This is a genomic window from Streptomyces fungicidicus, assembly GCF_003665435.1.
Classification (GTDB): Bacteria; Actinomycetota; Actinomycetes; order Streptomycetales; family Streptomycetaceae; genus Streptomyces; species Streptomyces fungicidicus.
Map to the genome: position 1 here is coordinate 1,978,670 of NZ_CP023407.1, position 56,087 is coordinate 2,034,756.

54 protein-coding genes (2 of these 54 running past the window's edge) are annotated in these 56,087 nt (G+C 72.3%); 22 read left to right on the forward strand and 32 right to left on the reverse strand.

The features are described from left to right. The 3 genes from pepN to CNQ36_RS08985 all read right to left on the reverse strand — a co-directional run. A protein-coding gene (pepN, locus tag CNQ36_RS08975) for an aminopeptidase N (RefSeq protein WP_121545593.1) crosses the window boundary here: on the reverse strand, positions 1-523 show its 5' end (the start). It extends 1,982 nt beyond the left edge of the window; the window shows 523 of its 2,505 coding nt (coding positions 1-523); it begins with the start codon at positions 521-523; its stop codon lies beyond the left edge, outside the window. A 48-nt stretch (positions 524-571) separates the two neighbouring features. Further along, entirely contained in the window at positions 572-1,114 is a 543-nt protein-coding gene (locus CNQ36_RS08980; protein ID WP_121545594.1) for a response regulator, read from the reverse strand. 146 nt (positions 1,115-1,260) lie between these two features. Further along, the gene (locus CNQ36_RS08985; RefSeq protein WP_121545595.1) at positions 1,261-1,602 is read right to left on the reverse strand and encodes a chorismate mutase; all 342 of its coding nucleotides are present in this window, start codon (positions 1,600-1,602) and stop codon (positions 1,261-1,263) included. An 81-nt stretch (positions 1,603-1,683) separates the two neighbouring features. Here CNQ36_RS08985 and CNQ36_RS08990 point away from each other — a divergent pair, with 81 nt between their 5' ends. Next, positions 1,684-2,580: a hypothetical protein gene (locus tag CNQ36_RS08990; RefSeq protein WP_004932494.1), complete on the forward strand. Its 897-nt coding sequence runs from the start codon at positions 1,684-1,686 to the stop codon at positions 2,578-2,580. A 5-nt stretch (positions 2,581-2,585) separates the two neighbouring features. On the opposite strand, the gene CNQ36_RS08995 is transcribed toward CNQ36_RS08990, so the two are convergent. Then, positions 2,586-3,326: a vWA domain-containing protein gene (locus CNQ36_RS08995; protein ID WP_121545596.1), complete on the reverse strand. Its 741-nt coding sequence runs from the start codon at positions 3,324-3,326 to the stop codon at positions 2,586-2,588. A 146-nt stretch (positions 3,327-3,472) separates the two neighbouring features. Here CNQ36_RS08995 and CNQ36_RS09000 point away from each other — a divergent pair, with 146 nt between their 5' ends. Together CNQ36_RS09000 and CNQ36_RS09005 are read left to right on the forward strand one after the other, a co-directional pair. Beyond that, on the forward strand, positions 3,473-4,399 hold the full coding sequence (locus tag CNQ36_RS09000) for a rhomboid family intramembrane serine protease (RefSeq protein ID WP_121545597.1): 927 nt from the start codon (positions 3,473-3,475) through the stop codon (positions 4,397-4,399). Next, positions 4,396-5,298: a chitosanase gene (locus CNQ36_RS09005; protein ID WP_121545598.1), complete on the forward strand. Its 903-nt coding sequence runs from the start codon at positions 4,396-4,398 to the stop codon at positions 5,296-5,298. The genes CNQ36_RS09000 and CNQ36_RS09005 overlap by 4 nt, the downstream gene beginning before the upstream one ends. A gap of 125 nt (positions 5,299-5,423) precedes the next feature. Here CNQ36_RS09005 and CNQ36_RS09010 read toward each other — a convergent pair whose 3' ends face one another. The 3 genes from CNQ36_RS09010 to CNQ36_RS09020 form a co-directional block, all read right to left on the reverse strand. Continuing rightward, positions 5,424-6,887, reverse strand: coding sequence for a glutamate synthase subunit beta (locus CNQ36_RS09010; protein ID WP_004932483.1), 1,464 nt, complete (start codon positions 6,885-6,887; stop codon positions 5,424-5,426). After that, positions 6,880-11,481: a glutamate synthase large subunit gene (gltB, locus tag CNQ36_RS09015; RefSeq protein ID WP_121545599.1), complete on the reverse strand. Its 4,602-nt coding sequence runs from the start codon at positions 11,479-11,481 to the stop codon at positions 6,880-6,882. The genes CNQ36_RS09010 and gltB overlap by 8 nt, the downstream gene beginning before the upstream one ends. Positions 11,482-11,853: 372 nt before the next feature. After that, positions 11,854-12,585 carry a VIT1/CCC1 transporter family protein gene (locus tag CNQ36_RS09020; protein WP_121545600.1) on the reverse strand — a complete coding sequence of 244 codons (732 nt, stop codon included), beginning with the start codon at positions 12,583-12,585 and terminating at the stop codon, positions 11,854-11,856. Positions 12,586-12,845: 260 nt separating this feature from the next. Here CNQ36_RS09020 and CNQ36_RS09025 point away from each other — a divergent pair, with 260 nt between their 5' ends. From CNQ36_RS09025 to CNQ36_RS09050, 6 genes are read left to right on the forward strand one after another with little or no spacing between them, the layout of a single operon-like run. Further along, positions 12,846-13,850, forward strand: a complete 1,005-nt coding sequence (locus tag CNQ36_RS09025; RefSeq protein WP_121545601.1) for an ADP-ribosylglycohydrolase family protein — start codon at positions 12,846-12,848, stop codon at positions 13,848-13,850. Beyond that, on the forward strand, positions 13,847-15,181 hold the full coding sequence (locus CNQ36_RS09030; protein ID WP_228312935.1) for an ADP-ribosylglycohydrolase family protein: 1,335 nt from the start codon (positions 13,847-13,849) through the stop codon (positions 15,179-15,181). The genes CNQ36_RS09025 and CNQ36_RS09030 overlap by 4 nt, the downstream gene beginning before the upstream one ends. A gap of 7 nt (positions 15,182-15,188) precedes the next feature. Then, positions 15,189-16,370: an ADP-ribosylglycohydrolase family protein gene (locus CNQ36_RS09035; RefSeq protein WP_121545602.1), complete on the forward strand. Its 1,182-nt coding sequence runs from the start codon at positions 15,189-15,191 to the stop codon at positions 16,368-16,370. Further along, positions 16,358-17,719 (forward strand): ADP-ribosylglycohydrolase family protein, encoded by a 1,362-nt coding sequence (locus CNQ36_RS09040; protein WP_121545603.1) that lies wholly within the window; start codon positions 16,358-16,360, stop codon positions 17,717-17,719. Before CNQ36_RS09035 ends, CNQ36_RS09040 begins: the two co-directional genes overlap by 13 nt. Then, a complete protein-coding gene (locus CNQ36_RS09045; RefSeq protein ID WP_121545604.1) occupies positions 17,716-18,924 on the forward strand; it encodes a CaiB/BaiF CoA transferase family protein in 1,209 nt (402 codons plus the stop codon). Before CNQ36_RS09040 ends, CNQ36_RS09045 begins: the two co-directional genes overlap by 4 nt. Next, a complete protein-coding gene (locus CNQ36_RS09050) occupies positions 18,921-19,754 on the forward strand; it encodes an HpcH/HpaI aldolase/citrate lyase family protein (RefSeq protein WP_121545605.1) in 834 nt (277 codons plus the stop codon). Before CNQ36_RS09045 ends, CNQ36_RS09050 begins: the two co-directional genes overlap by 4 nt. 159 nt (positions 19,755-19,913) lie before the next feature. On the opposite strand, the gene lgt is transcribed toward CNQ36_RS09050, so the two are convergent. The 11 genes from lgt to hisI all read right to left on the reverse strand — a co-directional run bounded on the left by lgt (position 19,914) and on the right by hisI (position 29,197). Then, entirely contained in the window at positions 19,914-20,885 is a 972-nt protein-coding gene (lgt, locus tag CNQ36_RS09055; RefSeq protein ID WP_121545606.1) for a prolipoprotein diacylglyceryl transferase, read from the reverse strand. A gap of 93 nt (positions 20,886-20,978) precedes the next feature. Then, positions 20,979-21,758, reverse strand: coding sequence for a thioredoxin domain-containing protein (locus tag CNQ36_RS09060; protein WP_163013222.1), 780 nt, complete (start codon positions 21,756-21,758; stop codon positions 20,979-20,981). A 98-nt stretch (positions 21,759-21,856) separates the two neighbouring features. Continuing rightward, entirely contained in the window at positions 21,857-22,672 is an 816-nt protein-coding gene (trpA, locus tag CNQ36_RS09065) for a tryptophan synthase subunit alpha (protein WP_121545608.1), read from the reverse strand. Further along, a complete protein-coding gene (trpB, locus tag CNQ36_RS09070) occupies positions 22,669-23,955 on the reverse strand; it encodes a tryptophan synthase subunit beta (protein WP_004932447.1) in 1,287 nt (428 codons plus the stop codon). The genes trpA and trpB overlap by 4 nt, the downstream gene beginning before the upstream one ends. Positions 23,956-24,088: 133 nt before the next feature. Further along, the gene (trpM, locus tag CNQ36_RS35820) at positions 24,089-24,232 is read right to left on the reverse strand and encodes a tryptophan biosynthesis modulator TrpM (RefSeq protein WP_106429072.1); all 144 of its coding nucleotides are present in this window, start codon (positions 24,230-24,232) and stop codon (positions 24,089-24,091) included. Positions 24,233-24,253: 21 nt separating this feature from the next. Then, positions 24,254-25,063: an indole-3-glycerol phosphate synthase TrpC gene (gene trpC / locus CNQ36_RS09080; RefSeq protein WP_121545609.1), complete on the reverse strand. Its 810-nt coding sequence runs from the start codon at positions 25,061-25,063 to the stop codon at positions 24,254-24,256. Positions 25,064-25,183: 120 nt separating this feature from the next. Further along, complete coding sequence (locus CNQ36_RS09085) at positions 25,184-25,618, reverse strand: DUF2752 domain-containing protein (protein WP_176116961.1); 435 nt, start codon at positions 25,616-25,618, stop codon at positions 25,184-25,186. Between the two features lie 80 nt (positions 25,619-25,698). Further along, on the reverse strand, positions 25,699-25,926 hold the full coding sequence (locus CNQ36_RS09090; RefSeq protein ID WP_040907439.1) for an HGxxPAAW family protein: 228 nt from the start codon (positions 25,924-25,926) through the stop codon (positions 25,699-25,701). Positions 25,927-26,608: 682 nt separating this feature from the next. Beyond that, positions 26,609-27,250: a TIGR02234 family membrane protein gene (locus CNQ36_RS09100; RefSeq protein WP_121545611.1), complete on the reverse strand. Its 642-nt coding sequence runs from the start codon at positions 27,248-27,250 to the stop codon at positions 26,609-26,611. Between the two features lie 52 nt (positions 27,251-27,302). Further along, on the reverse strand, positions 27,303-28,796 hold the full coding sequence (locus CNQ36_RS09105) for an anthranilate synthase component I (RefSeq protein WP_121545612.1): 1,494 nt from the start codon (positions 28,794-28,796) through the stop codon (positions 27,303-27,305). A gap of 11 nt (positions 28,797-28,807) precedes the next feature. Further along, entirely contained in the window at positions 28,808-29,197 is a 390-nt protein-coding gene (gene hisI / locus CNQ36_RS09110; protein ID WP_121545613.1) for a phosphoribosyl-AMP cyclohydrolase, read from the reverse strand. Positions 29,198-29,272: 75 nt separating this feature from the next. On the opposite strand from hisI, the gene CNQ36_RS09115 reads away from it, so the two are divergent. Continuing rightward, on the forward strand, positions 29,273-29,908 hold the full coding sequence (locus CNQ36_RS09115; RefSeq protein WP_121545614.1) for a TIGR03085 family metal-binding protein: 636 nt from the start codon (positions 29,273-29,275) through the stop codon (positions 29,906-29,908). A 23-nt stretch (positions 29,909-29,931) separates the two neighbouring features. Next, the gene (locus CNQ36_RS09120; RefSeq protein WP_004932433.1) at positions 29,932-30,330 is read left to right on the forward strand and encodes a VOC family protein; all 399 of its coding nucleotides are present in this window, start codon (positions 29,932-29,934) and stop codon (positions 30,328-30,330) included. A 3-nt stretch (positions 30,331-30,333) separates the two neighbouring features. On the opposite strand, the gene hisF is transcribed toward CNQ36_RS09120, so the two are convergent. From hisF to hisD, 8 genes are read right to left on the reverse strand one after another with little or no spacing between them, the layout of a single operon-like run. Then, complete coding sequence (gene hisF / locus CNQ36_RS09125) at positions 30,334-31,089, reverse strand: imidazole glycerol phosphate synthase subunit HisF (protein WP_004932432.1); 756 nt, start codon at positions 31,087-31,089, stop codon at positions 30,334-30,336. Continuing rightward, on the reverse strand, positions 31,086-31,490 hold the full coding sequence (locus tag CNQ36_RS09130) for a Rid family hydrolase (protein ID WP_121545615.1): 405 nt from the start codon (positions 31,488-31,490) through the stop codon (positions 31,086-31,088). Before CNQ36_RS09130 ends, hisF begins: the two co-directional genes overlap by 4 nt. Continuing rightward, the gene (gene priA, locus CNQ36_RS09135) at positions 31,487-32,212 is read right to left on the reverse strand and encodes a bifunctional 1-(5-phosphoribosyl)-5-((5-phosphoribosylamino)methylideneamino)imidazole-4-carboxamide isomerase/phosphoribosylanthranilate isomerase PriA (RefSeq protein ID WP_121545616.1); all 726 of its coding nucleotides are present in this window, start codon (positions 32,210-32,212) and stop codon (positions 31,487-31,489) included. The genes CNQ36_RS09130 and priA overlap by 4 nt, the downstream gene beginning before the upstream one ends. Before the next feature lie 4 nt (positions 32,213-32,216). After that, a complete protein-coding gene (hisH, locus tag CNQ36_RS09140) occupies positions 32,217-32,858 on the reverse strand; it encodes an imidazole glycerol phosphate synthase subunit HisH (protein ID WP_121545617.1) in 642 nt (213 codons plus the stop codon). Positions 32,859-32,862: 4 nt separating this feature from the next. Further along, a complete protein-coding gene (locus CNQ36_RS34625; RefSeq protein WP_004932424.1) occupies positions 32,863-33,021 on the reverse strand; it encodes a hypothetical protein in 159 nt (52 codons plus the stop codon). Positions 33,022-33,024: 3 nt separating this feature from the next. Beyond that, positions 33,025-33,618 (reverse strand): imidazoleglycerol-phosphate dehydratase HisB, encoded by a 594-nt coding sequence (gene hisB / locus CNQ36_RS09145; protein WP_121545618.1) that lies wholly within the window; start codon positions 33,616-33,618, stop codon positions 33,025-33,027. Beyond that, on the reverse strand, positions 33,615-34,730 hold the full coding sequence (locus tag CNQ36_RS09150) for a histidinol-phosphate transaminase (RefSeq protein WP_121545619.1): 1,116 nt from the start codon (positions 34,728-34,730) through the stop codon (positions 33,615-33,617). The genes hisB and CNQ36_RS09150 overlap by 4 nt, the downstream gene beginning before the upstream one ends. Further along, positions 34,727-36,067: a histidinol dehydrogenase gene (gene hisD, locus CNQ36_RS09155; RefSeq protein ID WP_186363205.1), complete on the reverse strand. Its 1,341-nt coding sequence runs from the start codon at positions 36,065-36,067 to the stop codon at positions 34,727-34,729. The genes CNQ36_RS09150 and hisD overlap by 4 nt, the downstream gene beginning before the upstream one ends. A gap of 193 nt (positions 36,068-36,260) precedes the next feature. Between hisD and CNQ36_RS09160 the strand changes: the two genes are divergently transcribed. The 5 genes from CNQ36_RS09160 to ybaK all read left to right on the forward strand — a co-directional run bounded on the left by CNQ36_RS09160 (position 36,261) and on the right by ybaK (position 40,978). Beyond that, complete coding sequence (locus tag CNQ36_RS09160) at positions 36,261-37,838, forward strand: oxidoreductase (RefSeq protein WP_121545620.1); 1,578 nt, start codon at positions 36,261-36,263, stop codon at positions 37,836-37,838. 181 nt (positions 37,839-38,019) lie between these two features. Further along, positions 38,020-39,096, forward strand: coding sequence for a hypothetical protein (locus CNQ36_RS09165; RefSeq protein WP_121545621.1), 1,077 nt, complete (start codon positions 38,020-38,022; stop codon positions 39,094-39,096). An 11-nt stretch (positions 39,097-39,107) separates the two neighbouring features. Beyond that, positions 39,108-39,848 (forward strand): LON peptidase substrate-binding domain-containing protein, encoded by a 741-nt coding sequence (locus CNQ36_RS09170; protein WP_121545622.1) that lies wholly within the window; start codon positions 39,108-39,110, stop codon positions 39,846-39,848. A 95-nt stretch (positions 39,849-39,943) separates the two neighbouring features. Then, the gene (locus tag CNQ36_RS09175) at positions 39,944-40,354 is read left to right on the forward strand and encodes a hypothetical protein (protein WP_004932411.1); all 411 of its coding nucleotides are present in this window, start codon (positions 39,944-39,946) and stop codon (positions 40,352-40,354) included. Positions 40,355-40,459: 105 nt separating this feature from the next. Continuing rightward, complete coding sequence (gene ybaK / locus CNQ36_RS09180; RefSeq protein ID WP_121545623.1) at positions 40,460-40,978, forward strand: Cys-tRNA(Pro) deacylase; 519 nt, start codon at positions 40,460-40,462, stop codon at positions 40,976-40,978. Positions 40,979-41,127: 149 nt separating this feature from the next. Here ybaK and CNQ36_RS09185 read toward each other — a convergent pair whose 3' ends face one another. The 5 genes from CNQ36_RS09185 to CNQ36_RS09205 form a co-directional block, all read right to left on the reverse strand. Next, the gene (locus CNQ36_RS09185; RefSeq protein ID WP_121545624.1) at positions 41,128-41,793 is read right to left on the reverse strand and encodes an AAA family ATPase; all 666 of its coding nucleotides are present in this window, start codon (positions 41,791-41,793) and stop codon (positions 41,128-41,130) included. Positions 41,794-41,827: 34 nt separating this feature from the next. Continuing rightward, positions 41,828-42,649, reverse strand: a complete 822-nt coding sequence (locus CNQ36_RS09190) for an ABC transporter permease (RefSeq protein ID WP_121548404.1) — start codon at positions 42,647-42,649, stop codon at positions 41,828-41,830. An 86-nt stretch (positions 42,650-42,735) separates the two neighbouring features. Further along, positions 42,736-43,710 (reverse strand): ABC transporter ATP-binding protein, encoded by a 975-nt coding sequence (locus CNQ36_RS09195; RefSeq protein WP_040907436.1) that lies wholly within the window; start codon positions 43,708-43,710, stop codon positions 42,736-42,738. A gap of 181 nt (positions 43,711-43,891) precedes the next feature. After that, on the reverse strand, positions 43,892-45,100 hold the full coding sequence (locus tag CNQ36_RS09200) for an NYN domain-containing protein (protein WP_121545625.1): 1,209 nt from the start codon (positions 45,098-45,100) through the stop codon (positions 43,892-43,894). A gap of 195 nt (positions 45,101-45,295) precedes the next feature. After that, positions 45,296-46,206 (reverse strand): IS5 family transposase gene (locus tag CNQ36_RS09205; RefSeq protein ID WP_206278392.1). Its coding sequence is split into 2 segments (ribosomal slippage): positions 45,296-45,858 and positions 45,858-46,206, totalling 912 coding nucleotides; the frame shifts between segments, so codons are not numbered across the junction. A 47-nt stretch (positions 46,207-46,253) separates the two neighbouring features. Here CNQ36_RS09205 and CNQ36_RS34630 point away from each other — a divergent pair. Beyond that, positions 46,254-46,421: a hypothetical protein gene (locus CNQ36_RS34630; protein WP_163013223.1), complete on the forward strand. Its 168-nt coding sequence runs from the start codon at positions 46,254-46,256 to the stop codon at positions 46,419-46,421. Positions 46,422-46,511: 90 nt separating this feature from the next. Here CNQ36_RS34630 and dnaE read toward each other — a convergent pair whose 3' ends face one another. Next, positions 46,512-50,051, reverse strand: a complete 3,540-nt coding sequence (dnaE, locus tag CNQ36_RS09210; RefSeq protein ID WP_121545626.1) for a DNA polymerase III subunit alpha — start codon at positions 50,049-50,051, stop codon at positions 46,512-46,514. A 205-nt stretch (positions 50,052-50,256) separates the two neighbouring features. On the opposite strand from dnaE, the gene CNQ36_RS09215 reads away from it, so the two are divergent. From CNQ36_RS09215 to CNQ36_RS09235, 5 genes are all read left to right on the forward strand, one after another. After that, positions 50,257-51,606: a DUF2252 domain-containing protein gene (locus tag CNQ36_RS09215; protein ID WP_121545627.1), complete on the forward strand. Its 1,350-nt coding sequence runs from the start codon at positions 50,257-50,259 to the stop codon at positions 51,604-51,606. Positions 51,607-51,674: 68 nt separating this feature from the next. Further along, positions 51,675-52,376: a hypothetical protein gene (locus tag CNQ36_RS09220; protein WP_121545628.1), complete on the forward strand. Its 702-nt coding sequence runs from the start codon at positions 51,675-51,677 to the stop codon at positions 52,374-52,376. Positions 52,377-52,469: 93 nt separating this feature from the next. Further along, positions 52,470-53,282, forward strand: a complete 813-nt coding sequence (locus CNQ36_RS09225) for a DsbA family protein (RefSeq protein WP_121545629.1) — start codon at positions 52,470-52,472, stop codon at positions 53,280-53,282. 90 nt (positions 53,283-53,372) lie between these two features. Then, a complete protein-coding gene (locus CNQ36_RS09230) occupies positions 53,373-55,058 on the forward strand; it encodes an alkaline phosphatase D family protein (RefSeq protein ID WP_121545630.1) in 1,686 nt (561 codons plus the stop codon). Between the two features lie 325 nt (positions 55,059-55,383). Further along, positions 55,384-56,087, forward strand: partial view of a zinc metalloprotease gene (locus tag CNQ36_RS09235; RefSeq protein WP_004932375.1) — the 5' portion only. The gene runs 277 nt beyond the window's last position; the window shows 704 of its 981 coding nt (coding positions 1-704); it begins with the start codon at positions 55,384-55,386; its stop codon lies off the right edge, out of view.

The window sequence follows — 56,087 nt, forward strand, 5'->3', positions numbered from 1 at the left end:
CCCGCCAGACGCCCTCGCCGGTGTGCTCGGTGACGCCGTTGGCGAGGACGGTCCAGTGCTGCGGGGCGGTGACGCCCAGCTCGAAGACGGCCTTGAGGTCCGGCTGGTCGAAGGCGGCGAAGACGCGCTGCACGTCGTCCAGGAACAGCTGGGTGTAGACGTAGGTCTCGCCGTCGGTGGGGTCGGTGAAACGGTGCATGCCCTCGCCGGTGCGGGAGTAGCGCATGCTCGCGTCGACGCGCAGCTCGTGCTCGCCGGCGGCGAGGTTCTTCAGCGGCAGCCGGTTGCCGTCGAGCGTGGCGGCGTCCAGGGGCTGTCCGTCGAGGGTGACGGAGCGCAGTTCGGCGGGCTTGATCTCGACGAAGGTGTCCGCGTCCGTACGGGCGCTGAAACGGATCAGGGTGCGGGAGTCGAACGTCTCGTCGCCGGTGGTCAGGTCGAGTTCGACCGTGTAGCGGTGGACGTCGAGGAGCTGTGCTCGGTTCTGCGCTTCGTCGCGCGTCAGTACGGACATGCGGGCCATGCTGCCTGATGCGGTTGCCGGGGCACAGGGGCGGATCGGGTACGCACCCTATGTCCGGTCCCTCTCCAGCTCGCCGGTGTGCGCCCCGGCGGGCCGTCCGGGCCCCGCTCGCGCCTGTGGGTGGGGCAGGGCGGGACGTCCGGGGGCGCCGGTGCGTTCGTCGAGCCGGGCCCGCAGGACGCGGATCTCGCGTTCCAGGGCGAGGTGGCGCCGGCGCGCGTCGTAGAGGTGGCGGACCTTGGTGCGCAGCGCCCACGGGTCGACCGGCTTGGTGACGAGGTCGGCCACGCCGAGCGCGTAGGCGGCGGCGCCGAGCTGCCGGTCGCGGGCGAAGCCGGTGAGCAGGACGACGGGGATGTGCCGGGTCTGCTCCAGGCGCCGCATGTAGCGCACGACGTCGAGGCCGCTGATGCCGGGCAGGTGGACGTCGAGCAGCAGCAGGCCGACGTTCCCGCGCAGCAGCTGTTTGAGTGCCTCGTCGCCGCTGGTGGCCCGGCCCAGCAGGTGGCCCAGCGGGGCCAGGGCGCTCTCCAGGGCGTACAGGGTGTCCTCGTGGTCGTCGACGATGAGGATGCGGGCGTTCGGCGGCATGCGCGCGTCCCTCCTCGCAGGGGACCGGATGGCTGTCCGGGGGCCGGCGGCCGGTGGCCGTCGGCCGACAAGGAGTGCACAGCGCAGCATGCTCCGCGCGGGCCGCTCTGTCACTCCCCGGGGGAGGACGTCGTGGCCGGGTTCGCTCAGGGCGTGGCGCCGCCCTGGGTGTCCTCGGCGATGCGCTCGTGGTGGTGGATCACCTCGGCGATGATGAAGTTGAGGAACTTCTCGGCGAACGCCGGGTCGAGTTTGGCGTTCTCGGCGAGGGCGCGCAGCCGGGCGATCTGGCGGGACTCGCGGTCCGGGTCGGCGGGCGGCAGCTGGTGCTCGGCCTTGAGGCGGCCGACCTGCTGGGTGCACTTGAACCGTTCGGCGAGCATGTGGACGACGGCGGCGTCGATGTTGTCGATGCTGTCGCGCAGCCGGGCGAGTTCCCGGCCGACGGCGGGGTCGGCGTCGCCCGTGGCGGTGTTGCTGGTGGTCATGGGTGGTCAGCCTACGGGGCGGGCGGGCGCGGGGGCGGGCCCGTACAGTGGAAGCGGGTTCAGGGCGTCCGGGGGTGTGGCGTGGCGAACGGCGGACCGGTCGAGCACGGCTACCCGCATCTGGAGACGGTGCGGGCAGCGGTCACCGCGCTGTACCGGCGTCTGTCGTACGACACGGTCCGCGCGTTCTCGGTGAGTGTGGCCCCGGCCGACGTGGCGTTCTGCGACACGGACGATCTCCATCTGGGTGCCCAGCGGGTGGCCCGCGAGCTGGTCCGGCACTACCGGCTGCCGGACGCGCGGCTGATCGTCGGGTTCCGTGAGATGACGCATGCGGCGAACGTGGAACTGGCGGCGGGACCGGAGTACTTCGTCGAGCTCAACGACCGGTTCCGGACGCATCGGCGGGACATCGGGGCGGCGTTGGCGCACGAGGTGGCGCACGTCTATCTGCACCGGCTCGGCCTGTCGTTCCCGGGCACCCGGGAGAACGAGATCCTGACGGACACGACGGCGACGTACCTGGGGGCCGGGTGGCTGCTGCTCGACGCGTTCCGGGAGGACGGGGCGTCGTCGCAGAAGCTGGGCTATCTGACGCCGGAGGAGTTCGGGTACGTGCTGGCGAAGCGGTCGCTGGCGTTCGGTGAGGACCCCTCGGTGTGGTTCACCAGCGCGCAGGCGTACACGGCGTACACGAAGGGGGTGGCGCTGGCGCGCCTCGACGAGCAGCAGCCGCCGCTGGTCTCCGCCGGGTGGGCCGGCCGGCGGCGGTACGCGCGGGACCGGCGGCACGCCGAGGACCACCGCGGGTCCGCGGGGCGGCCGGACGTGCCGTACAGCTTCACCGCGGACGGCGGCGGCCCGCTGCGGGTGTCGTTCCCCTGCCCCACCTGCCGGCAGCGGATCCGGGTGCCCGTCAAGGGGCGGGTGAGGGCGCGGTGCGGGCTGTGCCGCACGGTGCTGGAGTGTGACACCTAGCCCCGTCAGGTGGGGGCGCTCCGCGCCTCGCTCACGATTCCCTGTGCTCTCGCCGCAGCCAGCCAGTTCGGGAACTCGCCCACCAGGCGGTCGTACAGGTCCGCGTCCGTGACCTCGCCCGGGTTCTCGCCCGCGTGGAAGAAGCCCGCGTTGTCGATCACGCGCTTCGCCGGGACCTCCAGGTCGTCCAGTCCGCGCAGGTAGTCGAACTGTTTGCTGTTCGGGTCTCCGAAGCCGACGAACTGCCAGAACAGGGGGAGGCGGGCGGCCTTGCAGAGGTACTTCTCCGCGGCGAGCTTGTTGACGGGGCCGCCGTCCGTCTGGAAGACCACCAGGGCGGGGGCGGTGGAGCCGCTGTCCAAGTAGTGGTCGATGACCGCGTCCATCGCCAGGTGGTAGCTGGTCCTGCCCATGTGCCCCAGTCCGGCCACGATCCGTTCGATCCGGCCCCGGTGGTCGGCGAGCGCGATGTCGGTGACGGCGTCGACGTCGGTGGAGAAGAAGACGACGGGCACGGTGCCGTCGTCGTCGAGGTGCGCCGACAGGCCCAGCACCCGGTCGGCGAGCGCCTGCACACTGCCGTCCCTGTAGTACGGCTTCATCGAGCCGGAGTAGTCGACCACCAGGTAGACCGCGGCCCGCAGCCCGTCCATGCCGTGCTTGGTCAGTGACACCCCGGCGGTCTTGTACAGGCTCACCAGCGCGGGCGTCGTCTCCTCGATCCTGCTGAGACTGATCGCGGCCACCGCGACTCCCCCTCGATCCGTCGGAACTGGCCCCGAGCGTACGGCACCTCACCCCGCCCTTCGCCCGGGTCACCGGTGTTCGATATTTTGTTCGCCGCCGTCCCCACCGGCTCACTTCCGTCCCGTCCCTCCCGAGGAGCCGGCCCGTGGATTCCGAGTCCACCGTCACCACCTGCTACCGCCACCCCGAGGTGGAGTGCCATGTGCGCTGCACCCGCTGCGAGCGGTACATCTGCCCCGACTGCATGCGGGAGGCCGCCGTCGGGTTCCAGTGCCCCGAGTGCGTGCGGGAGGGCGCGCGGTCGGTGCGGCAGTCCCGCACCGTGGTGGGCGGCCGGGTGTCCGCGGTGCCCGTGGTGACGTACGTGCTGATCGCCGTCAACGTGCTGGTGTATCTGGCCGAGCTGGTGCGGCCGGAGATCGTGGACCGGTTCGCGATGGTGGGCGCGGGGCTGCTCGGACCGGACGGCGAGCACTATCTGTGGGTCGACCCCTACCCCGCCGGCTTCACCCCGGAGGGGCTGGTGGACGGGGAGTGGTACCGGCTGCTGACCGGAGCCTTCCTCCATCTGCCGCCCACCGAGGGCACGTTCGGGATCGCCCACATCGTGATGAACATGCTGGCGCTGTGGAATCTGGGCCGGCTCGTCGAGCCGATGCTCGGCCGGGTCCACTACCTCGCCCTGTATCTGCTGTCGGCGCTGGGCGGCTCGGTGCTGGTGCTGCTGATCGCGCCCGAGGACGCGGTGGTCGGGGCGTCCGGCGCGATCTTCGGGGTGGGCGCCGCGTACTACGTGATGGCCCGGCGCGTCGGCGTGGACATGAGGCAGGTCAACCGGTTCATGACCGGGCTGCTGCTGTGGCTGGTGATCTCCGCGGTCGTGACGTCCTGGGAGGGCCACCTCGGCGGGCTGCTGGCGGGCGGCGCGGTGGCGCTGGTCTTCGCGTACGTGCCCCGGGGCAGCCGGCGGCTGCTGATCCAGGCGGGGGCGTGCGTGGCGCTGGCGGTGGTGCTCACGGTGGCGGCGGTGATCAAGGTGTCCGAACTGACAGGTGGAGGTATCCCCCAGTGAAACGTGCCGGTGTGCTGCTCCTCGCGGCCGTTCCCGTGATCGCCACGGGGGTGTACTTCGTGATGCCGGCGGACTCGGCCGACGCCCCGGCGGCGCCGCCCGGGGCCACCGCCCCGCCGGCCCGTGAGCAGGCCAAGGACCGGGCCGAGCAGGAGCGCGACGAGGACGACTCGGTCGTCGCCGGCCTGCCGCCCGGGCTGGCGTCCCCCGCGAAGAAGGAGCTGGCCCAGCAGTTGGTGGCGAGCGCCGAGCACGCGACCACCGACTGGCGCACCACCTACGGGGTGATCGCGGACGAGGGCGACGGCTGCGGGTACACGGCGGGCATCGTCGGCTTCTGCTCCGGCACCCACGATCTGCTCCTGCTGGTCGAGAGCTACACCGAGGACCACCCGGACAACGGACTGGCGCCCTATCTGCCCGCCCTGCGCGAGGTCGACGGCTCGGACTCCCACGAGGGCCTGGACCCCGGCTTCCCGGCCGCCTGGAAGGCGGAGGCGGAGGTGCCGGCGTTCCGCGAGGCACAGGAGGCCGAGCGCGACCGGATCTACTTCGACCCGGCCGTCCGGCTCGCCAAGCTCGACGGCCTCGGCACACTGGGCCAGTTCGTCTACTTCGACGCGATGGTCTTCCACGGCCCCGACACCGACGCGGACGGCTTCTACGCGCTGCGCGAGCGCACCCTGAAGAAGGCGAAGACGCCCGCCGCGGGCGGGACCGAGGAGACGTATCTGAACGCCTTCCTCGACATCCGCCGCGAGGCCATGCTGACCCGCTACCCGGAGCACGACGCGTCCCGCGTCGACACCGCCCAGCGCCGGTTCCTGGAGGCGGGGAACCTGGGCCTGGAGACGCCGCTGGCGTGGGAGATGTACGGGGAGTCCTACAAGCTGCCGTGAGCATGCGGAGGCGCCTGCCCAGTCGTCCGGTCGGGGACTGGCGGGCAGGCGCCACCTGTGTGTTCCGCACGCCTTTGTGCGGGACGCATATGAGGGACCGTCAGGTCACCTCGTCGGCCGCTCGGTCAGACCGCCAGCGCGCGGTCCGTCGGGCGGATCGGGGCCGGCAGCTCGCTCGCCCCCGTGAGGAAGCGGTCGCAGCCGCGGGCGGCCGAGCGGCCCTCGGCGATCGCCCACACGATGAGCGACTGGCCGCGGCCCGCGTCACCGGCGACGAACACCCCGGGCACGTTGGTCTGGAAGTCGGCGTCGCGGGCGATGTTACCGCGTTCGTCGAGGTCCAGGCCGAACTGCTCGACCAGGCCGTTGTCCCGGTCGGTGCCGGTGAAGCCCATGGCGAGGGTGACCAGCTGGGCCGGGATCCTGCGCTCGGTGCCCGGCTTCGGGGTCAGCCTGCCGTCGACGAACTCCACCTCGCTCAGGTGCAACCACTGGACGTTGCCGTCCTCGTCGCCCTCGAAGTGGGTGGTGGAGACGGAGTAGACCCGCTCACCGCCCTCCTCGTGCGCGGACGTGACCTTGTAGAGCATCGGGAAGGTCGGCCAGGGCTGGGCAACCGGGTTCCGCTCCTCGCCCGGGCGGGGCATGATCTCCAGCTGCGTCACGGACGCGGCGCCCTGGCGGTGGGCGGTGCCCACGCAGTCGGCGCCGGTGTCGCCGCCGCCGATGACGACGACGTGCTTGCCCTCGGCCGAGATCGGCGGGGCGACGTAGTCGCCCTCCTGCACCTTGTTGGCCAGCGGCAGGTACTCCATGGCCTGGTGGATGCCCTTGAGCTCACGGCCGGGCACGGGCAGGTCGCGGGCGGTCGTCGCGCCGACGGCGAGCACCACGGCGTCGTACCGCTTGCGCAGCGCGGTCGCCGGCATGTCGCGGCCGATCTCGACGCCGGTGCGGAACTTGGTGCCCTCCGCGCGCATCTGCTCGATACGGCGGTTGATGTGCCGCTTCTCCATCTTGAACTCGGGGATGCCGTAGCGCAGCAGGCCGCCGATGCGGTCGGCGCGCTCGTAGACGGCGACCGTGTGGCCGGCCCGGGTCAGCTGCTGGGCGGCGGCCAGGCCCGCGGGGCCGGAGCCGACGACCGCGACGGTCTTGCCGGACAGCCGCTCGGGGACCTGCGGGGCGACGTCACCGGTCTCCCACGCCTTGTCGATGATCGAGACCTCGACGTTCTTGATGGTGACCGGCGGCTGGTTGATGCCGAGCACGCACGCCGACTCGCACGGAGCGGGACACAGCCGCCCGGTGAACTCCGGGAAGTTGTTGGTGGCGTGCAGCCGCTCGGAGGCGGCGCCCCAGTCCTCGCGGTAGGCGTAGTCGTTCCACTCGGGGATGAGGTTCCCGAGCGGGCAGCCGTTGTGGCAGAACGGGATGCCGCAGTCCATGCAGCGGCTGGCCTGCTTGCTGATGATCGGCAGCAGGGAACCGGGAACGTAGACCTCGTTCCAGTCCTTCCTGCGCTCCTCGACCGGACGGGAGGTGGCGACCTCGCGACCGTGGTTCAGAAAGCCCTTCGGGTCAGCCATTGATCGCCGCCTCCATCATCTTCTCGGTGATCTCGGTCTCGGAGAGACCGGCTCGCTCGGCGGCGTCCTTGGCGGCGAGCACTGCCTTGTACGTACTGGGGATGATCTTGCTGAAGCGCTGCACGGCGCTGTCCCACTCGGCGAGCAGCTTCCCGGCGACGGTCGAGCCCGTCTCCTCCTGGTGCCGGCGGACCACGTCGTGCAGCCACTCCCGGTCGGCGTCGTCCAGCGGCTGGACGGCGTCCAGGTTGCCGGGGTTGACGTTGTCCCGGTCCAGGTCGACGACGTAGGCGATGCCGCCCGACATGCCGGCCGCGAAGTTGCGCCCGGTCTCGCCGAGGACGACCGCGTGGCCGCCGGTCATGTACTCGCAGCCGTGGTCGCCCACGCCCTCGGAGACGACCAGCGCGCCGGAGTTGCGGACGCAGAACCGCTCGCCGGTGCGGCCGCGCAGGAAGAGCTCGCCGCCGGTCGCGCCGTACGCGATCGTGTTGCCCGCGATGGTCGAGTACTCGGCGAGGTGGTCGGCCGCGCGGTCCGGGCGGACCACGATCCGGCCGCCGGACAGGCCCTTGCCGACGTAGTCGTTGGCGTCGCCCTCCAGGCGCAGCGTGACACCGCGCGGGACGAAGGCGCCGAAGGACTGGCCGGCGGAGCCGGTGAAGGTGATGTCGATGGTGTCGTCGGGCAGGCCGGCGCCGCCGAACTTCTTGGTCACCTCGTGGCCGAGCATGGTGCCGACCGTGCGGTTGATGTTGCGGATGGCGACCTGGGCGCGCACCGGGTGGGCGTCCTCGGCGCCGGCGGCGGAGAGCGCGTCGGCGGCGAGCTTGATCAGCTCGTTGTCGAGCGCCTTCTCCAGACCGTGGTCCTGGGCGACGAGCTGGTGGCGCACGGCGCCCTCGGGCAGCTCCGGCACGTGGAACAGCGGCTCCAGCTCCAGGCCCTGCGCCTTCCAGTGGTTCACCGCGCGGGTCACGTCGAGGACCTCGGCGTGGCCGACGGCCTCCTCGATGGAGCGGAAGCCCAGCTCGGCGAGGAGCTCGCGGACCTCCTCGGCGATGAACTGGAAGAAGTTCACGACGTACTCGGCCTTGCCGGAGAACCGCTCGCGCAGGACCGGGTTCTGGGTGGCGATGCCGACCGGGCAGGTGTCCAGGTGGCAGACGCGCATCATCACGCAGCCGGAGACGACCAGCGGGGCGGTGGCGAAGCCGAACTCCTCGGCGCCGAGCAGCGCGGCGATAACCACGTCCCGGCCGGTCTTGAGCTGGCCGTCGGTCTGCACGACGATCCGGTCGCGCAGGCCGTTGAGCAGCAGGGTCTGCTGGGTCTCGGCGAGGCCCAGCTCCCAGGGGCCGCCCGCGTGCTTCAGCGAGGTGAGCGGGGAGGCGCCGGTGCCGCCGTCGTGGCCGGAGATCAGCACCACGTCCGCGTGGGCCTTGGACACACCGGCGGCCACGGTGCCGACGCCGACCTCGGAGACCAGCTTGACGTGAACGCGCGCCTTCGGGTTGGCGTTCTTCAGGTCGTGGATGAGCTGGGCGAGGTCCTCGATGGAGTAGATGTCGTGGTGCGGCGGCGGGGAGATGAGGCCCACGCCCGGCGTCGAGTGCCGGGTCTTCGCGACCCACGGGTAGACCTTGTGGCCGGGCAGCTGGCCGCCCTCGCCGGGCTTGGCGCCCTGGGCCATCTTGATCTGGATGTCGTCGGAGTTGACCAGGTACTCGGAGGTCACACCGAAGCGGCCGGAGGCGACCTGCTTGATGGCCGACCGGCGGGCCGGGTCGTACAGCCGCTCCGCGTCCTCGCCGCCCTCACCGGTGTTGGACTTGCCGCCCAGCTGGTTCATGGCGACGGCGAGGGTCTCGTGCGCCTCCTGGGAGATGGAGCCGTACGACATGGCGCCGGTGGAGAACCGCTTGACGATCTCGGAGACCGGCTCGACCTCGTCGACCGGGATCGGGCCCCGGCCGGACTTGAAGCCGAACAGCCCGCGGAGCGTCATCAGCCGCTCGGACTGCTCGTTGACGCGCTCGGTGTACTTCTTGAAGATGTCGTACTTGCCGGAGCGCGTGGAGTGCTGGAGCCGGAAGACCGTCTCCGGGTCGAACAGGTGCGGCTCGCCCTCGCGGCGCCACTGGTACTCGCCGCCGATCTCCAGGGCGCGGTGCGCGGGAGCGATGCCGGAGGCGGGGTAGGCCTTGGCGTGCCGGGCGGCGACCTCCTTGGCGACGACGTCGATGCCGACGCCGCCGATCTTGGTGGCGGTGCCGTTGAAGTACTTCTCCACGAAGGCCTCGTTGAGGCCGACGGCCTCGAAGACCTGGGCGCCCCGGTAGGAGGCGACGGTGGAGATGCCCATCTTGGACATGACCTTCAGCACGCCCTTGCCGAGGGCGTAGATCAGATTGCGGATGGCCTGCTCGGCCTCGATGCCGGGCAGGAAGGTGCCCGCGCGGACCAGGTCCTCGACGGACTCCATCGCCAGGTACGGGTTGACGGCGGCGGCGCCGTAGCCGATGAGCAGGGCGACGTGGTGGACCTCGCGGACGTCACCGGCCTCCACCAGCAGGCCCACCTGGGTGCGCTGCTTGGTGCGGATGAGGTGGTGGTGGACGGCCGCGGTGAGCAGCAGCGACGGGATCGGCGCGTGCTCGGCGTCGGAGTGCCGGTCCGACAGGACGATCAGGCGGGCGCCGTTCTCGATGGCGGCGTCGGCCTCGGCGCAGATGTCCTCGATGCGGGCGGCGAGCGCGTCACCGCCGCCGGACACCCGGTACAGGCCGGAGAGCGTCGCGGCCTTGAAGCCGGGCATGTCGCCGTCGGCGTTGATGTGGATGAGCTTGGCCAGCTCGTCGTTGTCGATCACCGGGAAGGGCAGGACGACGCTGCGGCAGGAGGCCGCGTTCGGCTCCAGCAGGTTGCCCGAGGGGCCCAGCGGGGAGCGCAGGGAGGTGACCAGTTCCTCGCGGATCGCGTCCAGCGGCGGGTTGGTGACCTGGGCGAACAGCTGGGTGAAGTAGTCGAAGAGCAGCCGGGGGCGCTCGCTGAGCGCGGCGATCGGCGAGTCGGTGCCCATCGAGCCGATCGGCTCGGCGCCGGCCTTGGCCATCGGCGCGAGGAGGACGCGGAGCTCCTCCTCGGTGTAGCCGAAGGTCTGCTGGCGGCGGGTGACCGAGGCGTGGGTGTGCACGATGTGCTCGCGCTCGGGCAGGTCCGGCAGCTCGATCTCGCCGGCCTCGAGCCACTCCTCGTAGGGCTGCTCGGCGGCGAGCCCGGCCTTGATCTCGTCGTCCTCGATGATGCGGTGCTCGGCGGTGTCCACCAGGAACATGCGGCCGGGCTGGAGGCGGCCCTTGCGGACGACCTTCGCCGGGTCGATGTCGAGGACGCCGACCTCGGAGCCGAGGACGACGAGGCCCTCGTCGGTGACCCAGTAGCGGCCCGGGCGCAGGCCGTTGCGGTCGAGCACGGCGCCGACCTGGGTGCCGTCGGTGAAGGTGACGCAGGCGGGGCCGTCCCAGGGCTCCATCATCGTGGAGTGGTACTGGTAGAAGGCGCGCCGCGCGGGGTCCATGGAGTCGTGGTTCTCCCACGCCTCCGGGATCATCATCAGCACGGAGTGCGGCAGGGAGCGGCCGCCCAGGTGCAGCAGTTCGAGGACCTCGTCGAAGGACGCGGAGTCCGAGGCGTCGGGCGTGCAGACCGGGAAGATCCGGTCGAGGCTCCGCCCCTCGCCGCCGAACAGGTCGGAGACCAGCTGGGACTCGCGGGCGCGCATCCAGTTGCGGTTGCCCTTGACGGTGTTGATCTCACCGTTGTGGGCGACGAAGCGGTAGGGGTGCGCGAGCGGCCACGAAGGGAAGGTGTTCGTGGAGAACCGGGAGTGCACGAGCGCGATCGCGGAGCCGAAGCGGCGGTCGGACAGGTCCGGGAAGAAGGGCTCGAGCTGGCCGGTGGTCAGCATGCCCTTGTAGACGATGGTCCGCGCGGACAGCGACGGGAAGTAGACGCCCACCTCGCGCTCGGCGCGCTTGCGCAGCACGAACGCCTTGCGGTCGAGCTCGATGCCCGTGCGGTCGCCGGCGGTGACGAAGACCTGGCGGAAGACCGGCATCGTCGAGCGGGCGGTGGCGCCGAGCAGCTGGGGCGCGACGGGCACCTCGCGCCAGCCGAGGACGGTCAGGTCCTCGTCGGCGGCGATCTCCTCGATGCGGGCGACGGCGGCGTCGGCGCCGTTCTCCGGCAGGAAGGCGATGCCGACGGCGTAACCGCCGGCCTCGGGCAGTTCGAAACCGGCCACCTCGCGGAAGAAGGCGTCGGGGACCTGGGAGAGGATTCCGGCGCCGTCGCCGGAGTCCGGTTCGGAGCCGGTGGCACCGCGGTGCTCGAGGTTGCGCAGAACCGTGAGCGCCTGCTCGACCAGGGTGTGGGACGCCTCGCCGGTGAGGGTGGCGACGAAACCGACGCCGCAGGCGTCGTGCTCGTTGCGGGGGTCGTACATACCCTGCGCAGCAGGGCGAGCATCCATGAAAGACCAGCTCAGAGGCTCGTTCGTGGAATGCTGGGACGGCTGGCGCGGCGTACGCATCGGCTCTCCCGTCGTCGTCATGTGGCATGTTCAGGTGCCGAGGGACGACGTTGGCCCTCTGCGTGGTGCGAAATTTCGTGCAGGTTACATGATGGAGCGGCTCTCGGAAACCGGGATAATCCGTTCCAGCATGCGGACACCACATGGATCGCGGCGGGGTTCCGCGCCTGGCGGTGGAAGCTATGGAGACCGGGTGGGACAGATCGATGTCCGCCGGTCCGATGGCGGGAAAGGGCTCCTTCGCCCGCTCCGCGGGGGGCGCGCCGCCGGCCTCGTTGCCCACAGCGCTTACGGCTCATGCCCAATGGTCATGCGGTCGAAACCAGCAAGTAATGATTACTTATACGGCCCATCGCATACGTTCGAGCCGCATCATCCTACGGCGGTTCCGAACAGCGTGCCCAGGGCGTACGTCACACCGGCCGCCGCGCCGCCGAGGGCGAGCTGCCGCAGACCGCTGTACCACCAGGTCCGCGCCGTCACCTTGGCCACCACCGCGCCGCACAGGAAGAGTCCGAGCAGGGCCAGCAGCACGGCCGGCCACAGGCTGCTCGCGCCGAGCAGATAGGGCAGCACCGGGAGCAGGGCGCCCAGCGCGAAGGAGCCGAAGCTGGACACGGCGGCGACGGTGGGCGAGGGGAGGTCGCCGGGGTCGATGCCGAGTTCCTCGCGGGCGTGGATCTCCAGCGCCTGCTCGGGGTCCTTGGACAGCTGGCGGGCGACCTCGCGGGCCAGTTCGGGCTCGACTCCGCGGGACTCGTAGAGCGCGGCGAGCTCGGCCTCCTCGTCCTTGGGGTGCTTGCGCAGCTCCCGCCGCTCGACGTCGAGCTCGGCCTCGACCAGCTCGCGCTGGGAGGCGACGGAGGTGTACTCGCCGGCGGCCATGGAGAAGGCGCCGGCGGCCAGACCGGCGAGCCCGCTGAGCACGATGGTCTGCTGTCCGACGGCGCCGCCGGCCACACCGGTCATCAGGGCGAGGTTGGAGACCAGCCCGTCCATCGCGCCGAACACCGCGGGGCGCAGCCAGCCGCCGTTGACGTCGCGGTGGGTGTGGTTGTCGCGGTGCGCCTCGTGCAGCGACGCCTCGTTCTCGATGATGGCCATGCGGCTCCCCCAGCTCTCTTCTTTGGACATGTTCTACTTCTCGACAACGCCAAATGTATTCCTTCCCATTCCTGCCCGCCAGCAAGGAAAGGCTGGGCTAACCTGCGGTTTTGCGGTTTCCGGCGGTACGGGTGGATGGCCGTCCCCGGACGTCGACCGGGTGACGCTGGGGCGGGTGAGGCTGCGCCGGACACCGCACAGGGGACAGTTCCGCAAAGGGCTCCGCGCCTTTCGGGGCGCCCCTGAGAGGAGAGCCGCGCATGGCGTCGACCACCCGCATCCCCTCTGCCCCGGCGCCCGGGGACGCCCTCGGGCTCCGCGAGCGGGCCCGCGGCGCGCTGCTCGGTCTGGCCGTGGGCGACGCGCTGGGCGCCCCGGCGGAGAACATGAAGCCCTCCGAGATCCGCGCACGCTGGGGCCGCATCACGGGATACGTGACGGACCACCCGGCGGGCACGGACGACACGGAGTACGCGATCTTCTCCGGTCTGCTGCTGGCCCGGCACGGCTCCGCGCTCACCCCCGCGCATGTCGGGGCGGCCTGGCACGAGCTGATCGCGGACCGCGCGGAGGGCCGCTTCCGGGGCGCCGGTTTCAGTGAGCGCGGCACGCTGGAGAACCTGCGCCGGGGGCTGGCGGCGCCCATCTCGGCCCAGCACCGGCACGCGTGGAGCGACGGGCTGGCGATGCGCGCGGCGCCCCACGGGGTGTTCGCGGCGGGCCGTCCCGACGAGGCGGCCCGGCTGGCGGCGATCGACGGCTCGGTCAGTCACGACGGCGAGGGCATCCACGGCGGCCGGGCGGTCGCGGCGGGCGTCGCGGCGGCGATGGCCGGGGCGCCGGTGGTCGCGGTGGTGGCCTCCGCGCTGGCGGTGGTGCCGGACGACTCCTGGACCGCCCGGTCGCTGCGCCGCGCCGTGACCGCCGCCCACCTGGGCGAACGCGCGGTGCGGGCGGCGGTGGTGATCGGCGGCTACCCGTGGACCGACCTGGCGCCCGAGGCGGTCGCCCTCGCCTTCGGCGCGTACGCGGCGGCCGACGGCGACTTCGAGCAGGCGGTGCTGACGGCCGTCAACATGGGCCGCGACGCCGACACCACGGCGGCGGTGGCCGGCGCCCTGGCGGGCGCGACACGGGGCGCGTCGGCGATCCCGCCGGCCTGGTCGTCCGCCATCACCCCGGCCCGCGGCAGCTGCCTCCCCGCGATGGCGGGCCACCACGTCCTGGACATCGCGACCCTCCTGACCCCGGAGCCCCCCACATGACCACCACCACACCACCCCCCGACACCGCGTCCACCACAACTCCCCCACCCGCAACTCCCCCACCCGCAGCCGCCGACGGTGGCTCCGCCCCACAGGGGCCACCCGCACCCGACGACGAGAGCCGCACGGGTGGTGCGGGTGGGAACATCCGGGCCGAAGGCGAAGCCGAGGCCGAAACCCCCACCCCCCAACCGCAACCGCAACCGCAGCCGCAGGCAATGGCCAGAATCGAGGGCCTCCTCCTCGGCCTGGCCGCAGGCGACGCCGCCGGCTGGCCCGCCGCCCGCCACCGCGCAGCGAGAATGCCCGAGTGGACCCGCCGCCTCACCCGCGAACTCGACACCTTCGCGGAGCAGAACGCCACCACCACCCTCCCCGTCCCCATCGCCCTCAACCAGCCCCCCGAGCCCCTCCGCCTCGGCCCCTCCGACGACGCCGAGTGGGCGGCCTTCGCCGCCGAGGCGGTACTGCGCGCCGGCGACGACACCGCCCTCGGCGACCTCAGCCGGGAGCGCCGCACCCGCGCCGCCATCGACCTGACCTGGAACTCCGTGGCCGCGGAAGTCGCCGCCGCCACCGAACGCGCCCCGGAGACCGAGTCCGCCGTACTTCCACTGCGCGCCCGTATCTCCGTCCGCGCCGGCCTCGGCAACCTCGCCACCGGTCTGCGCCCGCCCGCCACCGGCCACGACAACCCGCACTACTTCGACGACGCCGCCTGCGTACGCGCCTGTGTGCTGGCCGTCGCCCACCCCGGCGACCCCCGCGCCGCCGCCGACCTCGCCGAGTTCGACGCCCGCTACACCCAGGACGGCGACGGCGTGCACGGCGCCCGCGCCATGGCCGCCGCCGTCTCCCTCGCACTGACCGGCGCCGACCCGCACAGCTGTGTGGCGGCGGCCTGCGCCGAGCTGCCGGAGGACACGGAGATCGGCCGCAACGCCCGGCACGCGCTGAGGCTCGCGGCGGACGCCGACGGCGCCTTCGCCCTCGTACCGCCGCTGGAACACCAGATCGTCGACCACGTCTACAGCTACGGCGTCGCCGCGGCCGAGACCGTCCCGGTGGCCCTCGCCCTCACCATCGCCGCCCACGGCCGTATCGCCGAGGCGGTCCCCGCCGCGGCCTGTCTGTCACGGGTGGCGGACTCCGCCCCCGCGCTCGCCGGCGCCCTCACCGGCGCACTGGGCGGCGGCCCGTCGATCCCGGAGTCCTGGAGGGAGAGCTGCCGCACCCTCTCCGGCTGCGCGCTCCCCCGGCTCACCGGCACCGACCTGGTGGAACTCGCCGGGCTCATGGAAGCCGCACACCCGGCCCGGGCGGGGGGATGATTCCGGCATGAAGCGCGAAAAGGTCGAAAACCATGGCCGGGGCCTGCCCCTGGACGAGCGGATCACCGGCGCCCTGGTGGGGGCGGCCGTGGGCGACGCCCTCGGCGGGCCCGTAGAGGGGTACTCCCCCGAGCGGATCGTCGAGCGGCACGGCGGACGGGTGCACGGTGTCGTCGCCCCGTGGAACGGCGACGAGTGGCGCACCGCCCGCCCCGTCGCGCCGTACCACAAGGGCGACGGCCACGTCACCGACGACACCCTGATGACGCACGCGCTGGTCCGGGTGTACGCGGCGGTCCGCGACCACCTGGACGCCTACGCCGTCGCCGACCACCTGGTCCCGGACCTGATGACGAACCCGCGCTGGATCCCGGAACTGGAGGCGCACGCGCTCCCGCTGCAGCGGATCTTCCTCGCCGAGAAGTGGCTCGTGGCCCGCCTGCACTACGGCCATGTCGACCCGCGCGAGGCCGGCACCGGGAACATCGTCAACTGCGGCGCCGCGATGTACATGGCCCCGGTCGGCCTGGTCAACGCGGCCCATCCGGCCGCCGCCTACGCCGAGGCGCTGGATGTCGCGGGCGCGCACCAGTCGTCGTACGGCAGGGAGGCGGCCGGGGTCCTCGCGGCGGCCGTGGCGGCGGCGTGCGCACCGGGCGCGACGGCGGACTCGGTCGTCGCGGCGTGTCTGTCCCTGGCGAAGGACGGCACCCGGGCGGCGATCGAGAAGGTCTGCGAAGTGGCCTCCCGGTACACGGACTTCGAGTCGGCGCTGGGTCCGCTGCGGGAGGCGGTGACCCCGTACGACACGGTCGGCCCGGACTACCGCTCCCCCTCCCTGGGCGCCCGCCGCCCGTCCCGGCTGCACGCCATCGAGGAACTCCCGGTGGCGCTGGGCATGGTGGTGGTGGCGGGAGGCGACTTCCGGCACGCGGTGCTGGGCTCGGTGAACTACGGCCGCGACTGCGACTCCATCGCCACGATGGCGGGCGCCGTGACGGGGGCCCTCGGCTCACCCGTCCCCCAGGACTGGTCCAAGACGGTGGCCGAGGCCAGCCGTCTGGACCTGTGGGAGCCGGCCGCCACGCTCACCGTCGTGGCGCGCGAGGTCTTCGCGCACGACGTGGACCGCCGGCGCGCCCACGAGCGGGCGTTCGCGGAGCTGGGAGGCGCCGGATGCTCCGACTGACCTGGGTCCAGCCGGAGGACCTGATCGGCCACGAACTCCGCCAGGCGGCCCAGGACGGCCGCGAACCCTCCGCCGTCGCCGCCCGCTGGCGCGCGGCGGGCGGTCCCGAGGCCCCCCTCACCGCCGGCGCCTCCCCCCGCCCCGCCTCTCCCTACCTCCGCCTCCTGGCCACCGACCTCCTCGACGAACTGGCCGACCTGCCCAGCGCGTTGGCGGACGACGAACCGACCGACCTGGCCCGGATCACCTCCCTGTGCCCCGACTGGCCCGTCGCCACGGGCGGTCGTGCCGCGCGTCCCGCCCGCCTGGAGGCCGCCTGGCTCGGCAGAGCGGTCGGCTGCCTCCTCGGCAAACCGGTGGAGAAACTCCCCCTCACCGCCATCCGCGACCTCGCCCGCGCCACCGGCAACTGGCCCCTCACCGGCTACTTCACCGCCCGGGGCGTCCCCGGTGAGCTGCTGGCCAGGCACCCCTGGAACCGCCGTTCCGCGGCCACCTCCCTCGCCGAGAACATCGACGGCATGCCCGAGGACGACGACCTCAACTACCCCCTCCTCAACCTGCTCGTCCTGCAGCGCCACGGCCGCGCCTTCACCACCACCGACGTGGCCCGCGTCTGGCTCGACGAGCTCCCCGCGGGACGCACCTTCACCGCGGAACGCGTCGCCTACCGCAACCTCCTCAGCGGCCTGGAACCCCCGCTGACCGCCCGCCGCCACAATCCCTTCCGCGAATGGATCGGGGCCCTGATCCGCGCGGACGTGCACGGCTGGACCAACCCCGGCGACCCGGCCGCCGCCGCCGGGCAGGCCCACCGCGACGCCACCCTCACCCACACCGCCAACGGCGTCTACGCGGCGATGTTCACGGCGGCCGTCATCGCCACCGCCGCCACCGGCGACCACGACGTCCACGCCTGTCTGCGCACCGGCCTCACCGTCGTACCGCCCCGCTCCCGGCTCGCCCGGGCGGTCCGCCGGGCCGTGCGGCTGGCCCGCGACCACACCGACTTCGACACCGTCGTCGACCTGCTGCACGACACCTACGCCGCCACCCACCACTGGGTGCACGCCGTCCCCAACACCGCCCTGATCGCCGCCGCGCTCACCCACGCCGACGGCGACTTCACCGGCTCCGTCCGCCGTGCGGTGTCCGGCGGCTGGGACACCGACTCCAACGGCGCGACGGCCGGCAGCGTCGCCGCTCTACTCGCCGGTTCGCCCCGCGCCCTCCCCGAACGCTGGACGGCCCCGCTGAAGAACCGGCTGGCCACCTCCGTCGGCGACTTCCACGGCGCCGGCTTCGACACCCTGGCCCGTCTGACCCATCTGGAGGCCACCCGCCCATGACCCCCGAACCCACGCCCCCCGGTCCCCCGCTGAGCGGCCTGCGCGTCCTGGACCTGGCCACCCTCTTCGCCGGCCCCCTCGCCGCGACGATGCTCGGCGACTTCGGCGCGGAGGTCGTCAAGGTCGAGCATCCGACGAAGCCGGACCCGTGCCGCGGCCACGGCCCGTCGAAGGACGGCATCGGTCTGTGGTGGAAGGTGCTCGGCCGCAACAAGCGCGCCATCACCCTCGACCTGTCCCGGCCGGGCGGCCGGGCGACCCTGCTCCGCATGGCCGAGTCCGCCGATGTGATCATCGAGAACTTCCGCCCCGGCACCCTGGAGAAGTGGGATCTGGGCTGGCCCGAACTCTCCGCCGCCAACCCCCGGCTGGTCCTGGTCCGGGTCACCGGCTTCGGGCAGTTCGGCCCGTACGCGCACCGCCCGGGCTTCGGCACCCTGGCCGAGGCGATGAGCGGATTCGCCGCGATCACCGGCGAGCCCGGAGCCCCGCCCACCCTGCCGCCGTTCGGCCTGGCCGACTCGATCGCGGGCCTGACCACGGCGTACGCGGTGATGACCGCCCTGGCCGGACGGGACCGCACCGGGGAGGGCCAGGTCGTCGACATGGCCCTGATCGAGCCGATCCTGACCGCGCTCGGACCCCAGCCGACCTGGTACGACCAGTTGGGCCACGTCCAGCCGCGCACCGGGAACCGCACCCGGAACAACGCGCCCAGGGGCACCTACCTCACCGCCGACGGCGCCTGGGTCGCCGTCTCCACCTCGGCCCAGTCGGTCGCCGAGCGGGTGATGCACCTGGTGGGCAGGCCGGAGCTGATCGACGAGCCCTGGTTCGCGACCGGCGAGGACCGGGCCCGGCACGCGGACGTCCTGGACGAGGCGGTCGGCGGCTGGATCGCCCGGCACACCCGCACCGACGTCCTGGCGGCCTTCGAGAAGGCGGAGGCGGCCGTCGCCCCCGTCCAGGACGTCCGGGACGTGATGACGGACCCGCAGTACCTGGCGCTGAACTCGATCACCACGGTCGACGATCCCGAGCTGGGCCCGCTGCGCATGCAGAACGTCCTCTTCCGGCTGTCCGCCACCCCGGGAGCGATCCGCTGGGCGGGCCGCCCGCACGGCGCGGACACCGAGGAGGTCCTGACCGAGCTGGGCCTCACCCCGGCCGACCTCGCGGAGCTGCGCGCGGAGGGAGCCCTGTGACGGGTGTCGCGCTGACCTGGCTGTACGTGCCCGGCGACCGTCCCCCGGTGGTGGCGAAGGCGCTGGCCTCCGGTGCCGACGTGGTGGTGATCGACCTGGAGGACGCGGTGGCCCCGGACCGCAAGGCCTACGCCCGCTCCGCCACCGCGGAGCTGCTGGGCGACCCCCAGCCGGTCCCGGTGCACGTCCGGGTGAACGCCCTGTCCGGCCCGTGGGCGCGCGCCGACCTCGCGGCCGTCGTCCCGGCCCCGGGCCTGTCCGGCCTGCGGCTGCCGAAGGTGTCGTCGCCGTCCGACGTCGTACGCGTCGCACGCCGGGCGGCGGTGTCCGCCGACGGGGGCGCGCTGCCCCTGTACGCCCTGCTGGAGACGGCCCTCGGCATCGAGCGGGCGCACGCGGTGGCCACCGCCCACCCGTCGCTGCGCGGCATCGCGATCGGGGAGGCGGACCTACGGACCGACCTGGGCGTACGCGACGACGCGGGCCTCGACTACTCCCGCTCCCGGGTGGTCGTCGCCGCGCGGGCGGCGGGCCTGGCCCCGCCCACCCAGTCCGTCCACCCGGACATCCGCGACCTGGACGGCCTGATGGCCTCCTGCGCGCACGGCCGGGCCCTGGGGTTCCTGGGCCGCGCGGCGATCCACCCCCGCCAGCTCCCGGTCATTGAGAAGGCCTACCTCCCCACGCAGCGGGAGATCGAACAGGCGGAAACCGTGATCAAGGCGGCGGCCATGAACCAGGGCGCCCAGGCCCTCCCCAACGGCACCTTCATCGACACAGCGGTAGTAACCGCCGCCCAGAGAACCCTCACCCTGGCCCAGAAAAACTGACCCCGCCCATCCGCCCATCCGCGGGCAATCGTGCCGCAGGGCGGCACGGGTGGGCGCGACGGCACCCCGCAAGCGCCGGGCCGCGCGACACCCCCCGGCAGCACAGACCGAGGGCGCCCGGAAAACCCCGGACGCCCTCGGCGCAGTACTACGAACAGCTCAGCTCTTCTTGGCGGACCCGGCCCCGTCCTTGGCCCCCTCGGAGCCCGAGGAGTCGTCGGAGTCCGAGTCACCCTCGGCCCCGGAGGCGCCCTCCTCCACCGAAGGAGCGTCCTTCTCCCCCGCCTCCGCCTCGGCAGCCTCGGCAGCCTCGGCAGCCGCAGGCTCGACCACTTCCTCCCGCCCCGGCCGCTTCCGCGCCGAGACCACGATGTACAGCACCGCCAGCAGGAACACCAGGATCGACGTCCAGTTGTTCAGCCGCAGCCCGAGGATGTGGTGCGCCTCGTCGACCCGCATGTACTCGATCCAGAACCGCCCCGCGCAGTACGCGGCCACGTACAGCGCGAACGCCCGCCCGTGTCCGAGCTTGAACCGCCGGTCCGCCCAGATCACCAGCAGCGCCACGCCGATGCACCACAGCGACTCGTACAGGAACGTCGGGTGGTAGGTGCCCGGCACCCGCCCGTCGCCGGAGGAGGTGATCTCCACCGCCCACGGCACATCGGTGGACCGTCCGTACAGCTCCTGGTTGAACCAGTTGCCCCAGCGTCCGATCGCCTGGGCGAAGGCGATGCCCGGGGCGACGGCGTCGGCGTAGGCGGGCAGTGGCACGCCCCGGCGCCGGCAGCCGATCCACGCGCCCAGCGCGCCGAAGGCGATCGCGCCCCAGATGCCGAGGCCGCCCTCCCAGATCTTGAAGGCGTCCACCCAGTCACGGCCCTCGCTGAAGTACAGCTGGTAGTCCGTGATCACGTGGTAGAGCCGGCCGCCGAGCAGGCCGAAGGGGACGGCCCAGACAGCGATGTCGGCCACCGTGCCGGCCCGCCCGCCCCGGGCGACCCAGCGCTTGTTGCCGAGCCAGACGGCAACGAAGACGCCGATGATGATGCAGAACGCGTAGCCGCGCAGCGGAACGGGGCCGAGGTACAGCACCCCGCTCGACGGGCTGGGAATGTAGGCAAGTTCCATGGCAGGGTCGACGCTACCGTGCCGGACCGGCCACACGGCAAGCGGACCGGCTACGGCTCCATAACAGGACCGCCGGACGGTCTCCCCGGCGCGTCACTGTCCCTTGTTGGCCTCCTCGACCATCTGCTTGAACTTCGCGGGCGTCATCGAGCGGTCCTGGTAGATGTTCTTGCCCTCGAACAGGACGGTCGGGGTGCCGTTGAAGCCGCCCTTCTGGAAGGCCTGGTGCGACTTGGCGACCCAGCTGTTGTGCGTGCCGTCCTCGACGCAGGTGCGGAAGGCGGGGGTGTCGAGCCCGTCGACCTTCCCGGCCAGGTCGATCAGCTTGGCGTTGTCCGCGTAGGCGTCGTCGCTCTCCATCGGCTGGCTGCGGAACAGCACGTCGTGGTAGGCGGCGAACTTCCCGGCGTCCTGGGCGCACGCCGCCGCGTTGGCCGCGTTGCGGGAGCCGGTGCCGCCCAGGCCGTTGTCGATCAGTGTGACCAGGTGGTACTCCACCTTCAGCTGCCCGGCGTCGGTCAGCTCGTGGATGGTGGGGCGGTAGGTCTGCTCGAAGGACTTGCAGGCCGGGCAGCGGAAGTCCTCCCACACCGTGAGGGTGGCCTTGGCGTCCGGTTTCCCGACGGGGATGGCGGTGCCGTCCTTGCCGAGGGCGCCCGACGGCGCCACGACCGGGCCGGCCGAGTCGCTCTCGTCGTCCCCGCCGGAGTTGGCGGCGACGACTCCGATCACCGCCGCGAGCCCCAGGACGCAGACCACGCTCGCGCCCACGATCAGGGCCCGGCGGCGCTTGTCCGCGGCCTTCTGCTTCTCGCGCTCGACCGCCAGCCGCTCCCGGGCGGTGCGCTTTCCGTCACGGTTCTTCTCGCTCACACCCCGCAGAACGAACCGGGGAGGCGCACAGCGCCTCCCCGGTCCCAGGTCCACCCGTACGAGGGACCCGTATGACTACCTGCGGAATCCGCGGACGGTCAGGCCCGTCGGCGTACGCCCCCGGCCAGGTCACCGGCGAGCGCCCGGACCGCCTCGACGCCGGCCGCGTCGTCGGAGGCGTCCAGCATCCGCTTGACGAAGGCCGAGCCGACGATCACACCGTCGGCGAAGCGGGCCACCTCGGCGGCCTGGGCGGGGGTGGAGACGCCGATCCCCACGCAGACCGGGAGGGAGGTGGTGGCGCGGGTGCGCCGCACCAGGTCCTCGGCCTGTGCGCCGACCGACTCACGGGTGCCGGTGACGCCCATGAGGGAGGCGGCGTAGACGAAGCCGCTGCCCGCCGCCGTGATCTCGGCGAGCCGCTCGTCCTTGCTGCTGGGCGCGACCACGAAGACCGTGGCGAGCCCGTGCTTCTCGGCGTGCTCCCGCCACAGCGCCGACTCCTGCACGGGCAGGTCGGGCAGGATGCACCCGGCGCCGCCCGCCTCGGCGAGCTCGGCGGTGAACCGCTCGACGCCGTAGCGGTCGATGGGGTTCCAGTAGGTCATGACGAGGACCGGCTTGCCGGTGGCCGCGTGCGCCTCCCGGACCGTGCGCATGACGTCCGCGATCCTCACCCCGCCGCGCAGGGCGATGTCGTCGGCCGTCTGGATGACGGGGCCGTCGAGGACCGGGTCGCTGTGCGGCAGGCCCACCTCGACGACGTCGGCGCCGCCGTCCAGGGCGGCCTTGACCGCCTCGATGCCGCCGTCCACGGTCGGGAACCCGGCCGGGAGGTAGGCGATGAGGGCGGCGCGGCCCTCGGACTTCGCCGCGGCGAGGGTCTCGTCCAGCAGCCGCACGTTCCCGCTCACTTGGCGTCCCCCTCGATCTCGGCGGCGCCGCCGGCCTCGTCGGCGGCGACCTCGGCGTCGGTGTCGTACAGCCCGAAGTAGCGGGCGGCGGTGTCCATGTCCTTGTCGCCGCGGCCCGACAGGTTGACGACGATCAGCCCGTCCTCGCCGAGCTCCCTGCCGACCTCCAGGGCGCCCGCCAGGGCGTGGGCGCTCTCGATGGCCGGGATGATGCCCTCGGTGCGCGACAGCAGGCGCAGGGCCTGCATGGCGGCGTCGTCGGTGACCGCGCGGTACTCACCGCGGCCGCTGTCCTTGAGGTGGGCGTGCTCGGGTCCGATGCCCGGGTAGTCCAGACCGGCCGAGATGGAGTACGGCTCGGTGATCTGCCCCTCGTCGTCCTGGAGGACGTACGAACGGGAGCCGTGCAGGATGCCGGGCTCGCCGGCGGTGAGGGTGGCCGCGTGCTCGCCGCTCTCGATGCCGTGCCCGGCGGGCTCGCAGCCGATGAGGCGTACGTCCGTGTCCGGGATGAAGGCGTGGAAGAGGCCGATGGCGTTGGAGCCGCCGCCGACACAGGCGATGGCGGCGTCGGGGAGGCGTCCGGCGCGCTCCAGGAGCTGGCGGCGGGCCTCGACGCCGATCACGCGGTGGAAGTCGCGCACCATCGCCGGGAAGGGGTGGGGGCCCGCGACGGTGCCGAAGAGGTAGTGCGTGCGGTCGACGTTGGCGACCCAGTCGCGGAACGCCTCGTTGATGGCGTCCTTCAGGGTGCGGCTGCCGGACTTCACGGCGATGACCTCGGCCCCGAGCATGCGCATCCGGGCCACGTTGAGGGCCTGGCGCCGGGTGTCGATCTCGCCCATGTAGATCGTGCAGTCGAGGCCGAAGAGGGCGCAGGCGGTGGCGGTGGCCACGCCGTGCTGGCCGGCGCCGGTCTCGGCGATGACGCGGGTCTTGCCCATCCGCCTGGTGAGCAGGGCCTGGCCGAGGACGTTGTTGATCTTGTGCGAGCCGGTGTGGTTCAGGTCCTCGCGCTTGAGGAAGATCCTCGCGCCGCCCGCCTCGGCGGCGAATCGGGGGACCTCGGTGAGCGCCGACGGACGGCCGGTGTAGTTGACCAGGAGGTCGTCGAGTTCGCGGGCGAACTCGGGGTCGGACTTGGCCTTGTCGTACTCGACGGCGACCTCGTCGACCGCCGCCACCAGGGCCTCGGGGATGAACTTGCCGCCGAAGGCGCCGAAGTAGCCCGCGGCGTCGGGGACGTGACCCTCTGGGTCGGGGATGAAGAAGTTGCTGGGCATGCGTGAACCTCACGGTGGGTGTGTTGTCGTGCACCTATCGCCGTGGGGGCGGGGGTCTTCGGGCCTCTGCGGGCCCGTTGTGGCTTGTCGCGCTCACGCGACGGAGTCGCATATTCAGCACAGCCCCGCGCCCCTATGGGGCGCGCTGCCATCGCCGGCCGTTCACTTGGCCCGGTTCGTCGCCGATCACGTAGCGGACCCTGCGGCCGTGCACCCTGCGGGCGGGCGCGCGGCAGCCGCGGGGGCGGCAGCCACGTGCGAGGCGGGAGAGGGTCATCGGGGTCAGCCTACCGGTGGGTCAGCCGCGGCCGTGGCGGAGTGCGGGGTGTTCGCCGGCCGCCACCAGGTCGGAGACGGCCGTCTTCGGGTCCTTGCCGGTGACCAGGGACTCGCCCACCAGGACGGCGTCCGCGCCGGCGTTGGCGTAGGCGATGAGGTCGTGCGGGCCGCGGACACCGGACTCGGCGACCCGGACGATGTGCGCCGGGACCTCGGGGGCGACCCGCTCGAACGTGCCCCGGTCGACCGCCAGCGTCTTGAGGTTGCGCGCGTTGATGCCGATGACCTTGGCGCCCGCGTCGACCGCGCGTTCGACCTCGTCCTCGTCGTGCACCTCGACGAGCGGGGTGAGGCCGATGGAGGAGGCGCGCTCGATCAGCGACTCCAGGGCCGGCTGGTCGAGGGCCGCGACGATCAGCAGCGCGAGGTCGGCGCCGTACGCGCGGGCCTCCCAGAGCTGGTACGAGGTGACGATGAAGTCCTTGCGCAGCACGGGGATGTCGACGCGCGCGCGGACCGCCTCCAGGTCGGCCAGCGAGCCGCCGAAGCGGCGCTGTTCGGTGAGAACGGAGATGACGGCCGCGCCACCCGCCTCGTAGTCGGCGGCGAGTCCGGCGGGGTCGGCGATCGCGGCCAGCGCGCCCTTGGACGGGCTGGAGCGCTTGACCTCGCAGATCACCTTGACGCCGTCGCCGCGCAGGGCGGCCACGCCGTCCTTGGCCGCGGGAGCCTTCGCCGCGCGCTCCTTGAGCTCGTCGAGGCTGACGCGCGCCTGCCGCTCCGCGAGGTCGGCACGGACTCCGTCGATGATCTCGTCGAGCACACTCACGCGAGCGGCCCCCTTCCTTGCGATCGGTCTTCGGTGGTCACTGCGATGGTATCCGCAGCGGGGCGTATGCCTCGCATCCAGGCCCGCGGCGGTCCCACTACCTGGACGCCCGCCTGTCGATCAAGGGTGCAGCCAGCCACCGAACGGCAGGTTCCGGACAACCGTGAAGGCCAGCAGCAGCCCTCCCAGGGACCACACCAGCGCGGGCGGCGGATCGATCCGCAGCGGCCTGCCGCGCACCGCGCGGACCACCCAGACGGTCCACAGCACGGCGAAGACGGCGTAGCCGAGGACGGCGGGCGCGTTGGCCTGGAGGGCGGCCGGCAGGTCGCCGTGGACGACGGCGTGCGCGCTGCGCAGTCCGCCGCAGCCGGGGCAGTACAGGCCGGTGAGGCGCAGCAGCGGGCAGGCGGGGTAGTGGCCGGGCTCGTTGGGGTCGACGGCCCCGACGTAGGCGAAGGCTCCGGCGACGGCGGCGAGCAGCCCGGCGGGGACGGCCAGCCGGGCCGCCCTGCCCGGGGTCACGCGGGGGCTGGTGGCGTTCACGCTCTGCATTGTGCCCCGGACGCGGCTCAGGGGCGGTTCCGGCACCGTCCCGTGCCTGACCCGCCCCTGTGCGGAGTGTTCCCCGGCGCTCAGCCCTCGGCGTGGGCCGGCACGGTGTGGTCGCGCTTCGGCTGGCCCATGCCCATCGAACGCATGACGACACCGACGACGCCGCCGAGGAGCACGACGCCCATGCCGGCCCAGAAGCCCGCCGGCTGGTCCATCACCATGAACGCCCCCGCGACGCAGAAACCGATGAAGGCGATGATGACACCGGTCCAGGCGGCCGGGGTGTGACCGTGGCTGCTGCCCGCCATTGCTTGCTCCTCGTTGCTGTGTACGTGTCTGAGCAGACGCTCCGTCCCATTGTCCCGCACCCGCCCGCCCCGGCGGACCGGGGGTACCACCCGAGTCCCCTCCCCGCCCCGCCGTGACACCCCCAGGCAGCCAGACCACCGCCCTCCACCCGCAATCGCCCTCACGAGCAGCCAAGCCGCCGCCCAACACGCACCGTCGCCCTCACGGGCAGCCAAGCCAACGCTCTCCGCGGCCAGTCGTGCCGCCGCCCTCCGCGGCCAGTCGTGCCGCCGCCCTCCGCGGCCAGTCGTGCCGCCGCTCTCCGCGGGCAGTCGTGCCGCTGGGCGGCACGGGTGGGCGCGACGGCACCCCGTTGGCGCCGGGTTGCGCGAATTGGCCCCGGGTCAGCTGAACCCAGGGGGCCGATGGGTGAACGGATGCTGCAGCGGGCCGGGGGGTGGGGGCGCAGCCCGGCGCCTGCGGGGTGCCGCTGCGCCCACCCGTGCCGCCCCAGCGGCACGACTGCCCGCAGCTACGGGCGGCACGGTTGCGGGCTGCGCAGCAGCTACGGGCAGCGCGATTGCGGGCAGCACAGCTACGGGCAGCGCGATTGCGGGCTGCGCGTCAGCTACGGCGGCGCGGTCGCGGGCTGCGCAGCTGCGGGCGGCGCGGTCGCGGGCTGCGTGGCTGTGCGGCCAGCGGTTATGCGCCGGTTGGGTCCTCGCCGCGGTCCAGGGCCTTCCAGAGGTCCTCCGGGCGGTCGGGATCCACCCGTGCCGGCCTCCGGCGCGGCCGCACCGCACCGTTCCGCTCGTAGCGCCCGGACATCGCCGGCCAGAGCCGTCCGTACCGCAGCGCCAGCAGACCCGCCAGCAGCAACAGCGCACCGCCCGCCGCCGCCACGTACGGCCAGGGCGTGTGGCTGAGCGCGCCCACCGCCGCGGACGTGTCCCCGGACACCTCCGCCGCCTTCTCGTCCAGCGCCGAGCTGTCCGTCGCGCCGAGCACCGCCGCCACGACGGTCCCCGCCCCCGACAGCGCGAGCAGCGCCGCGACGACGAGCCGTCCGGCTCCGCGCACCGCGAACACCGCGACCAGCGCCGCCAGCCCGACCACGGCCAGCGCGGCGGGCACACCCGTGACATCACTCCCGTTGGCGGTCAGCGGAAACGTGCCGCCGGCCACCGAAGCGGTGCCCTGCGACCACTCCTGCCGGGTGGCGAGCAGGGCCACGGCCGCGCCCAGGGCACCGCTCAGCAGGGCGACGGCGAGGCTGCGGCGGCCGCTGCGGGCGGGCCCGGCGGTCTCGGAACGGGGGGTGGGTACAGCAGTCACGTCATCCACTATCGCGTGAACCCCGGGCGAACCGACACCCGGGGTTCGCTTTCGGACCGTCTCAGACCGTTCCCAGCCTGTTCGCGGTGTGTACCGCGCGCAGCACCGCCGCCGCCTTGTTGCGGCACTCGGTGTCCTCCGCGACCGGGTCGGAATCGGCCACGATCCCCGCTCCGGCCTGCACGTACGCGGTGCCGTCCCGCAGCAGCGCGGTACGGATCGCGATCGCCGTGTCGGAGTCGCCGGCGAAGTCGAGGTAGCCGACGCAGCCGCCGTACAGCCCGCGCCGGGACGGTTCGAGTTCGTCGATGATCTGCAGGGCGCGCGGCTTGGGGGCGCCGGAGAGCGTGCCGGCCGGGAAGCAGGCGGTGAGCACGTCGAACGCGGTGCGCCCGGCGGTGACCCGCCCGGTGACCGTCGAGACGATGTGCATCACGTGCGAGTACCGCTCGAGCGACATGAAGTCGACGACCTCCACCGAGCCGGGTTCGCAGACCCGCCCGAGGTCGTTGCGCCCGAGGTCGACGAGCATCAGGTGCTCGGCCCGCTCCTTGGGGTCGGCGAGCAGTTCGTCGCCGAGCGCCTGGTCCTCCTGCGGGGTGGCGCCCCGGTGCCGGGTGCCGGCGATGGGGTGGACCATGGCCCGCCCGTCCTCGACCTTCACCAGTGCCTCGGGGGACGAGCCGACGACGTCGAAGCCGTCGAAGCGGAACAGGTACATGTACGGGGACGGGTTGGTGGCCCGCAGCACCCGGTAGACGTCCAGGGCGCTCGCCGTGCACGGTGTCTCGAACCGCTGGGAGGGGACGACCTGGAAGGCCTCCCCCGCGCGGATGCGCTCCTTGATGTCCTCCACGGCCCGCCGGAAGTCGGGGCCGCCCCACAGCGCGGTGTAGTCGGGCAGCTCGGAGGGCGGCAGCACGGCGGGCGGCTGGGCCACCGCGCGGGTGAGGTCGGCCTCCATGGCGTCGAGGCGGGCCACGGCGTCGGCGTACGCCTCGTCGACGCCGGTCTCCAGGTCGTTGTGGTTGATCGCGTTGGCGATCAGCCAGACGGCCCCCTCCCAGTGGTCCATGACGGCGAGGTCGCTGGTGAGCAGCATGGTCAGCTCGGGCAGCCCGAGGTCGTCGCGCTCTCCGGGCCCGACCTTCTCCAGACGGCGCACGATGTCGTAGCCGAGGTAGCCGACCATGCCGCCGGTGAAGGGAGGAAGGCCCAGGTCGTGGGCGAGGTCGCGGGGGGTGTGCAGTGCCTGCAGGGTGGCGCGCAGCGCGGCGAGCGGATCGCCGTCCACGGGGACGCCGACGGGCGGGGAGCCCTCCCAGTGGGCCTGTCCGGCGCGCTCGGTGAGGGTGGCGGCGGAGCGGACGCCGACGAAGGAGTAGCGGGACCAGGAGCGGCCGTTCTCCGCGGACTCGAGGAGGAACGTGCCCGGGCGCTCGGCGGCGAGTTTGCGGTAGAGGGCGACCGGGGTGTCGCCGTCGGCGAGGAGCTTGCGGGTGACGGGGACGACCCGGCGGTCGGTGGCGAGCTTGCGGAACGTCTCGAGGTCCATGGCGGCAGACCCTACTGACCCGGGGCGGGGGCGTCCGCCACCAGCACGTCGGCGTCGAAGCAGGTGCGGTCGCCGGTGTGGCAGGCGGCGCCCACCTGGTCGACCTTGACGAGCACGGTGTCGGCGTCGCAGTCCAGGGCGACGGATTTGACCCACTGGACGTGCCCGGAGGTGTCCCCCTTGACCCAGTACTCCTGGCGGCTGCGCGACCAGTAGGTGCAGCGGCCGGTGGTCAGCGTGCGATGCAGGGCCTCGTCGTCCATCCAGCCCAGCATCAGCACCTCTCCGGTGTCGTACTGCTGGGCGATGGCGGGCAGGAGGCCGTCGGGGCTGCGCTTGAGCCGCGCGGCGATCTCCGGGTCTAGGTTGCTGGGCCGGGGCGTGCTGGTCATGCCGACCATTGTGCCGCGCGGGGGCGCCCGTCCCGCGCGGCCGTCCACTGGGCGGACCCTCCGTCCCGCCGTAGGCTGGCGTGCATGTCGACCCATGCCAAGCGTGAACGACTTCTCCTGGCCGATCTGCTGGAGACGGCGGGCCCGGAGGCCCCGACTCTGTGCGAGGGCTGGACGACCCGGGACCTCGCCGCCCATGTGGTGGTGCGCGAGCGCCGCCCCGACGCCGCCGGCGGCATGCTGGTCAAGCAGCTGGCGGGGCGTCTGGAGCGGGTGATGGCGGAGTTCGCCGCCAAGCCGTACGAGGAGCTGATCCAGCTGATCCGGACGGGCCCGCCGCGCTTCTCACCCTTTTCGCTCAAGCAGGTGGACGAGCTGTCGAACATCGTGGAGTTCTACGTCCACACGGAGGACGTGCGCCGCGCGCAGCCCGACTGGACCCCGCGGGAACTCGACCCGGTGTTCCAGGACGCCCTGTGGTCGCGGCTGGAGCGTTCCGCGCGGCTGATGGGCCGCGGGGTGCCGACCGGTCTGGTGCTGCGCCGTCCGGACGGGCAGACGGCGGTGGCGCACCGCGGGGCCCCGGTGGTCACGGTGACCGGCGAGCCGTCCGAGCTGGTGCTGTTCGCGTACGGCCGGCAGAGCGCCGCCAAGGTCGGGCTGGACGGCGACGAGGACGCGATCGCGAAACTGCGCGAGACCAAGCAGCTCGGCATCTGAACCGGACCCGAAAGGCGCAGCTCGTGATCAAGGTGGCCATGACCAGCGTGTACGTCGACGACGTGGCGAAGGCGCACGCCTTCTACACCGATGTCCTCGGCTTCGAGACCCGCACGCACATGGATCTGGGCGGCGGCACGCTGTTCGTCACGGTGGGCGCGCGGGAGGGCGCCCAGCGGGACCTGGAGCTGCTCCTGGAGCCGGGTCAGGGCCCCATCGCGGAGCCGTACCGCAGGGCGGTGCGCGAGGCGGGGCTGCCCGCCATCGTGTTCTCCGTGGACGACCTCCGCGCGGAGTACGAACGGCTCCGCGGGGAGGGCGTCCACTTCGTGCAGGACCCGGAGGAGCAGGGTCCGGTGGTCACCGCCCTGCTGGACGACACGGTCGGCAATCTGATCCAGCTGGCCCAGCCGGCCGGCTGAGCCTCACCGCACCGGGTGACCGGCGCCCCGCAGGGTCTCCTTGACCTGGCCGATGCGCAGGTCCCCGAAGTGGAAGACGGACGCGGCCAGCACGGCGTCCGCGCCGGCGGCGACCGCGGGCGGGAAGTCGTCGAGCCTTCCGGCGCCGCCGGAGGCGATCACCGGGACGCTGACGTGCTTGCGGACGGCGGCGATCATCTCGAGGTCGTAGCCGTCCTTGGTGCCGTCGGCGTCCATGGAGTTGAGCAGGATCTCCCCGGCGCCCAGCTCGGCGGCCCGGTGCGCCCACTCGACGGCGTCGATGCCGGTGCCGCGGCGGCCGCCGTGCGTGGTGACCTCGAAGGTGCCGGAGTCCGTGCGCCGGGCGTCGACCGAGAGGACCAGGACCTGCCGGCCGAAGCGTTCGGCGATCTCACGGATGAGTTCGGGCCGGGCGATGGCCGCCGTGTTGACGCCCACCTTGTCGGCGCCCGCGCGGAGCAGCTTGTCCACGTCCTCCGCGGTGCGGACGCCGCCGCCCACCGTGAGCGGGATGAAGACCTGCTCGGCGGTGCGGCGCACCACGTCGTAGGTCGTCTCGCGGTTGCCCGACGAGGCGGTGATGTCCAGGAACGTCAGCTCGTCGGCGCCCTCGGCGTCGTACACCTTGGCCATCTCGACGGGGTCGCCCGCGTCGCGCAGGTTCTGGAAGTTGACGCCCTTGACGACCCGGCCGCCGTCCACGTCCAGGCAGGGGATGACTCGGACCGCCAGAGTCATGAATTCACGGCTCCTCTGAATGCTTCCAGTTCCACTGAGACCAGTACGCGCGAGTCGACGAAGCCCTCGACCACCAGCAGGGTGGTGACCGGGCGCACGGCGTCGAACAGTTCCTTGTGGGCGCGTCCGGCCGCGTCCACGTCCCGCGCGTGGGCGAGGTGGACGCGGGTGCGGATCACGGACTCGATGCCGAGCCCGAACTCGGCGATCGCCTCCAGCGCGCCGGCGAAGGCCACCTTGGCCTGCTCGTACGGGTCGCCCTCGCCGTACAGCACGTCGCCCCGGAACGAGGTCGTGCCCGCCACCAGGACGCGGTCGCCCGCCGCCACGGCGCGCGCGAAGCCGAACGACTCCTCCCAGGGGTTCGTGCTCTGCACGCGCCGCACGGCATCGCTCGTCATCGGGACACAGCCTCCAGAGCCTCTTCCAGGGTGAACGCCTCGGCGTACAGCGCCTTCCCGACGATGGAGCCCTCGACACCGAGCGGCACCAGCGCGGCGATGGCACGCAGGTCGTCCAGGGAGGAGACGCCGCCGGAGGCGACCACCGGGCGGTCGGTGGCGGCGCAGACGTTCCTCAGCAGCTCCAGGTTGGGACCCTGGAGGGTGCCGTCCTTGGCGATGTCGGTGACGACGTAGCGGGAGCAGCCCTCCTTGTTGAGGCGGTCCAGCGTCTCGTAGAGGTCGCCGCCGTCGCGGGTCCAGCCGCGTCCGCGCAGGGTGGTGCCGCGCACGTCGAGGCCGACGGCGATCTTGTCGCCGTGCTCGGCGATGACCTTGGCGACCCACTCGGGGGTCTCCAGGGCGGCGGTGCCGAGGTTGACGCGGGTGCAGCCGGTGGCGAGGGCGGCGGCGAGGGTGTCGTCGTCGCGGATGCCGCCGGACAGCTCGACCTTGATGTCCATCGCCCCGGCGACCTCGGCGATCAGCGCGCGGTTGTCGCCGGTGCCGAAGGCGGCGTCCAGGTCCACCAGGTGCAGCCACTCGGCGCCGGAGCGCTGCCAGGCGAGGGCGGCCTCCAGCGGGGAGCCGTACGAGGTTTCCGTCCCGGACTCGCCGTGCACCAGGCGGACGGCCTGGCCGTCGCGGACGTCGACGGCGGGCAGGAGTTCGAGCTTGGCCATGTCTCTACAGGGTTCCGATCCAGTTGGTGAGGAGCTGGGCGCCGGCGTCGCCGGACTTCTCGGGGTGGAACTGGGTGGCCCACAGGGCGCCGTTCTCCACGGCCGCGACGAAGGGCTCGCCGTGCGTGGACCAGGTGACCAGCGGGGCGCGCATCGCCGGGTTCGTGGTCTGCAGGCTCCAGTCGTGGACGGCGTAGGAGTGCACGAAGTAGAAGCGGGCGTCCGCGTCGAGGCCGGCGAACAGCTCGGAGCCCGCCGGGGCGTCCACGGTGTTCCAGCCCATGTGGGGCACGATGTCGGCCTGGAGCGGCTCGACCGAGCCGGGCCACTCGTCGAGGCCCTCGGTCTCGACGCCGTGCTCGATGCCCCGCGCGAAGAGGATCTGCATGCCGACGCAGATGCCCATCACCGGGCGGCCGCCGGAGAGCCGGCGGTCGACGATCCAGTCGCCGCGCGCCTCCTTGAGCCCCTTCATGCAGGCGGCGAAGGCACCGACGCCGGGGACCAGCAGTCCGTCGGCGTTCATGGCGCGGTCGAAGTCACGGGTGATCTCGACGTCGGCCCCTGCGCGGGCGAGCGCGCGCTCGGCGGAGCGGACGTTGCCGAAGCCGTAGTCGAAGACGACGACCTTCCGGGTGGTGCTCACCCGCTCACACCTCCAGTCGCAGGAGTCCGGCGCCGAGACACATCACGGCGCCGATCGACAGCAGCACGATCAGGCTGGTGGGCATCTTCTGCTTGGCGAAGGAGATGATCCCGCCGACGAAGAAGAGACCGACGACGATCAGGACGGTGGACAGACCGTTCATGGCTTACAGCGCGCCCTTCGTGGAAGGCAGGATGCCGGCCGCGCGCGGGTCGCGCTCGGACGCGTAGCGCAGGGCGCGGGCGAGGGCCTTGAACTGGCACTCCACGATGTGGTGCGCGTTGCGCCCGTAGGGCACGTGCACGTGCAGCGCGACCTGGGCCTGGGCGACGAAGGACTCCAGGATGTGCCGGGTCATCGTGGTGTCGTACTCGCCGATCATCGGCGCCATCTTCTCGGGCTCGGTGTGCACGAGGTAGGGGCGGCCGGAGAGGTCGACGGTGACCTGGGCGAGGGAATCGTCCAGCGGGACCGTGCAGTTGCCGAAGCGGTAGATGCCCACCTTGTCGCCGAGCGCCTGCCTGAAGGCGGCGCCGAGCGCGAGGGCGGTGTCCTCGATGGTGTGGTGGGAGTCGATGTGCAGGTCGCCCTCGGTCTTCACGGTCAGGTCGAACAGACCGTGCCGGCCGAGCTGGTCGAGCATGTGGTCGTAGAAGCCGACCCCGGTGGAGATCTCGGTCCTTCCGGTGCCGTCGAGGTCGATCTCGACGAGGACGGACGTCTCCTTGGTGGTGCGTTCCACTCGTCCTACGCGGGTCATGCGCTCTGCTCCTGTTCCTTCTTCAGATCACGTGCCGCGTCCAGGAACGCGTCGTTCTCGGCCGGGGTGCCCGCGGTGACCCGCAGCCATCCCGGTACGCCGTTGTCCCGGACCAGGACGCCCCGGTCGAGGATCTTCCGCCAGACGGCGTGGGAGTCCTCGAACCTGCCGAACTGGACGAAGTTCGCGTCGGACTCGGTGACCTCGTAGCCGAGGTCACGCAGTCCGGCGACCAGCCGGTCCCGCTCGGTCTTCAGCTGCTCGACGTAGCCCAGCAGCGTGTCCGTGTGCTCCAGGGCGGCCAGCGCGGTCGCCTGGGTGACCGCGGACAGGTGGTACGGCAGCCGGACGAGCTGGACGGCGTCGACGACGGCCGGGTGCGCGGCGAGGTAGCCCAGGCGCAGGCCGGCCGCGCCGAACGCCTTCGACATGGTGCGGGAGACGACGAGGTTCGGCCGGCCCTCGAGGAGCGGCAGCAGCGAGGCGCCGTGGCTGAACTCGACGTAGGCCTCGTCCACGATCACCATCGACGGCTTCGCCGCCTGCGCGGCCTCGTACAGGGCGAGCACCGCCTCGGCCGGGACCGCGTTGCCGGTGGGGTTGTTGGGGGTGGTGACGAAGACGACGTCGGGGCGGTGCTCGGCGATCGCCTTCTCGGCGGCGGGCACGTCGACGGTGAAGTCCTCGTGGCGCGGGCCGGAGATCCAGCCGGTGCCGGTGCCGCGCGCGATGAGGGCGTGCATCGAGTACGACGGCTCGAAGCCGATCGCGGTGCGGCCGGGCCCGCCGAAGGTCTGCAGCAGCTGCTGGATGACCTCGTTGGAGCCGTTGGCGGCCCACACGTTCTCCACGCCGACCGGGTGTCCGGCGGTCTTCGTCAGGTACTCGGCCAGCCGGGTGCGCAGCTCGACCGCGTCCCGGTCGGGGTAGCGGTTGAGCTGCCGGGCGGCCTCACGGACCCGCTCGGCGATCCGCTCGACCAGCGGCTCGGGCAGCGGGTAGGGGTTCTCGTTGGTGTTCAGCCGTACGGGGACGTCCAGCTGGGGCGCGCCGTAGGGGGACTTGCCGCGCAGCTCGTCCCGTACGGGGAGGTCGTCGATTCCGAAGCTCACTTGTTCTCAGGCACCTTCCACCCGAACCTCGCCTTGATCGCCGCGCCGTGCGCGGGCAGGTCCTCCGCCTCCGCCAGCGTCACCACGTGGTGCGCGACCTCGGCCAGCGCGTCCTCGGTGTAGTCGACGATGTGGATGCCGCGCAGGAAGGACTGGACGGACAGGCCCGAGGAGTGACAGGCGCAGCCGCCGGTGGGCAGCACGTGGTTGGAGCCGGCCGCGTAGTCGCCGAGGGAGACGGGCGACCAGGGTCCGACGAAGACCGCGCCCGCGTTGCGCACCCGGCCGGCGACGGCGGCGGCGTCCGCGGTCTGGATCTCCAGGTGCTCCGCGCCGTAGGCGTCGACGACGCGCAGGCCCTCGTCGACGCCGTCGACCAGGACGATGGCGGACTGGTGGCCCTTGAGCGCCGGGACGATCCGGTCGTCGATGTGCCGGGTGGCGGCGACCTGCGTCTGCAGTTCCTTCTCCACCGCGTCCGCGAGGTCGCCGGAGTCGGTGACCAGGACGGCGGCGGCCAGCGGGTCGTGCTCGGCCTGGCTGATCAGGTCGGAGGCGACGTGCACCGGGTCGGCCGTGGAGTCCGCGAGGATCGCGATCTCGGTGGGGCCGGCCTCGGCGTCGATGCCGATGCGTCCGGTGAAGTAGCGCTTGGCGGCGGCGACCCAGATGTTGCCGGGGCCGGTGACCATGTTGGCCGGCGGGCAGGACTCGGTGCCGTACGCGAACATCGCGACGGCGGTGGCGCCGCCGGCCGCGTAGACCTCGTCGACGCCGAGCAGGGCGCAGGCCGCGAGGATGGTGGGGTGCGGCAGCCCGCCGAAGTCGGCCTGGGCCGGGGAGGCGAGCGCGAGGGACGGGACGCCGGCCTCCTGGGCGGGCACCACGTTCATGATCACGGAGGACGGGTAGACGGACCGCCCGCCGGGCGCGTAGAGGCCCACGCGGTCGACCGGGACCCACTTCTCGGTGACCGTGCCGCCGGGCACGACCTGGGTGGTGTGCGTGTCGCGGCGCTGCGCGCGGTGGACCAGCCGGGCGCGCCGGATGGACTCCTCCAGGGCCGCGCGCACGGCCGGGTCCAGTTCCTCCAGGGCGCGGCCGAGGGCTGCGGCCGGGACCCGCACCCGGTCGAGCCTGACGCCGTCGAACCGCTCGGCGAAGTCGATCAGCGCCGCGTCGCCGCGATGATGCACGTCCTCGCAGATGGGCCGCACCTTCTCCAGGGCGGCCGCCACGTCGAAGTCGGCTCGGGGCAGCAAGTCGCGCAGGGCGGGGCCCTCGGGGAGGGCGTCGCCGCGCAGATCGATTCGGGCCAGGAAGGAATGTTGCAGCACGTACCCAATTCTCTCAGACCCGCGCCGTGAGCCGTCCGCGCGTTCCAGTGGCTGATACGGACCCCTCACGGTAACGGTCCGCGCACATATTCGAGATCCACCTCACTTTCCGTGTTCAACCTGTCACCGCACCGGGCATCACCGGTTGTACGAAGGGACGAACCGACGAGTAGGTGAGGAGGAGGGGAGTTCCGTGACCGAGCGGGTGGGACCGGGCGGCGCAGGGCCGCCGGAGCACCTGACCGCCCCGGAGGCCGGGATGTGGCAGGCCTTCCGCAACGGCACCGTGTACGACCTGAGCAGCGGGGACACGGTGGTCGACGATCCGCACGGAGGGCATCCGTGGGGTCCCGAGCGGACGGTCCGGGCCCGTGTCGTGTGCTGGCTGCTGCTGGACGGTCCGCCGGCCCTGGCCGGCCGGGTCTCGTCGCTGAAGCTGGCCGGGGTGCAGATCAGCGGCGCGCTGGACCTCGCGGGCGGCATCGTGGTGCCGTACGTGGAGATGCGCGCCTGCCGCTTCGAGCGGGACGTGCTGCTGCCGGAGGCCCGCTTCACGACCGTGCGGATGGTGGACTGCTCGATACCCCGGCTGGAGGCGGCGCGGCTGCACACCGAGGGCGATCTGCATCTGCCGCGCTGCCGGTTCCCGGGCGGCATACGGCTCACCGACGCGCGGATCGGCACCGATCTGATGCTCAACCAGGCGGTCGTGCACCGGGACCGCAGCGGCCGCTCGCTGGCGGCCGACGGCATGAACGTCGGCCAGGACCTGCAGGCGGAGATGCTGGAGTCGTACGGCGAGCTGAGCCTGCGCGGCGCGACCATAGGCGTGTCGCTGAGCCTGCGCGGCGCCCGGCTGGTCAACCCGTACACCCGGCTCGCGCTGAACGCGCCGCAGCTGACCGTGGAACGCTCGCTGTATCTGACCCCGGCGGGGGTGGGCGCCCAGGCGCGCAGCGGGATGACGCCGGCCCGCGGGACGCGGATCCGGCGCTTCGAGTGCGAGGGCGGGGTGCGGCTGGACGACGGGCGGTTCGGGGACGCGGTCGACTTCGAGGGCGCCCGGTTCACGTTCACCGACGAGCAGGAGCTGTCGCTGCGCCGGGTGCAGACGCCGGAGCTGCGCTTCCTCGGGGAGCGGCCGGCCCGCGGCCGGGTGGTGCTGTCGGGGGCCCGGGTGGTGAACCTGATGGACAGGGCCGACAGCTGGCCGGGCCCCGGCCGGCTGCACATGGGCGGCTTCGCCTACGAGAACCTGGTGCCGCGCGGGCCGTTCCCGCTGGCGCTGCGGCTGCGCTGGGTGGACGCGGCGAGCGCCGAGTACAACCCGGAGCCGTACGAGCGGCTGGCGGCCGTGCTGCGGGAGGGCGGGGAGGACGAGGACGCCCGTGAGGTGCTGCTCGCCAAGCAGCGCCGCCGCCGCGAGAGCCTGCCGGTGGCGGCCAAGCTGTGGGGTTACGCACAGGACTGGACGGTCGCCTACGGATACCGTCCGGGGCGGGCCGCGGTGTGGATGGCGGTGCTGTGGGCCGCCGGGTCGCTGGCCTTCGCGCGTGGCGATCATCCGCCGCTGAAGAGCGGTGAGCACCCCGCCTGGAACCCGGCCCTCTTCGCCCTGGACCTGCTGCTGCCCGTGATCGACCTGGGTCAGGTGGGGTTCTGGCAGCTGCGCGGCGGCTGGCAGTGGCTGTCGGCCGCGTTCATCCTGCTGGGCTGGATCCTGGCGACGACGGTGGCGGCGGGCGCGACCCGGACCCTGCGGCGTACGTAGGCGGGCGCGGGCATGCGCGGAACGCCTCTGTGACCTATGTGGCCGATGGGGCGCAGAGGGCCGCGCGGGGGTCGCGCGAGGTGGGGAACGCTCCGCTCTTTGCATGGCCTTGACCGAACCCCGTACAACCTTCCATGACTTGCGTGTCAGCTCTGGCGCCGCTGTGACCTGCGGTCTTTCAATGGTCGACACCATGGCTCTGCTGCCCGCGTTCACCCGTGCGTCCCGGGTGCGAGGAAAGAGCACGGGCGCCGCGGCCCCCGTGCCCGTCGTGCTGCCCGCCGACGACGAGGTACTGCTCGACGCGCCCTGCGATCCGCTGGGCGCGGCGCTGGTCGGTGCCGCGGCGGGAGACCACGCGCCCGTCGTCGCGCTGCTCGCCGCCACCCGGCACACCCGCGCCTGGGACGACCGCGACCGGTACGTACGCCGGCTGGCCGCCTTCGCGCGCTCCCGCCCCGAGTGGCTGGACACCTGGCGCTCCCGTGACCCGCACGATCCCGACGGGCTGCTGCTGGACGCCCAGCGGGCGGTGGACCGCGCCTGGGACTCGCCGGCCCGGGCCGAGCTGCTGCGCGACGTGAGCCCGCTGATCACGGCCGCCGCCCGCGCGGACAACCGCGACCCGGTGCCCTGGCGGCTCGCCCTGGACCACGCCCGCGGCGCGCGCACCGGGCACACGTACGTCGAGGAGCTGTGGGAGGCGGCGGTCCGGCGCGCCCCGCACCACCACGGGTGCCATGTGGCGGCCCTGCGCTATCTGGCGTCGTCGTGGCACGGTTCGCACCGCGAGTGCTTCGACTTCGCGGACCTGGCGGCGCAGGACGCGCCGGAGGACTCGCTGACCCGGACGCTGCCGCTGCGGGCCGCCTTCGGCTACCTCACCGACCCGTGCGGTCCGGAGGTGCCCCGCGAGCGGCTGGAGGCGGCGGCCGACCGGGCCGTCGCCCTGTCCGCCCGGCTCCCGGCGGGCCGGCCGCGGGCGGCCGAGCCGCGCAACCTGCTCGTCTACGTGCTGGTCCGTCTGGAACGCTGGCGGGACGCCCTGGAGCAGCTGCGCCTGACCGGCCCGTACGCCACGTCCTTCCCCTGGGACCGGGACGCGGACGATCCGCTCGGACGGTTCCTCGAGGTGCGTCAGCTGGTGTCCACGGCGGTCGCGTCCGGGGCGCCCGCGCCGGGATCCGGCGCCCGGCCGGCGGACGCCGGACGGCCGGGGAGTGAGCAGGGCGGACGACTCCGCTTCGGCGACCATTAGGCTCTTGGATCGTGACGACCGTCCGGCTTCCGCTCTTCCCCCTGAACACGGTGCTGTTCCCGGGGCTCGTGCTCCCGCTCAACGTCTTCGAGGAGCGCTATCGCGCCATGATGCGCGAGCTGCTGAAGACCCCGGAGGACGAGCCGCGCCGGTTCGCCGTCGTGGCGATCCGCGACGGGTACGAGGTGGCGCCGAGCTCGCCCGGCCTGCCCGACCCGACCACGGTGCCCGAACGCGGCCCGTCGGCCGGCTTCGGCGCCGATCCGCTCCGCACCTTCCACAAGGTGGCCTGTGTGGCCGACGCGGCGACGATCCGGGAGCGGGCCGACGGCACCTTCGAGGTGCTGGCGACCGGCACGACCCGCGTGCGGCTGCTGTCCGTGGACGCCTCCGGCCCGTATCTGACGGCCGAGGCGGAGACGCTGGAGGAGGACCCCGGCGACGAGGCGGGCGCGCTGGCGGAGGGGGTGCTGCGGTCCTTCCGCCAGTACCAGAAGCGGCTGGCGGGGGCGCGCGAGCGGACGCTGGCGACCGGCGCGGACCTGCCGGACGAGCCGGGTGTCGTCTCCTACCTGGTCGCCGCCGCGATGATGCTGGACACCCCCACGAAGCAGCGTCTGCTCCAGGCGCCGGACACGGCGTCCCGGCTCCGGGACGAGCTGAAGCTGCTGCGCACCGAGACGGCCATCATCCGGCACCTGCCGTCGCTGCCCGCGGCGGATCTGACAAGGGGTCCCACCAGCCAGAATTGACGCGAAACCGATGGGGCCGGCGATGGCCTCCTGCCTAAGATCACTGCGGCCATGATCATGGTCCTGATCACGCGAATGCAGGAGGTACAACCGTCATGAACCTTCGCAGCATACTGACCGTCGCCGCGGCCACCGCGGCGGGTTCCGCACTGATGATCGCCCCCGCGCACGCGTCCACGGGCAACCCCGCCCCGGCCACGGACACGGGCATCCAGGCCAGAGTCGAGTGCACGAGCCTGAGCAACGGCCAGCTCTGCATCTCGCTGAACGTCGACCCCAGCAGCATCTCGGTCTTCTACACGAAGACGGGCGGCTCGACGATCTCGGCGAACCTGGGATTCCGCAACTCCGCCGGCACCACGACCTGGGGCTCGACCAAGAGCATCAGCGTGAACGAGCGGGCAAACAGCACGTGGACCATGAGCTACCCGTGCACCCGTGACTACAAGGGTCTGATCAAGGTCTCCGGCCAGGGAACCTTCGAGACCCCCTGGGCGACCTGCTGATCCCGGGCGGCACCCGGCGATAGCATCCGCGGCCGCCTCCGCCGGACACCGTTCCGGTCGGAGGCGGCCGCCTGCCGTCGGGGCCGGTCTGGGAGGATGTGGCGGGTGGCGAAGAAGTCGAAGAAGCAGCAGCGGGAAGAAGCCGGGCAACGCGGGGGGACGCCCGCGACGGTGGCGCTCACCGCGGCCGGGGTGGCCTTCACGGTGCACTCCTACGACCACGACCCCTCCCACCCGTCCTACGGCGAGGAGGCGGCCGAGGCGATGGGGGTCTCACCCGAGCGGGTCTTCAAGACGCTGGTGGCGGACGTCGACGGCGCGCTGACGGTGGCGGTGGTCCCGGTGGCGGGGCAACTGAACCTGAAGGCCCTCGCGGCGGCGGCGGGCGGCAAGCGGGCCGCGATGGCCGACCCGGCGCTGGCGGAGCGCACCACGGGGTACGTCCGCGGCGGCATCTCACCGCTCGGTCAGCGCAAGAGGCTGCCGACGGTCCTGGACGAGTCGGCCACCGGGCACGACACGATCTGCGTCTCGGCCGGCCGCCGCGGCCTGGAGGTGGAACTCTCCCCCCACGCCCTGACCACCCTCACCCAAGCCACCCTGGCCCCCATCGCCCGCCCCTGACCGCCCTCCGCTCTCCGCACGCCGCGGGCAATCGTGCCGCAGGGCGGCACGGGTGGGCGCGACGGCACCCCGCAAACGCCGGGCTGCGCGACCCACCCCCGGCCAGCACCAGCACGCGGCATCCCACCAACGCCGGGGCCCCCAGAAACCTATGCCCCGTGCGAAACGTACGGCTCCAGCGGCGGCAACTGCTCCGGATCCCGCGGCCCGAACAACCCCGTCAGCCCCAGATGCACCACCAGCGCCGCGAACGGCCACGCCAGCAACGCCCCCTTCGCACTCAGCCGCAACGGCGCGTCGAAGGTGACCCCCTTACCCGCACTCCTCGCCTGCGCGACGACATCCTGCGCGGGCCCGAGCCACACCCCCAGCCGCCACGCCAGTACCGACCCCAGCAGCCCGCCGGCCGCCAGCGCCACCACCAGCGGCACACCACCACGCCGCCGCACCAGGAACACCACCAGCGCGCTCACCGCCCCGAACGCCAGCGACAGCAGCGTGAACGTCCCGTCCACCCCGATGCCCTGCTCCCCCTCGGAGTCCTTGAGGAAGACGACCCAGTTGTCGCCGACCACGTCGCCCACCAGGGGCACGCGCGGCGCCAGCCACCACCACAGCACTCCGAGCAGTACGCCGCCGAGCGCCACCGCCACCGCGGTCACGGCGGCCTCCCGCATCTCCGTCTTCATCCCGGGGCCGTCCTTCTCGTGCCACCCGCCGTGTCCTGGGTACGCGGCGTCGCCGGCCTTCCCGTGCGGATACGCGGCGGCCGCCTGCTCGTGCGGGGACGGTGGTGGTGTCAGAGGTGCGCTCACCCCGTTATCGTGCCAGGCCCGGCTGTGCGGCGCGTCACCGGACGGCAGCCCTGCGGTACGCCCAGGCCGCCACGGCCAGCGAGATGCCGCCGACGACCCCGCACACCGCGAGGTCGGCGACCACCCGGGGCCAGTCGGGGTGCGCCCCGAAGGTCCGTGCGAAGGCCTCGACACCGTACGTCGACGGCAGCAGGTCCCGGGCCAGGCGCACCGCCTCCGGCATCCGCTCGGGCGGCAGCACGCCCAGCAGCAGCGCGGCGGACATGCCGAGCTGGCCCAGCAGGGTGGCCAGTTCCGGCCGGGGCGCGAGCAGGCCGAGGGCCGCTCCGAGCCCGGCGAGCGCGGCGCCCGCGAGCGGGATCACCGCGACCAGGATCCACAGGTTCGCGAGCGGCAGCCCGAACAGCACGCATCCGAAGACGGCGGTCACCACGGTCCCCGGCACGGTGAACGACGCGTACGCGCCCGCCGCGCCCAGCACCACCGCGGCCGGGGGCACCGGCAGGGTCGCGTAGTGGTCGAGCCCGCCGCTGGCCCGCAGCTGCCCGAAGTACTGGGCGAGCAGGTTCAGCGCGACGAAGGCGACGACCAGGACGGCCGAGCCGGCGACCACGGCCTGCGCCTCGCCGCCGCCGTCGACGACCCCGCGCATCAGGATCATGATCCCGACCGACTGGAAGGTCGCCACGAACAGCAGCGGGATCCGCGCGACCCGGGCCCGCGACAGCTGCGCCCGGTACACGGCTCCCAGCGAAGGCCGCAGCCGCGCCCGGGGGCCGAGCGCGGCCGGTTCCGGCGCTGCCTCGTCCGCGGCCAGGACGCCGCCCGGCACGACATCGGCGGGTACGACACTCACGTCGTGCTGCTTCCCTTCGCTCGGCGGATCGCCCGGATCCACTGCGGCGGTCGCCCTGTTCCGTACGGATGACGCGGCCCGTGTGCTCACGCCTTCACCAGTCCCTGTCGCACGGCGCCGCCCAGCGCCAGGTAGACGTCCTCCAGGCTGGGCGTGGTCAGGGTGAAGTCGTCCAGGGCGGCGAAGGCGGCCCCGCCGGTGACGGTGGCGACGACCGTACGGGCCTCCTCGGGCGCCAGCCGCAGGGTCCAGCGGCGGCCCGACTCGACGGTCCGGTCGCGCAGCGCGGCGACCTCGGGCACGTGCAGGGGGGCGGCCTCGCGCCACACCAGGTCGACCCGGACCTCGCCGGCGACCCGTTCCTTGAGGCCGGCCGGGCTGTCGCAGGCGATGACCCGGCCGCGGTCGAGCACGGCGACCCGGTCGAGGACGGTCTCGGCCTCGATGACGTTGTGGGTGACCAGCAGGACGGTCGTGCCGCGCTCGGCGCGGCGCCGGTCGACGGCGGACCACACGGCGCGCCGCGCCACCGGGTCCATGCCGGTGGTGGGCTCGTCCAGCACGAGCAGGGGCCGCTCCCCCACCAGCGCGGCGGCGAAGCAGGCCAGCCGGCGCTGCCCTCCGGACAGCTTCTTCAGCGGGCGCCCGGCGATCGGGGCGAGCCCCAGTTCGTCGAGGACGTCGTCCCGTTCGGCCCGCGCCCGCCGTGCGTCGAGCCCGCGCAGCCGGCCGGTGGTCTCGGCGGCGAGGGACACCGTCAGTTCGTCGAGGGCGCTGGACTCCTGGCCGAGGTAGGCGAGGATGCGGGCGGCCCGCTCCGGGTGGCGCACGATGTCGTGGCCGAGGATGCCCACACTGCCGCGGTCGGGCCGCATCAGCCCGGTCAGCTGGCGCACGAGGGTGGACTTGCCGGCGCCGTTCGGCCCGAGCAGGCCGAAGATCTCACCGCGCCGGATGTCGAGTTCCACGTCGTCGGTGGCCCGCACCTCGGGCGTGGCGGGAGACCCGCGCCGGCCGCGCACCGCCGGATAGGTCTTGGTCAGCCCGCGGACCGCGCACACGACGTCACCGCCGTGCCGGAATCCCTGTGCCGCGCGCGTATTCACAAGGGACGAGCCTACGGGGTCCCGGCCCCCGGCCGGTTCCCGGGGCACCCCGAACCCGCAATCCCGCCATACGAGCACGAAACCCCACAGGCCGGGGCCGTGCGGGCGCGGGACACGCGCCGCATGTCACCGCACGTCACTCCCCGGCGGGAGCCCGTTCCGTGCCGGTGCGCAGATCGAGCTCGCGCCAGAAGCCCGCCCGGATGGCGTAACGGTCCCGCTCGTCGATCTGGTCGTCCTTGTGGGCGAGCAGACCGAAGCGGGCCGCGTAGCGCAGCAGCTCGCCGTCGACGCGGTGCGGGATGCGGGGGTACATGCCGGACAGCTTCTGGATGTGGCTCTGGTCGCCGAGCCGCTCCACCCAGCGCCGGGCGAAGACCTGTCCCACCTCGAAGGGGTCCCCGCCGACCGTGGTGATGTCCTCCTCGCGGTCCGCCCACCGCTGCTCCGCCGTGGTCAGCTGGGCCAGCGTCGGCATGGAGGCCGCGTCCGGCGGCTCGGCGGCCGGACGGTCGACCCAGCCCTTGTCGGAGGACCAGCGCAGGGTGGCGGAGGCGGGCTGCTGGGGCGGGTGCGGTCCGGGGCCGCGCAGCGCGGCCAGGTCCTTCGGGGTGGGTACGCCCTTGGCCGCGGCGGCCCGCTCGGCGGTGCCGTTGTGCGCGGCGGCGGCCGGGTGCTGCGGCTCCTGTCCGGTCCGCTCGGCCGCCGTGCCGGGCGCGGCCTCGGGCAGCGGCGCGGAGAGGATCGCGGCGATCTCGGGCCGCGGCACGGGCGGCGGCGCGCACACCCCGCTGACCTCCTTGGCCCGTACCGCCTGGGTGATCCAGGCCCGGTCCAGCACCCGGCGTTCGTCGGCCTCGGCGACGAGGTCCTCGGACTGGTTGTAGTCGCCGTCGGCGGCCTGCACGGCCCACAGGTGGACGGCGACGCCGTGCTCCTTCGCCGCCATCATGCCCGGCAGCAGATCGCCGTCCCCGGTGACCAGCACGATGTCGGAGCAGGCGCGGTTGCGGGCCAGTTCGGTCAGTTCGGCGTGCATCGCCGCGTCGACGCCCTTCTGCGCCCAGCGGCCGTCGCTGCGGGTCAGCGCGCCGAGCCGGACGGTGACCCGGGGCATCACGCGCAGCCTGCGGTGCTCGGGCTGCGGGACGCGGTCGGGTGCGCCGTCGAACCAGTAGATGCGCAGCAGCGGCTGCCGCGTGTCGGACTCCGCGCGCTCCCGCAGCCCCTGGATGAGGGCGGCGTGGTCGACGGTGATGCGGGACCGCGAGGGCTCCCCGGCGAGGAGACTGGCGGCGGCCCCCAGCAGATACCCGGCGTCCACCAGGACGATGCAGCGGTCCACGCGATCCACCCTCTTTCCGGGAGGTTTGCTTCGGGCTTGCTTCGAGTCTGCCCGACCACGCCGGGGTTAACGGCCCGAACTCGATCTTCGGCGTGGCGTTTCCACACTTCCTCCCCGATCACCCCGGTCACACACGGTAATTGTCCAACATGCGGCTGTTATCGGGCTGTGTGAATCTGAACCCGGCCCTGGCCCCTAGGCACTGTCTGACAAACGATCTTGGGCGGGTTCGCGGAGCCAGAGGATGAGTGCCGCAAGGTGGAGTCCGGCCTTGTAGCGGGTGGCCAGTTTGTCGAAGCGGGTGGCGATCGCGCGGAACTGCTTGAGGCGGTTGAAGCAGCGTTCGACCACGTTGCGGGCCTTGTAAAGCTCTCGGTCGAAGGCCGGCGGCCTGCCGCCGGCCTGACCGCGCCGCACACGGTTGGCCTTCTGATCCGCCCGCTCCGGGATCACCGCCCGGATACCCCTGCGCCGCAGAGACTGGCGGATCGCCCGGGACGAGTAGGCCTTGTCCGCGATGACCGCGTCGGGCCTGCGGCGGGGCCGTCCGGCCCCGGTCCGGGGCACCTTCACGCCGTCCATGACCTCGTCAAACACGGTGGAATCGTTGACGTTGCCGGGCGTGACGACGACGGCCAGGGGCAGGCCACGGCCATCGCAGGCGAGATGGACCTTGGTGGTCAGCCCACCGCGGGACCGGCCGAGCGCCTGGCCAGCCGTCGCGCATGCCGGATCTTCCAGTTCGTCCCCTGCCGCCGCCCCTTTTTGCGGGCTCCGGCGGCGTGCTGGTGGGCTCGGTTGATCGTGGAGTCGACCGAAACCGTCCACTCCACGGTTCCGATGGAGTCGTCCCGGACCTGGACCTGCTCGAGCAGGCGGGTCCAGGTGCCGTCCGCCTCCCAGCGGGCGAACCGCTCATAGACCGTCTGCCACGGCCCATAGCGTTCCGGCAGGTCACGCCACGGCGCACCGGTCCGCAACCGCCACAACACCCCGTTGATCACCTGCCGGTGATCCCGCCACGGACGCCCTCGCCCGTCAACACCTGGCAGCAGCGGCGCTATCCGCTCCCACGCCGAATCCGTCAGCTCACCACGACCCACCACAAGATCAATTATCAGACAGGGCCTAGTCCCCCACAGGAGGCACCACCATGGCCAAGAACAAGAACCGTGACCGTAAGCAGCCGCAGGCCGAGCACGCCCAGCGGGCGGGCCGGCAGTCCACGATGGAGACGCCCGACGAGCAGCGCACCACGCAGGTCGTGCCCGGCGCGGTCGGCCCGGGCAAGGGCCGGCAGAAGCGCTTCGGCCACAACTGACAACCGTATGACGGGCCGTCGCGGCCCGGGCACATGAAGAGGGGCGCACCCACGTCGGGGTGCGCCCCTCACGCGCGTCTCCGGACGGCGTCAGCCGGCCAGGCAGGAGGGTCCGAGGAGGACCTTCAGGTCGCCGAACAGGGCCGGGTCCGGCTTGACCCGGTGCCGGTCCAGGCGCAGCACCGTCGTCCTGGTCGGCCCCTGGAGCTTGATGCGGACCTCGCTGTCGCCCTTGTGGTGGGTGAGGATCTCGCCGAGACGGCTGACCATCGGCGGGGTCACGCGGGTGGCCGGGATGGTGAGCACCACGGGCGCGTTGGTGCCCGCGTTGGACAGGTCGGGGATCATCAGCTCCATCGCGACCAGCCGCGGCACGTCCTCCCGCTTGTCGAGCCGGCCCTTGACGAACACCACCGCGTCCTCGACGAGTTGCGTGGAGACGAGCTGGTACGTCGCCGGGAAGAACATGCACTCGAGGGAGCCGGCGAGGTCCTCCACGGTGGCGATCGCCCAGGCGTTGCCCTGCTTGGTCATCTTGCGCTGGAGACCCGAGATGATGCCGCCGATGGTGACCACCGCGCCGTCGCCGAAGTCACCGCCGGTGAGCTGGGAGATGCCCGCGTCGGCCTTGTCGGACAGCACGTGCTCCAGGCCGAACAGCGGGTGGTCGGAGACGTAGAGACCGAGCATCTCGCGCTCCTGCGCGAGGAGGTAGGTCTTGTCCCACTCGTCGTCGGTGAACTGCACGTCCAGGCCGAAGCCGGGCTCGTCGCTCTGCTCCTCGCCCATGCCGCCGAAGAGGTCGAACTGTCCCTCGGCCTCCTTGCGCTTCACCGCGACCACGTTGTCGATCATCGGTTCGTACTGGGCGGTGAGGCCCTTGCGGGTGTGGCCCATCTCGTCGAAGGCGCCGGCCTTGATCAGCGACTCGGTGGTGCGCTTGTTGCAGACGACCGCGTCGACCTTGTCGAGGTAGTCCGGGAAGGACGTGTACTTCCCCTTGGCCCTGCGGCACTTGATGATCGACTCCACCACGTTGGTGCCGACGTTGCGCACCGCGGAGAGGCCGAAGAGGATCACGTCGTCGCCCTGCGCGGCGAAGTTCGACATGGACTCGTTGACGTTGGGCGGGAGGACCTTGATGCCCATGCGGCGGCACTCGTTGAGGTAGACCGCCGACTTGTCCTTGTCGTCCTTCACCGAGGTGAGCAGCCCCGCCATGTACTCGGCGGGGTGGTTCGCCTTGAGGTAGGCGGTCCAGTACGACACCAGTCCGTACGCGGCGGAGTGCGCCTTGTTGAACGCGTAGCCGGCGAACGGCACCAGGACGTCCCAGAGCGCCTGGATGGCTTCGTCGCTGTAGCCGTTCTTGCGGGCGCCGGCCTGGAAGATGGTGAAGTTCTTCGCCAGTTCCTCGGGCTTCTTCTTGCCCATCACGCGGCGGAGGATGTCGGCCTCGCCGAGCGAGTAGCCGGCGATGATCTGGGCGGCCTTCTGCACCTGCTCCTGGTAGACGATCAGGCCGTAGGTGACGTCCAGGACCTCACGCAGCGGCTCCTCGAGCTCCTTGTGGATCGGGGTGATCTCCTGGAGCTTGTTCTTGCGCAGCGCGTAGTTGGTGTGCGAGTCCATGCCCATCGGGCCGGGACGGTAGAGCGCGGAGACGGCGGAGATGTCCTCGAAGTTGTCGGGCTTCATCAGCCGCAGCAGCGAGCGCATCGGTCCGCCGTCGAACTGGAAGACACCGAGGGTGTCGCCGCGCTGGAGGAGTTCGAAGGTCTTCGGATCGTCGAGCGGCAGGCTCAGCAGGTCCAGGTCGACGCCCTTGTTGGCCTTCACCATCTTGACGGCGTCGTCCATGATCGTCAGGTTGCGCAGACCGAGGAAGTCCATCTTCAGCAGGCCCAGCGACTCGCACTGGGGGTAGTCCCACTGCGTGATGGTCACGCCGTCGGTGTGCCGCACCCAGATCGGGGCGTGGTCGACGATGGGCTCGCTGGACATGATGACGCCGGCGGCGTGCACGCCCATCTGCCGGACCAGGCCCTCGACGCCCTTGGCGGTGTCGATGACCTTCTTCACGTCCGGCTCGTTCTCGTACATCGCGCGGATCTCGCCGGCCTCGCTGTAGCGGGGGTGCGAGGGGTCGGTGATGCCGTTGAGGTCGATGCCCTTGCCGAGGACGTCGGCGGGCATCGCCTTGGTGAGGCGGTCGCCCATCGCGTACGGGTAGCCCAGCACGCGCGCGGAGTCCTTGATGGCGTTCTTCGCCTTGATCTTGCCGTACGTGCCGATCATGGCGACCTTGTCGGCGCCGTACTTCTCCGTCACGTACCGGATCACCTCGACGCGCCGGCGCTCGTCGAAGTCGATGTCGACGTCGGGCATGGAGACGCGCTCGGGGTTGAGGAACCGCTCGAAGATCAGTCCGTGCGGGATCGGGTCGAGGTCGGTGATGCCCATGGCGTAGGCGACGATCGAGCCGGCCGCGGAGCCACGGCCGGGGCCGACCGCGATGCCGTTGTTCTTGGCCCACATGATGAAGTCGGCGACGACGAGGAAGTACCCCGGGAACCCCATCTGGATGATGACGTCCATCTCGTAGTCGGCCTGCTTCTGGCGGTCCTCGGGGACGCCGCCGGGGAAGCGGCGCTCCATGCCGCGGCGGACCTCCTCCTTGAACCAGCTGACCTCGGTGTACCCCTGCGGGATGTCGAACTTGGGCATCAGGTCGCGCTTCTCGAACATGCCCGTGGTGTCCACCATCTCGGCGATCAGCCGGGTGTTGGCGCAGCCCTGCTGCCAGGCGTCCGAGGAGTCGATGGCGTACATCTCGTCGGTGGACTTGAGGTAGTAGCCGGTGCCGTCGAACTTGAAGCGGTCGGGGTCGGAGAGGTTCTTGCCGGTCTGGATGCACAGCAGCGCGTCGTGGGCGACCGCCTCGTGCGCGTAGGTGTAGTGCGAGTCGTTGGTGACCAGCGGGGGGATGCCGAGCTTCCTGCCGATCTCGAGCAGGCCGTCGCGGACCCGGTGCTCGATGTCGATGCCGTGGTCCATCAACTCCAGGAAGTAGCGGTCCTTGCCGAAGATGTCCTGGTAGTCGGCGGCGGCCTTGAGCGCCTCGTCGAAGTGGCCGAGGCGCAGCCGGGTCTGCACCTCGCCGGAGGGGCAGCCGGTGGAGGCGACGATGCCCTCCGACCACTGCGCGATGGTCTCCTTGTCCATCCGGGGCCACTTCTGCAGCCAGCCCTCGGCGTACGCGTCGGAGGAGAGGCGGAAGAGGTTGTGCAGGCCGGTGCTGTTCACGGCCCACATGGTCTTGTGGGTGTAACCGCCGGAACCGGAGACGTCGTCCCGCTTCTGGTGCGGCTGGCCCCACTGGATCTTGCGCTTGTTGCGCCGGGACTCGGGCGCGACATACGCCTCGATCCCGATGATCGGGGTGACCCCGGCCTTCTGCGCGGAGTGGAAGAAGTCGTACGCCCCGTGCAGGTTGCCGTGGTCGGACATGGCGATGTGCGACATGCCCATCTCGTTGCACGCGTCGAACATGTCCTTCAGCCGCGCGGCACCGTCCAGCAGCGAGTACTGGGTGTGGACGTGCAGGTGCGTGAACGGCGGCTTTGACACGGTGCGGCCTCCAAGGAGAACAGGCGGCGACGGGCGGCGGACGGTCCGGGGGACAGCGTCGAAGTCTATGCCCCGGCACTGACACCCGGAGGCCGTCACCACGTACCTTCGGGCGGGGGCGCGGGCACTCCCGCGCACCTTCACACGTTAGGCGGGCGACGGAGCAGCCGTCCCCGAGACACCCCGCACCAGGAGGCACCAGGCGATGTCGGTACCGCAGCTCAACGACGAGCACCGCGGTGAGGAGATCCTCGCCGTCCTCGACACCGCGTTCGGCGAGCTCCTGGCCGCCGACCCGGCCGCGTTCCGCGTGAAGTTCCGCAAGATGGCCGCCTCGGCCTTCGCCTTCTACCGCGGGACGGCGTGCCTCTTCTACCACGACCTCGACGCCGAGCACGCCGGGCAGGGCGGCGGGCGGACGTACAGCGGGCCGTACCTGGACGACCGCACCTCGCGCGTGTGGATCCACGGCGATCTCCACGCGGAGAACTTCGGCACGTACATGGACTCCAACGGCCGCCTGGTCTTCAACGTCAACGACTTCGACGAGGCCTACGTCGGCCCGTTCACGTGGGACCTCAAGCGGTTCGCGGCCTCCATGGCGCTGATCGGGTACGCCAAGGCGCTCAGCGACGAGCAGATCACCGAGCTGGTCACGATCTACACGGCCGCGTACCGGGAGCGGATCCACGCGCTGGCCACCGGCGCGAAGAGCGACGAGGTGCCGCCGTTCACGCTGGACACCGCCCAGGGGCCGCTGCTGGACGCGCTGCGCGACGCCCGCTCGCTGACCCGGTTCGGGCTGCTGGACTCGATGACCGAGATCCGCGACTTCGAGCGCCGCTTCGCCGCCGGCGGCGGCGCGGTCGAGCTGGACGCCGCCACCCGCTACAAGGTGCTCGCCGCCTTCGACGGCTATCTGGAGACGCTGCCGGACGCCTCGCTGGCCCGCCCGGACTCCTACCGGGTGAAGGACGTCGTGGGCCGCCGCGGCATCGGCATCGGATCGGCCGGGCTGCCGTCGTACAACATCCTCCTGGAGGGCCACAGCGACGCCCTGGAGAACGACGTCGTGATCTACATCAAGCAGGCCCAGACCCCGGCGGTCTCCCGGCACATCACCGATCCGGCCATCCGGGAGTACTTCCGGCACGAGGGGCACCGCACGGTGATCTCCCAGCGCGCCCTCCAGGCGCACGCCGACCCGTGGCTGGGCTGGACCGAGCTGGACGGCTCGGGACAGCTGGTCGCCGAGGTCTCGCCGTACGCCGTGGACCTGGACTGGGGCGACATCGACGACCCGGAGGAGATCGCGCTGGTCGTCGCCGACCTCGGCCGGGCCACGGCGACGATGCACGCGGCGGCGGACGACACCTCCGGCGAGTCCCTGGTGCCGTTCTCCACCGAGCGCGCCATCGACGCGGCGATCGCCGCCGACGAGGTCTCCCTGGTCCCGCTCCTGGTCGAGTTCGCCCACGACTACGGGGCCCGCGCCCGCGGCGACCACCAGATCTTCCTGGACCTGTTCCGCAACGGCAGGATCCCGGGTCTGTGACCCCCGGCACGTCCACAGGAACCCTTTAGGGATCCCTTACCGGAGCACGTGACACACTCTTCAGCGCCATGGACATATCCGGAACCCAGCTCAGAGCCGTACGCGCGGCGCTGTTCACGGCTGTCGTCGTGACGCTCAGCGCCGCGTCGCACGTGCTGCTGTCCGGGGCTCCGCTGCCGTTGAACACGGTGGCCGCCATAGGCGCCGCCGTGTTCCTCCTGGCGTACGCCCTGGCGGGCCGGGAGCGTTCCTTCGGGCGGATCGCCGCCCTGCTGATCCCGCTGGAGCTGGCCGCCGACACGGTGTTCACCACCGGCCAGCACGTCTGCTACGGCCGGATGGGCGGCCCGGTGGCGGGTCCGCTGCGCGCCGTCGGCTTCGACCTGCTGTGCGGCGACGGCACCGGCGTCGGCGCGCCGCTCGCCCGGGTGACCGGGCCGGCCGCCGAGGGCGGCGACCGGCTGGCGGCCGCGCTCGCCGACGCCGACCCGGCCACCGCCTGGGCGCTGCTCGGCGCGCACATCGGGATCGGCCTGCTCGCCGCCGCCTGGCTGCGCCGCGGCGAGCGTGCGCTCGCCCAGCTGCTGAGCGCGGTGGCGGCCACGACCTTCCGGCCGCTGCTGCTCGCGGTCGCCGCGGTGGCCGTGCGCCGGGCCCCGGAGGTCCGCCGTCCGGCCCGCCCGCTCCCCCGCACCGCCCTGGCGCGGACCCTGCTCCTCGCACACTCCCTGGGACGCCGCGGACCGCCTTGCTCCGCCCTGTCCGCCTGAGGCGGTTCCCGCCCCGGCGCACCGTCCGAGCACCAGCAGTCCCCCATACGTATCCCGCACACGACCGTGTGCGTCCCCCGTGGAGACATCACCATGAGCAAGCGGAACAGCCAGGCGGCGAAGACGGCGGCCCGGGAGCGGCTGCGCGTGGAGCGCGAGCGCCAGGCCAAGAAGGCGAAGGCCAAGCGGCAGGTCGTCGTCGCCCTGTCGGTCGTCGGCGTGCTGGCCGCGGCCGGCGGCATCGGCTACGCGGTCGTCCAGGCCGGTAAGCCCGACTACTGGGAGTCCGCCAAGGACGCCAAGCTGGTCAAGCCCGCCAACACCAGCGGCAAGAACGGCACGACCGTCGTCATCGGCGAGTCCGGCGCGAAGAAGACCCTCGAACTGTACGAGGACCCGCGCTGCCCGGTCTGCGCCTCCTTCGAGCAGACGGTCGGCAAGACCATCGAGAAGGACCTCGCGGACGGCAAGTACAAGATCCGCTTCATAGGCGCCTCGTTCCTCGACCGCAGCCTGACCGGCGAGGGCTCCAAGAACGCCCTGAGCGCGCTGGGCGCCGCGCTGGACGTCAGCCCCGAGGCGTTCCTCGCCTACAAGAGCGCGCTCTACTCGGCCGAGTTCCACCCCGAGGAGACGGACGACAAGTTCAAGGACGACGCGTACCTGATCAAGGTCGCCAACTCGGTCGACGCCCTGAAGGACAACAAGCAGTTCCAGGCGGACGTCAAGGACGGCACCTACGACAAGTGGGCGCTGGAGATGTCCGAGGTGTTCGACAACAGCGAGGCCCGGGGCACCCCGACGCTGATGATGGACGGCAAGAAGGTCACCGGCTCCGACGGCCAGAACGCGCCGATGACGGTGGAGGAGTTCACCACGGCGGTCGACAAGGCGCTCAAGGCCTGAGGCCCGGCCGGCTGACCGTTCGCCGAAGAGCGGGCGAACTTTGGTGAGTTCGCCCGCTCTCGCGTGTACCTGTCAGTAACCTGATCGGCTGTGACCAGTCGACACAGAGCATCCGAGAGCGCCACGCCCGCCACCGCGGACGCCGACTCCCTGTCCCCGCGCCGCCGTACGGTCGTCAAGGCGGCCGCCGCCACCGCGGTGCTGGCCGGACCCCTCGCGGCCGCCGTCCCCGCGCGGGCCGCGGCCGCGCAGGCGCCCGCCTTCCTGCACGGCGTGGCCTCCGGCGACCCGCTGCCGGACGGCGTCCTGCTGTGGACCCGGGTGACGCCGGTGCCGGAGGCGACAGCCGGTTCCGGGCTGGGCCCGGACACCGAGGTGAGCTGGACCGTCGCCCGGGACAAGGCGTTCACCGACGTGGTGGCGAGGGGTTCGGCCGTCGCCACCGCCGCCTCCGACCACACCGTCAAGGCGGACATCCGCGGTCTGCGGCCGGCCACCGACTACTGGTTCCGCTTCTCCGCCGGCGGCACCGACTCGCCCGTCGCCCGCACCCGCACGGCCCCGGCCGCCGACGCCGCGGTGACCGGACTGCGCTTCGGCGTGGTGTCCTGCGCCAACTGGGAGGCCGGCCACTTCTCGGCGTACCGCCACCTCGCCGCCCGCGGCGACCTGGACGCCTGGCTGCATCTGGGCGACTACGTCTACGAGTACGGCACCGGCGAGTACGGCACCCGCGGCCAGGTAGTCCGGCCGCACGCGCCCGCCCACGAGATCGTCACCCTCGCCGACTACCGGCTCCGGCACGCGACCTACAAGACCGACCCCGATCTGCAGGCCCTGCACCACAGGGCGCCGGTCGTCGCCATCTGGGACGACCACGAGATCGCCAACGACGCCTGGTCGGGCGGCGCCGAGAACCACACCGAGGGCGCGGAGGGCACCTGGGCGGCCCGCCAGGCCGCCGCCAAGCAGGCGTACTTCGAGTGGATGCCGGTGCGGCCCGCGCTGGAGGGCACCACCTACCGCCGGCTGCGGTTCGGCAGGCTGGCCGACCTCTCGCTGCTCGACCTGCGGTCCTTCCGCTCCCAGCAGGTCTCCCTCGGCGACGGCGAGGTCGACGACCCGGACCGCACCCTCACCGGGCGGGCCCAGCTGGACTGGCTGAAGGCGGGCCTGACGGCGTCCGACACCACCTGGCGGCTGGTCGGCACCTCGGTGATGATCTCGCCGTTCGCCCTGGGTTCCCTCCCCGCGAGCCTGCTGAAGCCGCTGGCGAAGCTGCTGGGCCTGCCGCAGGAGGGGCTCGCCCTCAACACCGACCAGTGGGACGGCTACACCGACGACCGCCGGGAACTCCTCGCGCATCTGCGCGCGAACGCCATCCGCAACACGGTCTTCCTCACCGGCGACATCCACATGGCGTGGGCCAACGACGTGCCGGTGAACGCGGGCACCTACCCGCTGTCGGCGTCGGCCGCCACGGAGTTCGTGGTCACCTCGGTCACCTCCGACAACCTCGACGACATCGTGAAGGTCTCCGAGGGCACGGTCTCCGCGCTCGCCTCACCGCTCATCAGGGCCGCCAACCGGCACGTGCACTGGGTCGACACCGACCGGCACGGCTACGGCGTACTGGACATCACCGCGGAGCGGGCGCAGATGGACTACTACGTGCTGTCCAGCCGGACGGACGCGAACGCCACCTCCGCCTGGACCCGCTCCTACCGCACCCTCAGCGGCACGCAGAAGGCGGAGCGCACCTACGACCCGGTGTAGCCCCGCCCCCAGGGGCAATTTTCGGCCACCTGTGACCAGAGGGCCGGACGTTGCGGGCAGATCACGTCGTCACGGCGGGTGGTGAGAGGCCGTGAGCCGAATCCGGACACACCACCCGCCCGTTGGCGGAATGATGACGTCGAGTTTTCGGACGTCGGACGCCGTAACGTTTCCGCGTTCACTACTGCGTCGAATGCCCCTGTTTGGCCAGTAGTTGATTGGGCTTGATCGCTCCTGCTGGCGTGTAGTCATGTCCACGTAATCTCCCGGCGGCGGCCAGGAAGATCCCCGGCCTCTCTCCCCACCGCATCCGCCAGGAGCCCTCATGCGTACGCTTGCCCGGATATCGTCACTGTCGCGCAGACGCCTGCTCGGTACGGCCGTCGTGGCCGGAACCCTGATGCTCACCCCCCTCTCCGCCCCCACCACGGTCGCCGCCGAAGGCGCCCGGACCGCCGAGTGCGCCGACGACGCCCCCACCGCGGCCCGCGAGGCCCGTCCCGGCCACGGCGAGCACACCGCCGAGCCGAACGAGATCAGCGAGGCCCGCGCCCAGGCCATGGACCGGGAGCTGCGCGCCAAGCTCGACAAGCTGCGCTCCGCCGGCGGAAGCACCGCGGCCGCCGCCTCGACGACCGTCCCGGTCTACTTCCACGTCATCCACAACGGAGAGGCCGGCAAGCTCGACTCCGCCGCCGTCTCCGCCCAGATGGACGTCCTCAACGCGGCCTACGCGGGCCAGGGCACCGGCAACACCGACTCGGGCTTCCAGTTCACACTGGCCGGCACCGACTACACCGACAACGCCGCCTGGTACACCGTCGGGTACGGCTCGCCGGAGGAGAAGGCGATGAAGACCGCCCTGCACAAGGGCGGTGCCAACGCGCTCAACTTCTACGCCGCCAACATCGGCGACGGCCTCCTGGGCTGGGCCACCTTCCCCAGCTCGTACAAGTCCAGCCCCGCGATGGACGGCGTGGTCGTCCTGAACGCCTCACTGCCGGGCGGCTCGGCCACCAACTACGACGA

Excerpts from the sequence above, each read along its gene's own strand:
- CNQ36_RS09220 (WP_121545628.1), top strand. The coding sequence starts at position 51,675 with ATGGACATATCCGGAACCCAGCTCAGAGCCGTACGCGCGGCGCTGTTC.
- CNQ36_RS09035 (WP_121545602.1), top strand. The coding sequence starts at position 15,189 with ATGAAGCGCGAAAAGGTCGAAAACCATGGCCGGGGCCTGCCCCTGGAC.
- CNQ36_RS34630 (WP_163013223.1), top strand. The coding sequence starts at position 46,254 with ATGGCCAAGAACAAGAACCGTGACCGTAAGCAGCCGCAGGCCGAGCAC.
- CNQ36_RS09010 (WP_004932483.1), bottom strand. The coding sequence starts at position 6,887 with ATGGCTGACCCGAAGGGCTTTCTGAACCACGGTCGCGAGGTCGCCACC.
- CNQ36_RS09105 (WP_121545612.1), bottom strand. The coding sequence starts at position 28,796 with ATGGACCTCGAGACGTTCCGCAAGCTCGCCACCGACCGCCGGGTCGTC.
- CNQ36_RS09030 (WP_228312935.1), top strand. The coding sequence starts at position 13,847 with ATGACCACCACCACACCACCCCCCGACACCGCGTCCACCACAACTCCC.
- CNQ36_RS09085 (WP_176116961.1), bottom strand. The coding sequence starts at position 25,618 with ATGCAGAGCGTGAACGCCACCAGCCCCCGCGTGACCCCGGGCAGGGCG.
- hisI (WP_121545613.1), bottom strand. The coding sequence starts at position 29,197 with ATGGTCGGCATGACCAGCACGCCCCGGCCCAGCAACCTAGACCCGGAG.
- CNQ36_RS09045 (WP_121545604.1), top strand. The coding sequence starts at position 17,716 with ATGACCCCCGAACCCACGCCCCCCGGTCCCCCGCTGAGCGGCCTGCGC.
- CNQ36_RS09090 (WP_040907439.1), bottom strand. The coding sequence starts at position 25,926 with ATGGCGGGCAGCAGCCACGGTCACACCCCGGCCGCCTGGACCGGTGTC.
- CNQ36_RS09165 (WP_121545621.1), top strand. The coding sequence starts at position 38,020 with ATGGTCGACACCATGGCTCTGCTGCCCGCGTTCACCCGTGCGTCCCGG.
- CNQ36_RS09175 (WP_004932411.1), top strand. The coding sequence starts at position 39,944 with ATGAACCTTCGCAGCATACTGACCGTCGCCGCGGCCACCGCGGCGGGT.
- CNQ36_RS08980 (WP_121545594.1), bottom strand. The coding sequence starts at position 1,114 with ATGCCGCCGAACGCCCGCATCCTCATCGTCGACGACCACGAGGACACC.
- lgt (WP_121545606.1), bottom strand. The coding sequence starts at position 20,885 with ATGGAACTTGCCTACATTCCCAGCCCGTCGAGCGGGGTGCTGTACCTC.
- CNQ36_RS08985 (WP_121545595.1), bottom strand. The coding sequence starts at position 1,602 with ATGACCACCAGCAACACCGCCACGGGCGACGCCGACCCCGCCGTCGGC.
- CNQ36_RS09020 (WP_121545600.1), bottom strand. The coding sequence starts at position 12,585 with ATGGCCATCATCGAGAACGAGGCGTCGCTGCACGAGGCGCACCGCGAC.
- CNQ36_RS09215 (WP_121545627.1), top strand. The coding sequence starts at position 50,257 with ATGTCGGTACCGCAGCTCAACGACGAGCACCGCGGTGAGGAGATCCTC.
- CNQ36_RS09040 (WP_121545603.1), top strand. The coding sequence starts at position 16,358 with ATGCTCCGACTGACCTGGGTCCAGCCGGAGGACCTGATCGGCCACGAA.
- hisF (WP_004932432.1), bottom strand. The coding sequence starts at position 31,089 with ATGACTCTGGCGGTCCGAGTCATCCCCTGCCTGGACGTGGACGGCGGC.
- priA (WP_121545616.1), bottom strand. The coding sequence starts at position 32,212 with ATGGCCAAGCTCGAACTCCTGCCCGCCGTCGACGTCCGCGACGGCCAG.
- CNQ36_RS09025 (WP_121545601.1), top strand. The coding sequence starts at position 12,846 with ATGGCGTCGACCACCCGCATCCCCTCTGCCCCGGCGCCCGGGGACGCC.
- CNQ36_RS09115 (WP_121545614.1), top strand. The coding sequence starts at position 29,273 with ATGTCGACCCATGCCAAGCGTGAACGACTTCTCCTGGCCGATCTGCTG.
- CNQ36_RS09225 (WP_121545629.1), top strand. The coding sequence starts at position 52,470 with ATGAGCAAGCGGAACAGCCAGGCGGCGAAGACGGCGGCCCGGGAGCGG.
- CNQ36_RS34625 (WP_004932424.1), bottom strand. The coding sequence starts at position 33,021 with ATGAACGGTCTGTCCACCGTCCTGATCGTCGTCGGTCTCTTCTTCGTC.
- trpB (WP_004932447.1), bottom strand. The coding sequence starts at position 23,955 with ATGCCCAGCAACTTCTTCATCCCCGACCCAGAGGGTCACGTCCCCGAC.
- CNQ36_RS09130 (WP_121545615.1), bottom strand. The coding sequence starts at position 31,490 with ATGACGAGCGATGCCGTGCGGCGCGTGCAGAGCACGAACCCCTGGGAG.
- hisB (WP_121545618.1), bottom strand. The coding sequence starts at position 33,618 with ATGACCCGCGTAGGACGAGTGGAACGCACCACCAAGGAGACGTCCGTC.
- gltB (WP_121545599.1), bottom strand. The coding sequence starts at position 11,481 with ATGCGTACGCCGCGCCAGCCGTCCCAGCATTCCACGAACGAGCCTCTG.
- trpM (WP_106429072.1), bottom strand. The coding sequence starts at position 24,232 with ATGACCCTCTCCCGCCTCGCACGTGGCTGCCGCCCCCGCGGCTGCCGC.